General features: G+C 72.1%; 43 protein-coding genes. 15 read left to right on the forward strand and 28 right to left on the reverse strand.

Going from position 1 to position 40,904, the window contains the following annotated elements:
- Window positions 1-63: 63 nt before the first annotated feature.
- From MBSD_RS05545 to MBSD_RS05565, 5 genes are all read right to left on the reverse strand, one after another.
- Window positions 64-900, reverse strand: coding sequence for a DUF72 domain-containing protein (locus MBSD_RS05545; RefSeq protein WP_062535854.1), 837 nt, complete (start codon window positions 898-900; stop codon window positions 64-66).
- Between the two features lie 59 nt (window positions 901-959).
- Complete coding sequence (gene dacB, locus MBSD_RS05550; protein ID WP_062535856.1) at window positions 960-2,528, reverse strand: D-alanyl-D-alanine carboxypeptidase/D-alanyl-D-alanine endopeptidase; 1,569 nt, start codon at window positions 2,526-2,528, stop codon at window positions 960-962.
- Between the two features lie 97 nt (window positions 2,529-2,625).
- Window positions 2,626-3,051 (reverse strand): VOC family protein, encoded by a 426-nt coding sequence (locus MBSD_RS05555; protein WP_062535928.1) that lies wholly within the window; start codon window positions 3,049-3,051, stop codon window positions 2,626-2,628.
- A 101-nt stretch (window positions 3,052-3,152) separates the two neighbouring features.
- Window positions 3,153-3,968 (reverse strand): AraC family transcriptional regulator, encoded by an 816-nt coding sequence (locus MBSD_RS05560; RefSeq protein WP_062535858.1) that lies wholly within the window; start codon window positions 3,966-3,968, stop codon window positions 3,153-3,155.
- A 77-nt stretch (window positions 3,969-4,045) separates the two neighbouring features.
- The gene (locus tag MBSD_RS05565; RefSeq protein ID WP_187300559.1) at window positions 4,046-4,936 is read right to left on the reverse strand and encodes a LysR family transcriptional regulator; all 891 of its coding nucleotides are present in this window, start codon (window positions 4,934-4,936) and stop codon (window positions 4,046-4,048) included.
- 400 nt (window positions 4,937-5,336) lie between these two features.
- Here MBSD_RS05565 and MBSD_RS05570 point away from each other — a divergent pair, with 400 nt between their 5' ends.
- Together MBSD_RS05570 and MBSD_RS05575 are read left to right on the forward strand one after the other, a co-directional pair.
- Complete coding sequence (locus MBSD_RS05570; protein WP_148667814.1) at window positions 5,337-6,371, forward strand: helix-turn-helix transcriptional regulator; 1,035 nt, start codon at window positions 5,337-5,339, stop codon at window positions 6,369-6,371.
- A gap of 116 nt (window positions 6,372-6,487) precedes the next feature.
- Complete coding sequence (locus tag MBSD_RS05575) at window positions 6,488-9,343, forward strand: TonB-dependent receptor plug domain-containing protein (RefSeq protein WP_062535864.1); 2,856 nt, start codon at window positions 6,488-6,490, stop codon at window positions 9,341-9,343.
- Between the two features lie 57 nt (window positions 9,344-9,400).
- On the opposite strand, the gene MBSD_RS05580 is transcribed toward MBSD_RS05575, so the two are convergent.
- On the reverse strand, window positions 9,401-10,834 hold the full coding sequence (locus MBSD_RS05580) for an amidohydrolase family protein (RefSeq protein ID WP_062535866.1): 1,434 nt from the start codon (window positions 10,832-10,834) through the stop codon (window positions 9,401-9,403).
- Between the two features lie 36 nt (window positions 10,835-10,870).
- The gene (locus MBSD_RS05585; protein ID WP_062535867.1) at window positions 10,871-11,335 is read right to left on the reverse strand and encodes a DUF1579 family protein; all 465 of its coding nucleotides are present in this window, start codon (window positions 11,333-11,335) and stop codon (window positions 10,871-10,873) included.
- 141 nt (window positions 11,336-11,476) lie between these two features.
- Here MBSD_RS05585 and MBSD_RS15730 point away from each other — a divergent pair, with 141 nt between their 5' ends.
- Both MBSD_RS15730 and MBSD_RS05590 read left to right on the forward strand, forming a co-directional pair.
- Window positions 11,477-11,977 (forward strand): hypothetical protein, encoded by a 501-nt coding sequence (locus tag MBSD_RS15730; protein ID WP_062535869.1) that lies wholly within the window; start codon window positions 11,477-11,479, stop codon window positions 11,975-11,977.
- Window positions 11,974-13,320 carry a GAF domain-containing protein gene (locus MBSD_RS05590; protein ID WP_062535871.1) on the forward strand — a complete coding sequence of 449 codons (1,347 nt, stop codon included), beginning with the start codon at window positions 11,974-11,976 and terminating at the stop codon, window positions 13,318-13,320. Before MBSD_RS15730 ends, MBSD_RS05590 begins: the two co-directional genes overlap by 4 nt.
- Window positions 13,321-13,333: 13 nt before the next feature.
- Here MBSD_RS05590 and MBSD_RS05595 read toward each other — a convergent pair whose 3' ends face one another.
- The 6 genes from MBSD_RS05595 to MBSD_RS05620 form a co-directional block, all read right to left on the reverse strand.
- Window positions 13,334-14,035, reverse strand: coding sequence for a hemerythrin domain-containing protein (locus MBSD_RS05595; RefSeq protein WP_062535873.1), 702 nt, complete (start codon window positions 14,033-14,035; stop codon window positions 13,334-13,336).
- A gap of 146 nt (window positions 14,036-14,181) precedes the next feature.
- Complete coding sequence (locus MBSD_RS05600) at window positions 14,182-15,111, reverse strand: DMT family transporter (protein WP_062535875.1); 930 nt, start codon at window positions 15,109-15,111, stop codon at window positions 14,182-14,184.
- 65 nt (window positions 15,112-15,176) lie between these two features.
- On the reverse strand, window positions 15,177-15,470 hold the full coding sequence (locus MBSD_RS05605; protein WP_062535876.1) for a hypothetical protein: 294 nt from the start codon (window positions 15,468-15,470) through the stop codon (window positions 15,177-15,179).
- 16 nt (window positions 15,471-15,486) lie between these two features.
- Complete coding sequence (locus MBSD_RS05610; protein ID WP_062535878.1) at window positions 15,487-15,684, reverse strand: YgaP family membrane protein; 198 nt, start codon at window positions 15,682-15,684, stop codon at window positions 15,487-15,489.
- A gap of 24 nt (window positions 15,685-15,708) precedes the next feature.
- Complete coding sequence (locus MBSD_RS05615) at window positions 15,709-16,728, reverse strand: cytochrome-c peroxidase (protein ID WP_062535880.1); 1,020 nt, start codon at window positions 16,726-16,728, stop codon at window positions 15,709-15,711.
- A 95-nt stretch (window positions 16,729-16,823) separates the two neighbouring features.
- Window positions 16,824-17,741: a LysR substrate-binding domain-containing protein gene (locus MBSD_RS05620; protein WP_062535882.1), complete on the reverse strand. Its 918-nt coding sequence runs from the start codon at window positions 17,739-17,741 to the stop codon at window positions 16,824-16,826.
- A gap of 101 nt (window positions 17,742-17,842) precedes the next feature.
- On the opposite strand from MBSD_RS05620, the gene MBSD_RS05625 reads away from it, so the two are divergent.
- Window positions 17,843-18,787 (forward strand): DMT family transporter, encoded by a 945-nt coding sequence (locus MBSD_RS05625; protein ID WP_062535884.1) that lies wholly within the window; start codon window positions 17,843-17,845, stop codon window positions 18,785-18,787.
- 104 nt (window positions 18,788-18,891) lie between these two features.
- Complete coding sequence (locus MBSD_RS05630) at window positions 18,892-19,884, forward strand: ribose-phosphate diphosphokinase (RefSeq protein WP_062535886.1); 993 nt, start codon at window positions 18,892-18,894, stop codon at window positions 19,882-19,884.
- 76 nt (window positions 19,885-19,960) lie between these two features.
- On the opposite strand, the gene MBSD_RS05635 is transcribed toward MBSD_RS05630, so the two are convergent.
- The 5 genes from MBSD_RS05635 to MBSD_RS05655 all read right to left on the reverse strand — a co-directional run bounded on the left by MBSD_RS05635 (window position 19,961) and on the right by MBSD_RS05655 (window position 24,038).
- Window positions 19,961-21,004 (reverse strand): hypothetical protein, encoded by a 1,044-nt coding sequence (locus MBSD_RS05635; protein WP_062535888.1) that lies wholly within the window; start codon window positions 21,002-21,004, stop codon window positions 19,961-19,963.
- Between the two features lie 74 nt (window positions 21,005-21,078).
- The gene (locus tag MBSD_RS05640; protein WP_062535890.1) at window positions 21,079-21,696 is read right to left on the reverse strand and encodes an FmdE family protein; all 618 of its coding nucleotides are present in this window, start codon (window positions 21,694-21,696) and stop codon (window positions 21,079-21,081) included.
- A 33-nt stretch (window positions 21,697-21,729) separates the two neighbouring features.
- Window positions 21,730-21,987 (reverse strand): DUF2249 domain-containing protein, encoded by a 258-nt coding sequence (locus MBSD_RS05645; RefSeq protein ID WP_062535892.1) that lies wholly within the window; start codon window positions 21,985-21,987, stop codon window positions 21,730-21,732.
- A gap of 69 nt (window positions 21,988-22,056) precedes the next feature.
- Window positions 22,057-23,061 (reverse strand): CapA family protein, encoded by a 1,005-nt coding sequence (locus MBSD_RS05650; protein WP_062535893.1) that lies wholly within the window; start codon window positions 23,059-23,061, stop codon window positions 22,057-22,059.
- Window positions 23,062-23,114: 53 nt separating this feature from the next.
- Window positions 23,115-24,038 carry a peptidylprolyl isomerase gene (locus MBSD_RS05655; RefSeq protein WP_062535895.1) on the reverse strand — a complete coding sequence of 308 codons (924 nt, stop codon included), beginning with the start codon at window positions 24,036-24,038 and terminating at the stop codon, window positions 23,115-23,117.
- A 404-nt stretch (window positions 24,039-24,442) separates the two neighbouring features.
- On the opposite strand from MBSD_RS05655, the gene MBSD_RS05660 reads away from it, so the two are divergent.
- Entirely contained in the window at window positions 24,443-24,865 is a 423-nt protein-coding gene (locus MBSD_RS05660) for a universal stress protein (RefSeq protein WP_062535897.1), read from the forward strand.
- A 51-nt stretch (window positions 24,866-24,916) separates the two neighbouring features.
- Here MBSD_RS05660 and MBSD_RS05665 read toward each other — a convergent pair whose 3' ends face one another.
- A complete protein-coding gene (locus tag MBSD_RS05665; RefSeq protein ID WP_082306505.1) occupies window positions 24,917-26,635 on the reverse strand; it encodes an aminotransferase-like domain-containing protein in 1,719 nt (572 codons plus the stop codon).
- A 27-nt stretch (window positions 26,636-26,662) separates the two neighbouring features.
- On the opposite strand from MBSD_RS05665, the gene MBSD_RS05670 reads away from it, so the two are divergent.
- A complete protein-coding gene (locus tag MBSD_RS05670; protein WP_062535900.1) occupies window positions 26,663-27,154 on the forward strand; it encodes a GNAT family N-acetyltransferase in 492 nt (163 codons plus the stop codon).
- An 81-nt stretch (window positions 27,155-27,235) separates the two neighbouring features.
- On the opposite strand, the gene MBSD_RS05675 is transcribed toward MBSD_RS05670, so the two are convergent.
- Complete coding sequence (locus tag MBSD_RS05675; RefSeq protein ID WP_062535902.1) at window positions 27,236-28,141, reverse strand: LysR family transcriptional regulator; 906 nt, start codon at window positions 28,139-28,141, stop codon at window positions 27,236-27,238.
- Between the two features lie 115 nt (window positions 28,142-28,256).
- On the opposite strand from MBSD_RS05675, the gene MBSD_RS05680 reads away from it, so the two are divergent.
- The 3 genes from MBSD_RS05680 (at window position 28,257) to MBSD_RS05690 (ending at window position 30,652) form a co-directional block, all read left to right on the forward strand.
- Window positions 28,257-29,024 carry an SDR family NAD(P)-dependent oxidoreductase gene (locus MBSD_RS05680; protein WP_062535903.1) on the forward strand — a complete coding sequence of 256 codons (768 nt, stop codon included), beginning with the start codon at window positions 28,257-28,259 and terminating at the stop codon, window positions 29,022-29,024.
- A 339-nt stretch (window positions 29,025-29,363) separates the two neighbouring features.
- Complete coding sequence (locus MBSD_RS05685; protein WP_425478097.1) at window positions 29,364-29,756, forward strand: PadR family transcriptional regulator; 393 nt, start codon at window positions 29,364-29,366, stop codon at window positions 29,754-29,756.
- Window positions 29,753-30,652 (forward strand): sensor domain-containing protein, encoded by a 900-nt coding sequence (locus tag MBSD_RS05690; RefSeq protein WP_062535907.1) that lies wholly within the window; start codon window positions 29,753-29,755, stop codon window positions 30,650-30,652. Before MBSD_RS05685 ends, MBSD_RS05690 begins: the two co-directional genes overlap by 4 nt.
- 17 nt (window positions 30,653-30,669) lie before the next feature.
- On the opposite strand, the gene MBSD_RS05695 is transcribed toward MBSD_RS05690, so the two are convergent.
- The gene (locus tag MBSD_RS05695) at window positions 30,670-31,320 is read right to left on the reverse strand and encodes a DUF2238 domain-containing protein (protein WP_237071754.1); all 651 of its coding nucleotides are present in this window, start codon (window positions 31,318-31,320) and stop codon (window positions 30,670-30,672) included.
- 46 nt (window positions 31,321-31,366) lie between these two features.
- Window positions 31,367-32,320 (reverse strand): CPBP family intramembrane glutamic endopeptidase, encoded by a 954-nt coding sequence (locus MBSD_RS05700; protein ID WP_187300560.1) that lies wholly within the window; start codon window positions 32,318-32,320, stop codon window positions 31,367-31,369.
- 133 nt (window positions 32,321-32,453) lie between these two features.
- On the opposite strand from MBSD_RS05700, the gene MBSD_RS05705 reads away from it, so the two are divergent.
- Window positions 32,454-33,014 (forward strand): hypothetical protein, encoded by a 561-nt coding sequence (locus tag MBSD_RS05705; RefSeq protein ID WP_062535911.1) that lies wholly within the window; start codon window positions 32,454-32,456, stop codon window positions 33,012-33,014.
- Window positions 33,015-33,024: 10 nt separating this feature from the next.
- Window positions 33,025-34,140 (forward strand): NAD(P)/FAD-dependent oxidoreductase, encoded by a 1,116-nt coding sequence (locus tag MBSD_RS05710; protein WP_062535913.1) that lies wholly within the window; start codon window positions 33,025-33,027, stop codon window positions 34,138-34,140.
- A 16-nt stretch (window positions 34,141-34,156) separates the two neighbouring features.
- Here the strand turns inward: MBSD_RS05710 and MBSD_RS05715 are convergent, their stop codons facing one another.
- The 4 genes from MBSD_RS05715 to MBSD_RS05730 all read right to left on the reverse strand — a co-directional run bounded on the left by MBSD_RS05715 (window position 34,157) and on the right by MBSD_RS05730 (window position 37,902).
- On the reverse strand, window positions 34,157-34,603 hold the full coding sequence (locus tag MBSD_RS05715) for a hypothetical protein (RefSeq protein ID WP_062535915.1): 447 nt from the start codon (window positions 34,601-34,603) through the stop codon (window positions 34,157-34,159).
- A gap of 152 nt (window positions 34,604-34,755) precedes the next feature.
- Window positions 34,756-35,511, reverse strand: coding sequence for a class I SAM-dependent methyltransferase (locus tag MBSD_RS05720; RefSeq protein ID WP_062535917.1), 756 nt, complete (start codon window positions 35,509-35,511; stop codon window positions 34,756-34,758).
- Between the two features lie 69 nt (window positions 35,512-35,580).
- On the reverse strand, window positions 35,581-37,332 hold the full coding sequence (locus MBSD_RS05725) for a DEAD/DEAH box helicase (RefSeq protein ID WP_062535932.1): 1,752 nt from the start codon (window positions 37,330-37,332) through the stop codon (window positions 35,581-35,583).
- 81 nt (window positions 37,333-37,413) lie between these two features.
- Window positions 37,414-37,902, reverse strand: a complete 489-nt coding sequence (locus MBSD_RS05730) for an NUDIX hydrolase (RefSeq protein WP_062535919.1) — start codon at window positions 37,900-37,902, stop codon at window positions 37,414-37,416.
- Window positions 37,903-38,042: 140 nt separating this feature from the next.
- On the opposite strand from MBSD_RS05730, the gene MBSD_RS05735 reads away from it, so the two are divergent.
- Together MBSD_RS05735 and MBSD_RS05740 are read left to right on the forward strand one after the other, a co-directional pair.
- Window positions 38,043-39,200, forward strand: a complete 1,158-nt coding sequence (locus MBSD_RS05735; protein WP_062535921.1) for a serine hydrolase domain-containing protein — start codon at window positions 38,043-38,045, stop codon at window positions 39,198-39,200.
- A 94-nt stretch (window positions 39,201-39,294) separates the two neighbouring features.
- Window positions 39,295-39,864, forward strand: coding sequence for a YkvA family protein (locus tag MBSD_RS05740; protein WP_062535923.1), 570 nt, complete (start codon window positions 39,295-39,297; stop codon window positions 39,862-39,864).
- Here MBSD_RS05740 and MBSD_RS05745 read toward each other — a convergent pair.
- Both MBSD_RS05745 and MBSD_RS15360 read right to left on the reverse strand, forming a co-directional pair.
- Window positions 39,837-40,490 (reverse strand): class I SAM-dependent methyltransferase, encoded by a 654-nt coding sequence (locus tag MBSD_RS05745; protein ID WP_062535925.1) that lies wholly within the window; start codon window positions 40,488-40,490, stop codon window positions 39,837-39,839. The genes MBSD_RS05740 and MBSD_RS05745 overlap by 28 nt on opposite strands.
- A 218-nt stretch (window positions 40,491-40,708) precedes the next feature.
- A partial coding sequence (locus tag MBSD_RS15360) for a hypothetical protein (protein ID WP_201797458.1) occupies window positions 40,709-40,904 on the reverse strand: 196 nt, incomplete at its 5' end.

Consider the following 40,904-nt stretch of genomic DNA (forward strand, 5'->3'; position numbering starts at 1 on the left):
CCGCGCCGCGCGGCCGCGAGCCGAAGCCGCCTTCGCGCGCGCAGCGGCGCGGCGCCGCCGTCTTCAGCCGCGCAGCCGCGCCAGCAGCGCCTGCGCGGCGGCCGGATTGCGCGCCTTGGCGCTGCTGATGAAGTAGACGAACACGTCGCGCGGGGTCCGCCGCGCGGGTGCGGGCTGCACGTACGGCAGGTCCGCCGGCGCGCCGCCCTCGGCCCACTGCCTGGCGCGCGCGGCCCACGCGTCGAGCGCGTCCGGCGCGTAGCCGGCCGGCTCCTCGGCGCGGCTGCGCATCAGCCGCGCGTAGACGAAGTCGCCGGTGGGATCGGCGAACGAGGGATATGCGTCGGAGTCGGTGAACACGCTGGGCAGGCGATGCGCGCGGGCGAGATCGAGATAGGCGTCGCAGAGGAAGCTCGGGTGGCGCACTTCCAGCACGTGACGCAATGGGCGGCCGTCCAGCGCGCGCGGCAGCAGGTCGAGGAAGGCGGCGAAGTCGTCGCGTTCGAAGCGGCGCGAGGGCGGGAACTGCCAGAGGATCGGCCCCAGCCGGTCGCCCAGCTCGGCCAGGCCGCCGAACACGAAGGCGTCGATGGTCTTGCCGGCGTTGGCCAGCGCCTTGCCTTCGACGACGTAGCGCGGCGCCTTCAGCGAGAACACGAAGCCGTCCGGCGTCTCGCTGCGCCACTTGGCGTAGGTCGCCGGCTTCTGCGCGCCGTACCAGGTGCCGTTGATCTCGATCGCGGTGAGCTGGCGGCTGGCGTATTCGAGCTCGCGCCGCTGCGGCAGGTCGGCCGGATAGAAACTGGCGCGCCACGGCGCGAAGGTCCAGCCGCCGATGCCGACGCGGATGCGCGGCGCGGCGGAGGCGGCGGCGAACAGGTCGGCGGTGGGCGAGGGCATGGACACCTGCGTGCGTTGCCGCCGCCACGATAGCCGCGCGGCGCGCGCCGATCCAGCCGCTACGGCTGTGTTGTCGCGCCGGCGTAGCCGGCCAGCAGCGCGGCGATCGCGTCGAGGTCGGCGCCGGGCGCGGGCGCGGCCGACGCACCCTGCGCATCGGTCGGGCGCAGGTAGCGGTCCAGCATCAGCGCGAACGCGAGGGGTTCGCCGGCGGCGTCGGTGACGTAGCCGGACAGCGCGTAGCTGTGCGCCAGCGTGCCGGTCTTGGCGCGCAGGCGGCCGTCGGCGGGCGTGCCGGCGAAGCGGTGGTCGAGCGTGCCGTCGACGCCGGCGACCGGCAGCGCGTCGAGATACGTCTGCGCGAACGGCTGCGTGCGCACCCAGGCCAGCAGCGTGGTGGTCGCGCGCGGCGTGACCAGGTCCTTGCGCGACAGGCCGCTGCCTTCCTCGAACGTCGCCGCGCCGGGCGCGATGCCGATGCGCGCCAGCAGCGCGCGCAGCGCGCACAGGCCCCAGCCTTCGCTGGTGTCGGGCGGCCGCGCGCGGTCGGCGCAGACGCCGCGCCGCGCGGCCTGCACGCCGACCTGCAGCAGCAGGTGCTGCGCGTAGAGGTTGTCGGAATCCTTCAGCGCGCGACGCACCAGCTCGGACAGCGGCGGCGAGGCGAGTTCGGCGAGCGTCTGCAGGTCCGGCGAGGCCAGCGCGGGATCGGCTTGCGGCCAGCGCAGCGCGCGCACCCTGCCGTCGATGCGGACGCCGCGGCGCGCGAGCGCCGTGCGCAGCAGGTTGCCGGCCAGCATCGCGGGATCGGGCGCCGACAGCGTGTAGCTGCGCGCGTCGACGCCGGCGGGCAGGCTGCCCAGCGCGTACAGCGCGGCTGTGCCGGGCGCGCGGTACAGGCCGAGCGCGGCGCCGGATGACGCGGAGGTGCGGTTGACCACGGCGACGCCCGCTTCCGCAGGCGTCACCGTCACCGCGCAGCAGCGCGCGCCGTCGCGCGTCACCGTCACCTGCACCGCGTTGTCGGCGACGCCGAGCGCCGACACCGGCGCGGCGAAGCCGCTCTGCAGATCGCCGGCTTCCCAGCCGCTGCCGAATTCCGGGCCCTGGTAGAAGGTGGCGTCGGCGACCAGATCGCCGCGCACGCGGACGATGCCGCGTGCGACGACGGCGGCGGTGAAGCGCTCGGCCCAGTCGGCGGTGGGGCCGTCGGCCGCGCCGAAGCCGGGATCGCCGCGGCCGACCAGCAGCAGGTCGCCGCGCAGCACGCCGTGCGGGCCGGGCGCGCGCGTCGCGTACAGCGAGGTGGCGATGCGGTAGTTCGCGCCCAGCGCGTCCAGTGCCAGCGCCGCGGTGTACAGCTTGGCGTTCGACGCCGGCACGGCCAGCTTGTCGGCGTCGTGCGCGTACAGCGTGCGCCCGCTGTCCAGCGCGACCACGTGGATGCCCCATGCCGCCGCGGCGAAACGCGGCTGCGCGAGATAGGCGTCGATGCGCGCGGCGAGCGCGGCCGGCGACTTTGGCGCGACGACGGCGACTGGCGGCGGCGCCGATGCGCGCGGCGGCGCGACGCTGCACGCAGCCAGCGCCAGTGCGGCCAGCAGGCCGGGCAGTCGGTTCGAGGTCATGCGACGGTGCTCATGCTCCCCCATGCGCGGGTAGGTTAACGGAGCATCCGTCGTCGTGGACGTCGCCCGGACGGATACGGCGCGGATACGGCCCCGTTCAGACCCAGGGGTCGTAGCTGCCGAACCACCACAGGTGGCCTTCGGGGTCGCGGCAGCTGTAGCCCTTGCCGCCGTAGTCCTTCGCCGCGAGCGGATCGACGATCTCCGCGCCGGCGGCGACGGCGCGCGCGTAGTGCGCGTCGCAGTCGGCGACGACGACACACGGGCACTGCGTCTCGCGGCCGCCGATCTCGTCCGGCTGGGCGATGCGCCGGCCCCATGCGCTGCCGTTGTCGACCGGGCCCAGCATGATCATGCCGTTGCCGAAGGTGAGCTGCGCGTGCTGCACCACGCCGCGCTCGTCGACGTAGACGGCGTGCTTCTCGAAGCCGAAGGCGCGGCACAGCCAGTCGATGGCGGCGAGCGCGTCGCGGTAGCGCAAGGCGGGGATGATGGTGGCGACGGTGGCGGCGGCTTCGGACATGACGATGGTCTCCATGCAGATCGGCGACGGCCGTGGCCGTCCGAGGCGCGCAGACTAGGCGCGCGCGCCGGCCTGCGTCTTGTAGATTTCGGCGGCCGCGCCTACGGCAGCGGGATGTGGTTGACGTGGCCGTCGCGCGCCGCGAGGTACGCGCCCGGCGTCATGCCGGCGAAGCGGCGGAACTCGTGCACCAGATGCGCCTGGTCGTGGAAGCCGGCGTCGGCGGCGACGCGCGCCCAGTCGATGCGCTCGCGGCGCTGCGTCGCGGCGATCACCTCGCGGAAGCGCTGCAGGCGCACGTAGCGCATCGGCCCCATGCCGACGTGCTCGCGGAACAGTTCGCGGAACCGCCGCGGCGACAGGCCGACGGCCTTTGCCATCGCCGCCGGTCCCTCGGCATCCGGCCGGCGGTCGAAGCCGGCGACGGCGGCGCCGACCGCGGGATGCAGCCGCGGCTCGGCGACGCGCGCGCGCAGCCAGCGCTGCACGATCGCCATGCGCGCCTGCGGCGACGCCGCGTCCAGCAGGCGCTCGCGTAGCCGTGCGCCGCCGTCGCCGAGCAGGTCGGCGAGGTCGGTGTGGCGGTCGCACAGGCGATCGACGCGCTCGCGGAAGTACGGGTAGGCGCCGCCGGGCCGGAACACCACGCCCATCACCGCGATCTGCTCGGTGGTGTCGATCACGAAGCTCCTCGTGCTTGGGCCGTCCAGCACGCTGCCGGACATGCGCAGGCAGGGAAACCCCGGCGCGTCGGCGTACACGCGCGTCGCGTCCTCGTGGAGGTTGATGATCAGCGTCGCGCCCGGTGCAGGCAGGATGCGCTCCAGCCGGTGCGGGCCGGGCGCGACCTGCCAGTCCCAGATCTGGACGATGGTCGCCGCCAGCGGCGCGGCGGGAGTGATGGCGAGAAAGCCCATCGGCGTCTCCGCGGGTCCGCACCCATGCTAGCGCGGCCCGCGCCGGCGCGCCCGCCGCTAGCGCACGACAGGCGCGCTCAGGCGGCGCGTGCCACGTCTTGCTGCAGGTGCTCGATGAGGAAGTCGAGGAAGACGCGTACCTTCTGCGGCGTCTGCCGACCGGGCGGATAGATCGCGTAGAGGGTGTTGTCGTCGAGGAAGGCGAAGTCCTCCAGCACGCGGACCAGACGGCCGGCCTCGAGATCGCGGCGCACCACGTATTCCGGGAGGATCAGGACGCCTTCGCCGCACACGGCCAACTCGAGCAGGGCGGTGGCGGAGTTGATGCGGTAACCGCGCCGTGGCTGCACGCGCCACTGCGCGGCGCCGCGGCTGAAACGCCATTCGACCGATCCGTCGTGGCACTCGAGCAGCAGGCAGGCATGCCGCTCCAGCTCTTCCGGCGACGCGGGCACGCCGTGCGCCTTCAGGTAGGAGGGCGCCGCGCAGATCACGTCGCGCTCGTGCGCGAGGCGGCGCGCGACCATGTTCGGCGGCGGCGAATCGAGGAAGCGCAGCGCGAGGTCGTAACCGGTCTCGACCAGGTCGATCATGCGGTCGGTGAACGACAGCTTGATCTCCAGCTGCGGATAGCGGCGCCGGAACGCCGGCAACAGCGGTGTCAGCACCAGCGGTCCGAAGCCGACGGTGGCGTTGATCCGCAACCGCCCGCGCGGTTCGCCCTGCAGGCTGGCCACGGTTTCGCGCGACAGCGCCATCTCCTCGAGGATGCGGCGGCAGTGCGCGTAGTACGCGTTGCCGGTATCGGTCAGCGCGAGCTTGCGCGTGGTGCGATGGATCAGGCGCGCGCCGAGTTCCGCCTCGAGGCGGGCGACGTGACGGCTGACCACCGAGGGCGCGACGCCCATGCGTTCCGCGGCAGCCGAGAAGGTGCCGGTCTCGGCCACGCGCGCGAACGTCGCGATCAAGGAAAGCTCATCCACGGGCATGCAGGCATTGCTCCAGCGACAAGAGTGTTGTGCGGGCGGCCGTCTTCACGGTCCGGCGGCGCGGTCGCACGATGGCCGGCAACGACGCGCGCGGCGCATGACCTTGCGCACTGCGCCCGCCGCCGCCGGATGCGCGTCGCGCACGCCGCCCGCGGTTTTGTGTTCCCGGCGAATTCCAGTCCCCGATCATGTCGTCGAACCCTGTCCTCGTGGATGTGCCGGAAGACGTGCGCGCCGCCGAAGCGGCCGCACCGCCGCGCCACGGCGGCATCCGCGCGCCCGCCGCGACCGCGCAATTCCTGCCACGCCGGCGCGCCGCAAGTGCCGATCCCGGGACGTCTCGTCTCGCTACGCTTTCCTCGCCCTCCAATGGGCAGAGTTGTGCAAGTGCAGTAGAAAGGGCCCTTGGCATGCCACCGGGATCGGGACCCCGGTGGCTGCCGTTTCGCGCGGATGCGGCGGTCGGGGTCGCGAGGTCGCGGCGATGAAGCTGGCCGTGCGTCGAGTGACGCCGGGTTCGGGTCTCGCGCTGGACCGCGACGACGGCGCGCTGGCCGCGCTGACGGACGGGCTGATGCTCGTCGAGCTTGGCGAGTCCGCCGCGCTTTCCGTTCCTCCGCGATTTGCCGGCCTCTGGTGCCCGCGCGTCGGGCGCGTCCACGCTTCCAGTGTCGACGGCGAGCTGGCGCTGACCGGTGACACGGTTTTCGCGTCCGACTCCGAGCGCGCGCTCGAGATCGCCTGCGCGGCCGGCGCGCGTTGCGTCGGCGTGTTGGCCACGCAGCGCACCTGGGCGCGGCTGAGTTCGGTCGCCACCGGAGCGATCGCGCCCGCGCCGACGGTGTTCCCGGCGCTGCACGAGGCGCCCGCCGGATTCGGCGCGGCCCTGACGCAGCTTGCCGCGGCCGCCGCGCAGGCGTCGGTGTTGCCGACCGCGCGCATCGCCTGGCTGGCCCACGCCCTGCACGATATGCAGGCGCCATACGCCGACCTGATCGCGCGTTGCCGCGGCCGTTCGCTGGTGCACCGCAAGCAGACGTTCCTGCGCCTGCAGCGCGTGCGCCATCGCATCGCCACCTGCACCGACGGCGAACTCGACGTCGCGCAACTGGCGCGCATGGCCAGCTATTCCAACTGGCACCTGATCCGTTCGTTCAGCGCGGTGTTCGGCGAAACGCCCTATGCGCACTTCATGGCGCACCGCATCGCGCGCGCGCGCGGGCTGATCGAGAAAAGCGCGCTCGGCATCGGCGATATCGCCATGGCGACGGGCTTCGACAGCCAATCTTCGCTGACGCGCGCTATCAAGCGGCATCTCGGCGTGTCTTCCAGCGAACTGCGCCGGCGCCCGGATGCGGCGGCGCAGACGGCCGTGCGCGGCGAATACGACGCAGCGGAGCCGTCACCGCGATGATGGCAATTCCTGCCATGCGGGAAGGCATTCGCGGCGGCTTGCCGCGATTTTACGAAACCTAAACTTCCGCGGCCGGAAGCGTTCCGGCATTCCTTGTCAGCAAGCAGGAGAACTTCATGTCGAATCCGCTGATCCAGCGGTCGATCCGTCACGCCCTCGCGTCGCGTGGCCTCGGCAAGCTTCCGCTCCTCGTTCCCGCTCTCGCCGCCGCCGCCCCGTTCGCGGCCGCGGCGCAGGATGCCGTACAGCCTGCCGCGAAGCCGCAGTCGCTGGAGACGATCGTCGTCACCGGTTCGCGCATCCGCCGCGTGGACCTCGAGACCGCGAGCCCCGTGTTCTCGATCGATCGCGCGCAGATCCAGCAGTCGGGCAAGGTCACCCTCGGCGATCTGGTGCAGCAGATTCCGGCGATCTCCGGCAATGCCAACAATCCGCAGGTGAACAACGGCGGCGGCGACGGCGCATCGCGCGTTTCCCTGCGCGGCCTCGGCGACCAGCGCACGCTGGTGCTGGTCAACGGCCAGCGCGTGGTCGACGGCGACGTCAACGCCATTCCCGCGGCCATGGTCGAGCGCGTGGAAGTCCTCAAGGACGGCGCTTCGGCCGTGTACGGCTCCGACGCCATCGCCGGCGTGGTCAACTTCATCCTGCGCTCGAATTACCAGGGCGCGGAGTTCGCCGCCAACTACGGCGTGTCCGCGCGCGGCGACGGCGCGCGCAAGGGCTATACCCTGGCCTTCGGCCAGAGCGGCGACCAGGGCAGCGTGATCGGCGGCGTCGGTTACGACCACTTCGACGCGGTCAGTGCCTCCAGCCGCGACTTCTCGAAGGCGACCTACAACCTCCGTCACGGCCAGAAGGTCACCTCCGGTTCTTTTGCATCGGTCAGCGGCCTGATCTTCGCGCCGCAGTTCGCCAACTGCCCGAACCAGTTTGGCGCAGGCACGTACGACCCGTCCGCACCCGGCGGCAACGGCATTCCCGCCGGCTACCGCTGCTACGTGGACCCGTCGGCTTCCGGTCCGGGCGACACCTACAACTATCAGGCGACCAACCTGATCCTGACGCCGCAGGAGCGCACGCACGCGTTCATGCAGGCGAAGTATCGCCTCAACGACGACATCGAAGCGTTCCTGGACGTCTTCCACAACAGAACGACGTCCGAATCGCAGCTCGCCCCGGAGCCGCTGGACTTCGCCGGCGAGGGCATCACCCTGTCGGCGGGCAATCCGAACAATCCGTTCGGCGTGCCGATTGGCGGTGACGGCTCGGTCGGCGATCTCGCCATCCGCATGTTCGCGCTGGGCAACCGCCAGTTGCATTACACGACCACCAGCGATCAGGCGGTGGCCGGTCTGAAGGGCGGCGTCGGCGACACCAGCTGGCAGTGGGAAGCCGATTTGAACTACGGCCACTACAGCCAGTTGGGCCAGTCCTACGGCTATCTCGACACCGCCGGCCTCGTCGCCGACGGCTCGCTGGGCGACAACTGCGTGCAGGGCAGTTCGGCCAAGGGCGGCTGCCTGAACATCTTCAACCAGAAAGACCCGGCCACCGCGGCGCTGCTCAAGCTGTATGCGGCGAATCCGTTCTACAACACGCTGTACACCATGCGTCAGGCCGAGGTCAGCGCGAACGGCGAGCTGTTCGAACTGCCCGCGGGTGCGGTCAGCCTGGCGGCGGGCGGCACCTACCGCAAGGAATACCAGCACTACATGGTCGACTACATCGCCGTAGCCGACCCCGAGACCGGCAACTGCAAGATCCAGTCGGAAGCGTGCTCGACGCCCAACCAGGGCGGCTTCAGTGTCAAGGAGGCCTACGCGGAACTGTTCCTGCCGGTACTGAAGGACCTGCCGTTCGCCAAGGTCGTCAACGTGACGATCGGCAGCCGCTACTCTGACTACAACCTGGCGGGCAACACCACCAACAGCAAGCTCGCCGTCGAGTGGCGTCCGATCGACGACCTGCTGCTGCGCGGCACGGTGGCCGCGGTGTTCCGCGCGCCAAACATCAACGAGCTGTATGCCGGCGCGGCGACTTCGTTCGACACCTACACCACGCCGTGCGGCCCGAACGACGCCGTCGATCCTGTGCACGGCCGCGCCTGCGTGGGCGGCGGCCTGTCGCGTTCGGGCGACCAGATCCAGACGCTGATCTCCGGTGCGATCCCGGCCGGCGGCACGCTCCGGCCGGAGAAGGGCAAGTCCTTCGACTGGGGCTTCGTCTACGACCCGCACTGGCTGGAAGGCTTCTCGGCCAACGTCGATCTGTGGCGGATCTACCTGACCGACCTGATCGTGCGCCCGACGGCGCAGACCGTGGTCGACATGTGCTACACGAACCCGAACAGCGCGTACTGCGACAACATCACGTGGCTCGGCAACGGTGCGATCAACATCGTCAAGGCGCCGTACACCAACCTGGGGCGTCTCGACACGCGTGGCGTGGACATGGGCTTCAAGTACCGCCTGCCCGAGACCCGCTACGGCAACTTCGCGCTGTCGCTCGACAGCACGTACATCGCGCAGTACGACAACGACCAGACCCCGGGCCTGCCCGGCGACGTGGTCAGCCACGTGGCCGCTCACTACAACAGCCAGTACGGCAACTACGCGCGCTGGCGCGCGCTGGCGGGCGTGAACTGGAACCTGGGCGCCTGGTCGGCGGCGTGGAACCTGCGCTACATCGGTCCGCTCAGCGTCGGCAGCGCCGACCTGTCGCAGGGCTACTCGGCCGACCAGAAGGTGCCGGGCGTGGTGCTGCGCTTCGGCGCGCAGGTCTACAACAACTTCAGCGTGGGCTACGACCTCAAGGCGTTCAACAGCCGCATCGACATGGGCGTCGACAACGCCTTCGACAAGCAGCCGCCGCTGATGTACCAGAACAACGTCGAGAACGCGAACACCGACGTCAACACGTACGACACGCTGGGCCGCTACTGGTGGGGCCGCGTGACCGTCAAGTTCTGACCGGAAGCAGAACGGCACATTCGAGCCGCGCGGCGCGAGCCGCGCGGCTTTTTTGCTTCAGCGTGTGCCGACGTCGCCGCGCACGCTGTCGCGCAGCTTCGCCGCGTCGTAGCCGATGCCGTCCTTGAACACCCACTGCACCTTGCGCAGCGCGCGCGGATCGTGGGTGGGATCGCCGTCGATCACGCTCAGGTCGGCGCGCTTGCCGACGGCGACGCTGCCGGTTTCCCCGTCGATGTGCAGGAACTTCGCGCCGTTCAGCGTTGCCACCTGCACCGCCTGCGGCAACGTCAGGCCGGCCTCGACCAGCAGTTCGACCTCGCGCGCGTTGGAGTAGCCGGGCACCACGCCGCCGTTGCCGGTCGGGTCGGTGCCGCTGACCAGCAGGCCGCCGGCGTCAAGGAATGCCTTCTCGAAGGCCATGCCGTGCTTGAACGCGTCGATCGCGGTCTGTGAGTGGCCCGCAGTCACGGCGGCGTAGGCGCGCAGGTAGTTGTCGCGCGCTTGTGCGGACATCAGGTCGAGCACGCCGGCAGGCAGCGGCGGTCGGCCTGGGGTGAACGCCTCGAACACCGGCAGGGTCGAGGTCAGCGCGACGCGGCGCGCGACCAGCGTGCGGATCAGCGCCTGCGCCTGCGGACCCTGCACGTCAAGCGCGGCGATCGACTTCGCCACCTCGGCGTAGGGCGGGCAGCGGTCCGGCTGCTTGTCCTTGACGAAATCGGTGGCGACGAACACGCCGTGTTCGAGGTCGTCGATGCCGAGGGCCGCCGCTTCCGCGAGCGTCACCGAGCAGAGATGCCCGGTGACGCGCGCGCCGTGCGCGTGCGCCTCGTCGATCACCGCCTTCAGCGTCTTGCGGCTGATCGTGGTGTAGGTCTTGAAGTCGCGCGCGCCGAGGTCGATCCAGTGGCGCACTTCCTCGCGCGCGCTGCGCGGCGTGCCGAAGTCCGGCACCTGCATGATCGGGAATTCGGGACTGGCGGCGGTGAGGTAGGGGCCGGTGAAGAAGATATGCGGCCCGACCGCGCGGCCGGCGTCGATCCATTGCTTGATGCCGAGGTCGGCGTACGGGTTGATGCTGCCGGCGGTGCGCATGGTGGTGACGCCGCCGGCGAGGTACAGCCGCGGGAAGCTGTACGGCATGCTGGCGTAGGACAGCCGCCCGGTCGGATAGAACAGGTGCTCGTGCAGCATCACGTAGCCGGGCAGCAGGGTCTTGCCGGCGAGGTCGATGCGCCGGGCTTCGGCCGGGATCGCCACGCTGCCGTCGTCGCCGACCGCGGCGATGCGGCCGTCGCGGATCAGCACGGTGACGTGCGCGCGCGGCGCCGCGCCGGTGCCGTCGATCAGTCGCGCGCCGGTCAGCGCCAGCACCTTGGCGTCGTAGGCGACGAAGTCGTGCGGATCGACGCCGGGCGGCTGGTCGGACGCGGCCGTGGCGCCGACCACGAGCGACAGACCGAGACAGAGCGCGAGCAGACGATTCATGCGGATCTCCCCGGAGGCGAAGCGTGGCGCGGCGATTCAGTCCGCGCGGCGGCGATAGTCGCCGGTCAGGAAGGCGGCGAAGGCGTCCTGGCCGGGCAGGCGCGTCTCGATGGCGAAACCGAGGCGGTCGCCGCCGGCATGGTAGGCATAGCGCGCCTCGCCGCGCGGCGTGCTTTTCGCCAGGCGCAGCACGTCGCCGTCCCACCGGCCGCGTGCCGGTTCCGGCGGGAAGCCGGCGCTGTCGAACCACCACCACAGCACGTCGCCGCCGGCCGGGTCGAGCATCATCACGCCGTGGGCGCGGAAGGCGACGCGGCCGTCGCGCGTCTGCTCGTAGTCCTGCAGCAGCATCAGGCCGTCGACGGCCATGCGGCAGACGAGGCGCCCGCGCGCGACGCCGGCTGCGGCCCAGGGCGAGGGCGCCAGGCGTTCCTCGCCCTCCCAGACGCCGGCGAGGCGGGCGAGCTGCGCGTGCGCGGGACCGGGTTGCGGCATGTCCATCGGAGGCTCCCTGGTGCGAAGACGCCGGCCATTCTGGCATTGCCGCACGGTCCGCGCGAAGCGCGCGCCGGCGGCGACGGACGCAGCGGCGCTCGGCTATGCTGTCGGCGGACTTTCGCCTGATCCGACCGCCGATACGCCATGCCGCCCATCCCCGTTTCCGCCTGGCTCGATCCGGACTGGGTGCGTTTCATCGAGGGCGGCGTCTCCATCACCGTCGCCTCGCGCGACGCCGCCAACGTGCCGACGCTGAGCAAGGGCTACGGCTGCCGGGTGCTGGACGGCGATCGCGGCGTGCGCATCCTGGTGGTGGGTTCGCAGTCGATGGAGCTGCTGCGCGACATCGAGACCGGCGGCGCGGTGGCGGCGGTGTTCGCCGAGGTCGGCACGCACCGCGCGCTGCAGCTGAAGGGCACGGACGCGCGCGTGGAAATGGCCGACGCCGAAGATCGCGAGCACGCCCGGCGCTACTGCGAAGGCTTCAGCCGCAACCTCGTCGCGCTGGGCTTCGCGCCCGGCCTGCTGCAGGGGTTCTTCGAGTACGCCGCCGACGACCTGCGCGTGGTGGCGTTCGTGCCCGTCGAGGCGTTCCTGCAGACGCCCGGCCCCAAGGCCGGATCGAAGATCGGGAGCGCGCCGTGAGCACGACGCTGGACGCGATCCGCGCCTGCCTGGACGGCGCCATCCCGGCGGTGATCGCCACCTGCGCGCCGGACGGCACGCCCAACGTCGCCTACGCCTCGCAGGTCGAGATCGTCGACTGCGACCACGTCGCGCTGTCCTTCCAGTTCTTCAACAAGACACATCAGAACGTGCTGGCGCACCCGCTGGCGACGGTGCTGGTGATCCACCCGCAGACCGCCGCGCGCTACCGCCTGTACCTGCGCTTCGAACGCACCGAGACCGAGGGCGCGCTGTTCCAGCGCATGAAGGCGCGTCTCGCCGGCATCGCCTCGCACACCGGCATGAGCGGCGTGTTCCGCCTGCTCGGCGCGGACATCTACCGCGTGCTGCGCATCGAGCGCATCGACGCGCCGGAGCGCCGTCGCCAGGACGCCGAGCGCAACCTGCTGCCGGCGGTGCGCCTGCTGACGCAGCGGATCGCCGCAGCGACCGACATGGACGCGCTGTTCGAGCAGACGCTGGACGGGCTCGACCGCCACTTCGGCGTGGGGCACGCGATGATCCTGCTGTGCGACCGCGCGCGCACGCGGCTGTACACGGTCGCCAGCCGCGGCTACGCCGCTTCCGGCGTCGGCTCGGAGATTCCGTTCGGCGCCGGCATCGTCGGCGTGGTCGCCCAGTACCGCACCTCGATCCGCATCAACCACAAGGCCGCGGAATACGCCTACGGGCGCGCCGTGCGCGAGGCGGCGCTGGGCGAGGGCGCGGCGGACGCGCTGGAGACGGCGATCCCGTTCCCCGGCCTCGCCGAACCCGGCAGCCAGCTGGCGGTGCCGGTCGAGGCCGGCGGCGAGCTGCTCGGCGTGCTGTACGCGGAAAGCGCGCAGGACCTGCGCTTCAGCCACGACGACGAAGACGCGCTCGGCGCGGTCGCCGCGGCGCTGGGCGTCGTCGTGCGCGCGTTGCGCGACGAAGCGGAGAGCGAAGAGGCGGCGGAAGCCTCGGCGCCGGCGGCGCCGGCCGCCGACGTCGAGCCGGTGACGGTGCGGCGCTACCGGCGCGACAACAGCATCTTTCTCGGCGACGACTACCTGATCAAGGGCGTCGCCGGCGCGATCCTGTGGCGGCTGCTGAGCGGCTACGTGCAGGACGGCCGCGTCGACTACAGCAACCGCGAGCTGCGCCTCGACCCGGCGATCGGCCTGCCCGACGTGGTCGACAATCTGGAAGCGCGGCTGATCCTGCTGGCCAAGCGCCTGTCCGAGCGCGCCGATTGGCTCGGCATCGACAAGACCGGGCGCGGCCGCTTCCGCCTGCGCGTCGCCCGCCCGGTGCAGCTGGTCGAGCACGCCGCGGGCTGAGCCCGCGGCGCGTTCACGCGGCGATGCCGGCCGCCGCCTCGTCGAGGCCGAGCGCAGCGCGCAGCTTGTCCTGCTCGTGCGCGTCCAGCAGCGGCATCAGCATCGCCAGCACGCCGGCGAAGGCCGGCTCCGGCATGCCGGCGCGCATGCGCGCGAGGAACTGCACGCGCTCGCCGTGCGCCAGCGCCGGCACGATCAGACGCAGCGCGCGCGGCCGCTTGGCCTCGGGGATGGAGGCGACCAGCGCCTGCTCGATCGCCAGCAGCTCCGCGTCGCCGTAGTGCGTCCACAGCACGGCGTTGTTGTGTTCCTCCTCGAAGCGCATGTGCGTCAGGTTCTCGGCGACGAAGGTGGAGAACGCGAGGTAGAGCCGATGCGCCAGCTCGGCGCGCTCGTGCCCGCGGCTGATGGCCACGTGCGAGCACAGCGCGTGCAGGGCGGCGATCTCGGCCTGGTGGTGCGCGTGCTCGATGGTGGCGGCGTCGGCGGAGCCGGGCGCGCGCGCTTCCATCGCGGCGTGCACGAAGCGGTTCTCGTGTTCGAGATGGTCGAGGCAGAGGTCGAGCAGGTCGCCGACCAGGTCGAGGGTGGCTTCGACCTGCCCGGCGTCGTTGCAGTCCATGCGGCCCAGGGCGGTCAGGGCTTCGGCCATGCGGGCGCGCAGGCCCTTGTGGATCGGGCCGTACATGTTCATGCGTGCGTTGGCGGCGTTCATGCGTTGCGGGTCCGTCTACTCGAGGAGAGGCGGGCGCGGGAGCGCCCGGCAATGGCCCGCCAGCGTAGACGCGCGCGGCCGGCGGCGTTGCTAAATCGCCGCTAAGCGCTTCCTAAAAGATTCCTATCCGGCGCGGCCGCGCGGATTCAGTCGGCGATGCCCTTGGATTCCGCCGTGCCCAGCACTTCGGGATGATCGGCGGGCGCGCTGCGCCGCGTCAGCAGCGGGTGCAGGAACACCGCGGCGAGGATGATCGCTACGCCGGTATAGAAGGCCGCCGACAGTTCGCGCTGCTCGCCCAGCAGCAGCGCGGCCAGCACGATCGCGTAGACCGGTTCCAGGTTGGTGGTCAACTGCACGCCGAACGCGCTCAACCGGCGCAACGCCACCAGCGCCAACGCGAACGGCAGCAGCGTGCAGCCCAGCGCGAGTACCAGCAGCAGGACGGCGTCGCGCGGGCCGGGCAGCGGCAACAGCGGTCCCGCATGCGGCAGCAGCGGCGCCAGCAGGGTCAGGAACGCCGTGCCGGCACCGAGTTCGAGGCAGGTCACGGTCAGCGGGTCGGCGTGCTCGACGAAGCGCTTGTTGAGCGCGCCGAACAGGGCGACGAACAGCGCCGAGACCACGCCGGCGGCGACGCCGGCGCGCATGCCCGCGGGGATGCCGCCCACCACCAGCGCCACGCCGGGCAGCACGGCGATGCCGAGCAGCAGCTCGCGCGGGTCGAAGCGGCGGCGCGCCAGCCAGGGCTCGAGCAGCGAGAGGAATACGGGACCCAGCGCGATCGTGGTCGCGCCGACCGAGGCGTTGGCCAGCTTGACCGCGGCGTAGAAGGTCAGCCAGTGCAGCGATACCAGCACGCCGACGCCGGCGTAGGCGAAGCGCAGCCGCGCCGGCATCGCGCGCAGACCGCGCCAGACGCGCGGCACCAGCAGCAGCGCCGCGGCGACGATCAGCGTGCGCCACCACACCAGCGCCAGCGCCGGCAGCGTGATCAGCTTGCCGAGGATGGCGGTGAAGCCCCACAGCAGCACGCACAGGTGGATCTGCAGCAGGGCCTTGCGGTGGGTCGGCATCGGAACGGCACGGGAGCGGCGGAGCCCCACAGCGTGCAGCGTTTTCGTGCCGTCGGGAAGAGGGCTCAGAACTCGTCGACGATCTCGATGGGCACGCCGAGGTCGATGCCGGTGGCCTCGGCCAGCTCGCGCACGCGCTCGGCGGTTTCGCGGTCCGGCGCCTCCACCTCGATGGCGTGCATGCCGGGGCCGATGTCGTCGGACAGCCCGGCGGAGCTCGAATCCTCGTCGTCGAGGTGCGGCATCAGGTCGGCCACTTCCTCGATGTGCTCGATGCCGGGCAGGCCCTGCAGGGTGACGGCCAGCGCGCGGGCGTCGTCGGCGCTGCCGGTGATGCGGATGTGGACGGTCACGGCCATGGTGCGATACCCGTTTTCAGCGCGCCTTGCGGCCGCGCGTGTCGACGCCGAGCAGCCGGTACAGCGGGCACATGCCGACCACCGCGGTGGCCAGCGGGATCAGGCCGAGCAGGCCGAACCAGCGCGCGTTGCCCGGCGTCAGCAGCAGGCTCAGCAGGGCCAGACCGAGCATGGTGCGGATCAGGCGATCGGTGAAACCCACGTTGATCTTCATGGCGATACTCCGCGGACGGCCCGTTCAGTGCAGCATGTCGCCCGGCGTCGGCGGCAGCTGCGGCATGCTCTGCGCGGGGAACGGTCCGGTCAGGCTCTCGAGGAAAGCGGCGATGTCGGCGGCCTGGGCGTCGTCGAGTTGCTTGTCGAGTTGCGTCGAGGCCATCACCTTCACCGCTTCCGGCAAGGTCTGCACCAGGCCGTTGTGGAAGTAGGGCGCGGTGTAGACCAGGTTGCGCAGCCCCGGCACGCGCCAAAGGTTCTGGTCTTCCGGTTTGCCGGTGACCGTGGCGCGGCCGCCGTCGTCGAGCAGGCGGTAGCGGGCGACGTAGGGGTTGTTGGTGTAGGTCGGGAACTTCTGGAAGAAGCCGGTGCCCTGCGGCAGCGCGGGGCCGCTGAAGTTGGGGCCGGAATGGCAGGCGGTGCAGCCGACGTCGGCGAACGCCTGCATGCCGCGCCGCTGCTGCGCCGACAGCGCGCTCTTGTCGCCGCGGGCGTAGCGGTCGTAGGCGCTGTCGGGGGTGATCAGCGTGCGCTCGTAGGCGGCGATGGCGCGTGCGATGCTGTCGGCGTCGATCGTCGCGCTCGCGCCGAACGCGCGGCGGAAGTACGGCAGGTAGCCGCCGATGCGGCGCATGCGGTCGACCGCCAGCTCCATCTTCGGCATGCCCATCTCGCTGGGATTGACAATCGGCCCCTTGGCCTGTTCCTCCAGCGACGGCGCGCGGCCGTCCCAGAACTGCACCGACAGGAAGGCCGCGTTCCACACGGTCGGCGCGTTGCGGCCGCCGAGCTGGCCGTGCACGCCCATCGAGGTGGGCCGGTGGTCGTCGCCGCCCTCCATCACGTTGTGGCAGCTCGCGCAGGCGACGGTGCCGGTGGACGAAAGGCGCGTGTCGAAGAACAGCATCTTGCCGAGCAGCGCCTTCTCCGGCGTGGTCGGGTTGTCGGCCGGCGCCGGCGCGACCATGGGCAGCGCCTGCCATTCGGCGGCGCCGGCGGCGCTGGCGAGCGAGAGGAGCGCGGCGAGCAGGACGGGACGCATGAGACGATGCACCGTGGGGAACGCGGCCAGCGTCGCGCGCCGTCGCCGCCCGGTGTTGACGTGCGTCAAGCTGCGGTCGCGTGCGGACGCGCGGCTCAGGCCATCGCGTTGGCGGCGACGCTGGACGCATGCGCCTCGCGCTGCAGCCAGTCGATCAGCGCGGCGGCGGCGGGCGAGGGCGTGCGCTCGGCGGGATGCACGGCGTAGTAGGCGAAGCGCGTCGGCAGGACCGGTCCCGGCAGGCGCACCAGCCGGCCGTCGGCGAGGAACGGCTGCGCCAGGTGCTTGCGCGCCAGCACCGCGCCCAGCCCGGCGGCGGCGGCGTTCAGCGCGTCGTCGGCGTCGCTGAAGGTGTGCATGTTGGCGAGGCGCACCGTGCGCACGCCGGCGGCGCGGAACCATTCGCGCCAGCCTTCCAGGCCGAGGTCGAAGATCAGCGGCAGGCGCGCGATCTGCGCGGGTGCGGCGATGCCTTCGATGCCGGGCAGGGTCGGCGCCGCCGCCGGGAACAGCGCGTCGTCCATCAGGAAGTGCGCGGTCAGACCGGGCCAGCGGCCGGGGCCGTGACGCACCACCAGGTCGGGACCGGCGGCGTCGAAGCGGGTCAGCGTGCGCTCGGTCTCGATGGTCAGGCGGATCTGCGGGTGCGCCGCGACGAAGCGCGGCAGCCGCGGCACCAGCCAGCACGCCGCCAGCGAGGGCAGCACGTTGACGCGCACGCGTTGCGCGCCCTGCGGTCGGCGCAGCCCGGCCAGCGCGGCGATCGCGGCGTCGATGTCGGTGACCGCGGCCGCCACCGCGTCGGCCAGCACGCCGCCTTCCGGCGTCAGCGCGACGCCGCGCGCGTGGCGCTGGAACAGGGTCACGCCGAGCAGCGTTTCCAGCTTGCGCACGTGGTGGCTGACCGCGGAGGCGGTGAGGTGCAGCTCGTCGGCCGCGTGGGCGAGGTTCTGGTGCCGCGCGGCGGAGGCGAACACGTGCAGGGAAGGCAGCCAGGCGGAGCGCAGCGACATGCGTGCCAACAAAAATTTTTGAGGCTGGTTGGAAAATTATGCGCTTGTTGGCGCAGGTTTGTGAGGACAGTATGCGCCAGCCATCAAATCATTTTGCCAGTATGCGAGACATCGAGCGCACCGCCGGCAGTTCCGCCCCGGCTGCCCCCGCCGCGGCCGCACGCGACTGGGTGACCCCGCTCGAGCTGGTCGCGCTGGGGGCGATCTGGGGCGCGTCGTTCCTGTTCATGCGCGTCGCCGCGCCGGCGTTCGGGCCGATCCCGCTGGTGGAAGTGCGGCTCGCGCTGGGCGCGCTGGTGCTGTCGCCGCTGCTGTGGCGGGCGCGGGCGCAGATCGCACCGTCGATGTGGTGGCGTCTCGCCGGCATCGGCGCGATCAACTCGGCGCTGCCGTTCACCCTGTTCGCCTGGGCCGCGGAGCGCGCGCCGGCCGGCATCGGCGCGATCACCAACAGCATGACCGTGTTGTTCACCGCGCTGGTCGCCTTCGTCGGCTTCGGCGAGCGCATCGGCACGCGCCGCGCGGCCGGCCTGCTGGCCGGCTTCGCCGGCGTGGTGGTGCTGGCCAGCGGCCGTACCGCGGGCGAGGGCGTGATGCTGGCGGCGATCGCCGGCACGCTGGCGGCGCTGTGCTACGGCATCGCCGCGGTGCTGATCCGCCGCTATCTGGTCGGCCTGCCGCCGGTGGCGGTGGCCTCGGCGACGCTGGTCTGCGCCTCGCTGCTGGTCGCGCCGCTGGCAGTCGCCACCTGGCCCGGCAGCGCGCCGCGGCCGCTCGACTGGGCCTGCGTGTTCCTGCTGGGCGCGTTGTGCACCGGTCTCGCCTACGCGTTCTATTTCCGCCTGATCCGCCGCATCGGCCCGGCGCGCGCGGTCACCGTGACTTACCTGGTCCCGCTGTTCGGCGTGATCTGGGCGTGGCTGGCGCTGGGCGAGCCGCTGACCATGACGATGGCGATCGCCGGCGCGCTGATCCTCGGCGGCGTCGCCCTCAGCCAGGGCGCGCAGGCGGCCAAGCCGGCGCCCGCCGCCGCCGGGCGGCGCTGATCCTCCGCGCCGCGCGAGTTTGACTTGAGTCGGCACCGGTCGCGTCGCCGGCTGCCAGCATCGCCCTGCATGCCGCGCGACGCGCGGACGCAGGAGGCGAACGCATGGCCGAACACGGGCTCTGCCTGTTCGCGCTGGAGGCGAGCCGCGCCTACGGCGAGCGCATCGCCGCGCACCTCGGCGTGGGCCTGGCACCGCACGAGGAGCGCGAGTTCGAGGACGGCGAGCACAAGGCGCGGCCGCTGGCCAGCGTGCGCGACCGCGATGTGTACGTGGTGCAGTCGCTGTACGCCGACGCGACGCACAGCGTCAACGACAAGCTGTGCCGCCTGCTGTTCTTCCTCGGCGCGCTGCGCGACGCTTCCGCCGCGCGCGTCACCGCGGTGCTGCCTTACCTCTGCTACGCGCGCAAGGACCGCCGCTCCAAGCCGCGCGATCCGCTGACCACGCGCTACGTCGCCGCGCTGCTCGAGGCCGTCGGCATCGACCGCGTGCTGACGCTGGACGTGCACAACCTCGCCGCCTACCAGAACGCCTTCCGCTGCGTCGCCGAGCACCTGGAGGCGCGGCCGCTGCTGGTCGCGCACTATGCCGCGCGGCTGCGCGACGACGACGTGCTGGTGCTGTCGCCCGACGAGGGCGGCATCAAGCGCGCCGACGCCTTCCGCGAGGCGCTGGCGCGCGCGCTGCGCCGGCCGCCGGCGTTCGGCTTCATGGAGAAGCGGCGCAGCGGCGGCGTGGTGTCCGGCGAGACGCTGTTCGCCGAGGCGCGCGGGCGCAGCGTGCTGATCGTCGACGACCTGATCGGCACCGGCACCACCGCGCAGCGCGCGGCGCGTGCCGCGCGCGCGCAGGGCGCGGCGCACGTGTACGTCGCCGCGGCGCATGGCCTGTTCCTCGCCGGCGCGGGTGCGGTGCTGGCCGACGACGCGCTGGACCGTGTCGCCGTCTGCGACACGGTGCCGCCGTTCCGGCTGGACCCGGCGCTGGCGGCGCGCAAGCTCGACGTGGTGGATGCGAGCGGGCTGTTCGCCGAGGCGATCCGCCGCATGCACGAAGGCGGATCGCTGGTCGAATTGCAGGCGGAGCCGGGCTGACGAAGGTGGCAGGCGAGCGCATGCAGGCACCGCGTGCCATCCCTCTCGACATCGGCCGATTCGTCCGGCCATGCCTTCACTCCTCGCGCGGTGCGAGCCGCCGCGCGTGCAACGCCGCCAGCCGCAGGTACTGCCGCGCGCGCCGCCGCCACTTGGCGACGTGGGCGGCGCGCGGGTCCTCGAGATGCGAGGCGGCGGCCACCGCGCGGCGGTAGGCGCGCCACGCCATGTGGAATTCGAACAATGCCGGCGGCGGACGATCCGCGACGGTGCGCTGCCACGCCCGCAGCAGGCGCGCGCCCAACGCCGGCGCGCCCAGGCGTTCGCATTCCAGGGCGAGATACGCCAGCTCCTCCACCGGATCGAGCGCGCGCAGCGCGCGGTCGAATTCCAGGCAATCGACGATCAGCGGCGGCGCGCCCAGGTAGACGTGCTCCGGCCGCAGGTCGCCATGGCCCTCGACGATGCGGCGCTCGCGCGCGCGCCGCGCCAGCAGCTCGCCGCGATCGCGGAGAAACCGCAGCAGCGCCTTCGCCGGCGCCTCGACCGGTTCGCGCGCCAGCGCGAAGGCCGGGCGCGCGAGATAGCGCCGGTGCGCGCGCACGCCCTGCACGAAGTGGCGGCGATAGGCGTCAACGCCGATCGCGAGCGGCCGCGCCGCGCGGTAGAAGCCGGCGAGGCGCGCGGCGATGCGGCGCAGGTCGGCGTCGCGCACGCGGCGCGCGGCGATCGCGTGTTCGAGCGTGCGCGACGCCGGCAGGCGGCGCATTTTCACCAGCCAGTCCACGCGGCGTCCACGGCCGCCGAGATGCAGGCCGCCGCGCGCATCGCACGTCAGCGCGACCACGCCGAGATAGACGTCCGGCGCGAGCCGGCGGTTCAGGCGCACCTCGCGCCGGCAGTTCAGCCGGCGCGCCTGCGGCGAGCGGTAGTCGAGCGCGCCGAAGCGCAGCGGCTTCTTCAGCTTGTAGGCGTGGCGGCCGGCAAGGAACACCCAGGAGAAATGCGTCTCCACCGCCTGCACGCGCCACGGGCGTTCGGGGTAGGCGTCGGCGCGCCGCAGGAAGGCGACCTTCGCGCGCAGCGCGGCCGGCGTCTCGCGTTGGGGGGCTCGGCGCATGACCGGTCCTTGTCCGCACGCGGCGAGCATACGCCGGCACGTCGACGCCGTCGCGAATCCGGCATGAGCGCTGCTCAGGCAGCGACGCGGGCGACGCGCACCACGCGCGGATCGTCGGCGAACTCCAGCAGCAGGCGCCGCACGCGGTCCTGCCAGGCATCGGCGAACGCGGCCTGCTGGCGGGCATCGGCGCGGTCCTGCAGGATCGCGGCTAGCAACGCGCGCAGGTTCGGATCCGCCGGCACCGGCGAGATGTCCAGCGCGACCGCCACCGCGTTGCCGTTGTCGAGGCGGCGGAAGATCACCGCGTCGCCGTCGCGGCGTTCGGCGTAGCCGAGCAGACCGTTGCGCGCGTGGCGGCCGCCGATGCCCTGGAAACCGTTGTCGGCGGCGGCGCCGGTCAGCAGCGTCAGCACCTGCGCGATCACGCCGGTGGTGCCTTCGTTCTGCGGCGCCGGCATGCGCACGGCGATGCCGCCGCGCTCGGGCAGGCGGTCGGCGTACAGCGCGGACAGTGCGGCGCGGCCCATCAGGAACGCGCCGGCGACGGTCGGGCAGGAATGGCCGGCGAGGCGCACGGCGTCGAGGTAACGGTATTCGAGCACGCCGCCCGAGGCGGCGCCGAGCAGGGCGGCCAGCGGATCGCGGGTGCGCACCACGGGCGCCATGTCGAAGAAGTGCGGGTGGGTCATGCGGGACTGCTCGCGCGTGCGCGGCGGCGCATGTCAGCCGACGATGCCGAAGTCGATCACGATCGCGCCCGGCTCGCGTTGGCGGTAGGCGATCGTCAGGTGCTCGCCGAAGCGCTGGCGCAACTGTTCGAGCAGCGGCAGCGGATCGTGGTCGTTGACGAAGCGCATGGTCTCGCCCGGCTCCAGCGCGCTCAACGCGCCGAAGATCGCCGAATGGCGGAAGCGGCGGGCGACGCCGCGGGCGTCGAACAGGTGGGCGGTGTCGGGCGTGGGCGTGGCGCAACCGTGCATGTTGAAGTACTCGCGGGTGGACGGGGCGCTCAGCTTGCGCCGCAGGCCGCACGCCGACCCTGACCTGGATCAGACGCCTGGCGCCGCGGCGCCGGCCGGCGCGATGCCGAAGCAGCCGTCGCGGACGAGGACGTCGCTGCCGAGCGGCCGACAGGTCTCCGTCAGGCGAGCCGCCAGCCAGCGCTGCGCTTCGGCACCGGCGGGGCGGGTGCGCGCACAGTCGAGCTGCAGCGGAAAGGCCTGCAGCGCCAGCGCGCCCTGCGCGGCGAGCTCGACGCGGTACAACAGCTGGCGATCGTTGCGGTAGTGGGGATCGAGCGCGTAGTCGTCGAGCAGGTCGCCGGTCGAGTAGAGCACCACGCTGCCGCCGCGCCACTCCGCGCCGAGCACGTGGTGCGGGCTGTGGCCCCAGACCACGCGCGCGCCGGCGTCGACCAGCGCGTGCGCCAGGCGCCGGCGCGCCGGCGGGATCGTCGGCACCCAGTTCGCCATCCAGTGCAGCGAGACGATGGCGTGGTCGACCTCGCGCGCCAGCGCGGCGGTGCGCGCGATCAGCGTCTGGCGGTCGCGCCTGCGGTCGAGGTCGAGGTAGTGGATGCCGGGCTGCTGCGCGGTGGCGGCGAAATCGGGCTGGTGGTCGCAGCAGGCCAGCACGCCGATGCGCCGGCCCTGACACTCGACGATGCAGGGCGCCATGGCGGAGGCCAGATCGACGCCGGCGCCGGCCCAGCGGATGCCGCGCTGCGCGAGGGCGGCGAAGGTGTCGCGCAGGCCGTCCGGGCCGGCGTCGAGCGCGTGGTTGTTGGCGAGGCTGACCAGATCGACGCCGACCATCGCCAGCACGTCGGCGGCGACCGGATCGGCGCGGAAGTAGAACGCCTTGGGCGCGCCCGCGAAGCGCGCGTGGCGCGGCGTGATCGCGCATTCGAGGTTGACGCAGCGCAGGTCGGCCGCGGCGAACAGCGGCGCCAGCGGCGCGAGCGGATAGGCGGTGCCGCGTTCGCGCAGCGCCGCGTCGACGCCGCGTCCCAGCATGGCGTCGCCGCCGAGCAGCAGCCGCACGGTCGCGCCCATCGGCACCTCCGTCGCCCGCCGCCATTGTGCGCCGCGCGGCGCGGCGGCGCGATTCAGCGTTTGGGCGCGGCGCGCACCGGCAGCGGCACGTTGCAGAGATCGATGTGCGCGGCCGGCACCTTGTACCAGTCGTCGCGGCGGTTGCGCCGCGATTCCACCAGCGCGGCGAAGGTCGGCGTGTCGGTGCGCAGCACTTCGAGGTTCGTGCGCTCGGCCGGCGGCAGGTCGGCGGCGAGGCGCACGCGCAGGATCGGCACGCGCTGCTGCGGCTGCTCGTAGAAGCCCAGCGGTCCGCTGCCGCGCGGCAGCGCGGCCAGCAGCTCCATGCCCTGCACGACGCGGCCGACCAGGGCGATGTTGCGGTCGAGCTGGCGCGGCGCCTGGCCGATCACCGCGTACAGCTCGGTGCCGGGGCCGCTGTCGACGGCATTGTCGCGGCCGGCGCCGACCATGCCGTAGCAATGCGCCAGCCAGGCCTCGCCGCGGCGCGGATCGCGCGCCACCGGAAAGCCGTCGCTGAAGCCGACCTCGGGCGCGTAGACGTCGCCGTCGGGCAGGCGCGTGAACGGCAGGCCGGCGGCGGGGCGGACGAATTCCGGCGGCAACGTCGCCTTCGCCTCGCCGAGCGGCCGGCGCTTGCCGGGTTGGTCCGCCTCCGGGTCGCCCCATTGCGCGACGAAGTTGTCCTGCACGCGCAGGATCGCCAGGCCGTCCCAGTAGCGCGCGCGCGCCAGCGTCTCGATGTTGGCCGCGTGCAGCGGCGCGAATGCGGGCGCCAGCTCGATCACCACGCGCCCGCCCGGCAGGTCCATGTACAGCGTGTGCGCGGGATCGAGCGCGCGCCAGTCGGACGGCTGCGAGGCGTCAAGCACCTCCTGCATGGTGCGCGGTTTCGCCGCCGCGGCCGCGATCGCCGCCGAGGCGACGAGCGCAAGCGCGCAAAGAAGCAGGGTGGAGGGCCGCAGGGCAGGGCGCATCGCTGGATCCTTCGGGCGGCGGCCGGCGCGGCCGCGGTCCGCATCAGGCCCGCGTTCGCCGCGCGCGTCAAGGGGCGGCGGGCAAGGTATCCGGCGACCTGGCCGGCTCCAATAATCGGCCCGTCCCATGACCGTTCGTCCCGAGCCCTTCGGCAGGCTCAGGATGAACCACGGCCCGCTGGGCCGGCGGCGAAGGGCTGCTCCGAGGAGTGCTTCCACTCCGCTTGCCGACGCGGGCCACGCTCGGCACGAACGGGCATGGATGGCTGCGCATCGGGGCCGATCGGGTCCGGCGAAGCGCCGGGTGGCCGATTGATGCGCATCAACATCCTCGCGCCGCGCCGCGCAAGTATGCAAACATCGCGGCACACGGCTGCCGCCATGACCCACGAGGGAGGTGTCCGATGAAGGTGCTGATCGCCGTCGATGGCAGCGCATACGCGAACCGCGCGGTGCGTTACGTGCTCCAGCACATGACCCGCTTCGGCCGCAAGCCCGAACTGGCCATGGTCTTCGTGGACGTGCCGCTGCCGCCGCACATCGCCCGCGCCCTCGGCAGCAGCAATGTCGACCGCTACTACCAGCGCAACGCCGCCAAGGCGTTCCGCGCGCCGCTGGCCGCGGCGAAGAAGGCGGGCGTGGCGATCGAGCCGGTCACCATGGTCGGTTCGCCCGGACAGGCGATCGCGCAACTCGCCCAACGCGGCCGCTACGACCTGGTGGTGATGGGCTCGCACGGCCACGGCGCGCTGCGCGGCCTGCTGCTGGGCTCGGTGACGACCAAGGTGCTGGCGCAGAGCCGCGTGCCGGTGTTGATCGTGCGCTGAGGCGGCTCGCCGCGGATGGGGCGAGCCGGACGCGTGCCGCGGCTCGTTCGATCATCGACGACGCGTGGGTGAGGTATTGCCGCGGCGTGTGGTCATCGCATGCGCCAGCCGCCCGACGGTCTCGATGGCGGCGAGGAAAGCGGCGTCGATCTCGCGGCAGCAGGACAGCCGGATGCAGTGCCGATAGCGCGCGCCGGCGGAGTACACCTCGCCCGGCAGGATGACGATCTTCTCCGCAAGCGCCGCGCGGAACAGGGCGGCGCTGTCCACGGACGGCGGCAGCTCGACCCAGAGCAGGAAACCGCCGGCCGGCTGCGTCGCCGACGTCCCCGCGGGGAAATGCCGCGCGACCAGGCCGCGCACGGTCGCCACCTGCGACTGGCAGAGCCGGCGCAGGCGCTTGAGGTGGCGTTCGTAGCCGCCGTCCTGCAGCAGGCGGCCGACCGCTGCGCCGAGCAGGCCGGATTCGCCGCCGCTCATCGCGAACTTCAACTGCTGCACCGTCGGCGTGTAGCGCCCCGCGTGCAGCCAGCCGATGCGGAAATCGGGAGCCAGGGTCTTGGAGAAGCCCGCGCACGCCAGCACCCAGCCGTCGCGATCGAACGACTTGACCGCGGGTTCCGGCGGGTCGGCGGACTGCAGCTCCGCGTAGACCAGGTCCTCGATCAGCGGCACGCGATGCCGCGCCGCAAGCGCGGCCAGCCGCTGCTTGGCCGCGAGCGGCATGGTGCAGCCGAGCGGGTTGTGCACGGTCGGCATCGCCACCAGCGCGGCCAGCTCGCGCGCGCGCAGCAGGCGCGCGACGGCGTCCACGTCCAAACCATGGCGCGGGTGCGTCGGAATTTCGACGGCGCGCAGGCCGAGACCGCGCAGCAGCGGATAGAGGTTGAAGTACGCAGGCGCCTCGATGCCGATGCTGTCGCCCTCGCGTGCGACGGCGCGCAGCGCGAGATGCAGCGCTTCGGTGGCGCCGTGCGTCGTCACCACTTCGTCCGCCGGTAGCGCCATGCCGAGGCGCCGCGCGCGTCGTGCGACCTGCTCCCGCAGCAGTGCGTCGCCCGGAGGCAGCGCGTAGCGCGAGACCACGTCGGCGTGACGCCGCAGGATCGAGCGCGTCGTCCGCAGCAGAGGATCCGCCGGATAGAACCGACGGCCGTGCGGACAGGCCAGGGCCAGATCGAGATGGTCGGGACGGCCTTGCGCCGCCAGTACCTGTGCGGCCAGGTCATCCTGCCGATCGCCGAGCGCGCGGCTCGGCGCGCCGCGCAACGCGCGCTGCGGTTCCGGCAGGCGGGCGGCGACGTAGAAGCCCGATTGCGGCCGCGCCTCGATCAATCCGTGGTCTTCGAGCAGGCGGTAGGCCGCCGTCACCGTGTTGAGGCTCAGCCGCCGCTGCGCCGCGCACGCGCGCAGCGACGGCAGCGCCGCACCGGGCGCGAGGCGTCCCGTACCGATCGCCTCGCGCAGTTCGTCGGCCAGCGCGCGGTAGCGCGTCGACCGCGGCGATGGCGCGTCCACGGCTTGCTCGCTCCCGCGGGTCGATCCCACGCGCAACTGTACCCATTCAAATGATGGAAGACTGATGCTGTATCCAGCATCGGTCAAGTCGTAGCCTTGACGGACCAAGGGGGCGGGACCCCTGACGGCTACTCGCGTCCCGTCGTCCCGGCAAAAGCCGGGACCCAGCGCCTTTGCGCCGACGAGAGCACCGGCAAGACCCTGGATTCCGGCCTTCGCCGGAATGACGACAGGAAACTGGCCGACCGCCATTGGGACTGCAACCCTCGAGCCGCTGCCATGATCGATATCCGCCCCGCCGGGTTTCCGCGCGACGCCGATGCGGTGCGCGCGCTGTTCCGCGAATACGCCGACAGCCTGGGCATCGACCTCGGCTTCCAGGGCTTCGAGGCTGAACTGGCCGCGCTGCCCGGCAAGTACGCCCCGCCGGGCGGACGACTGCTGCTCGCTTGGCGCGACGACGAAGCGGTCGGCTGCGCGGCGCTGCGGCCCATCGACGCGCAGACCTGCGAGATGAAGCGCCTCTACGTCCGCCCCGCCGCGCGTGGCGAGCGGCTCGGCCGCCGGCTGGCAGAACGCATCTGCGAGGAGGCGCGCCAGGCCGGCTACGCGCGCATCCGTCTGGACACGCTGCCGTCGATGGCACCGGCGCAGCAGCTCTACCGCGCGCTCGGCTTCCGGCCGATCGAACCTTACGTCTACAACCCCGTCGCGGGGGCGCGGTTCATGGAGCTCGACTTGCGCCACGAGGCGGGCGCGCTCATGCGCTAAGGCGGGTGTTCGCCGGCGTGGCTGGATGGGTAAGGCGGCGGCGGACCTTCGCCCGATGCAAGCCGGCGACGCGGATATCCGCTAGGGACCTGCGGCCTCCGCAGCGGCGTCGTACGCCTTCACCACCCAGTCGATGAACACGCGCACGCGCAGGCTGAGCTGGCGATTGCGCGGATAGAGAATGTGCACGGGCGTCGGCGAAGGCGGCGTGTCGGCGAGGACCTCGCACAGTGCGCCCTCCGCAAGATCCCGCTGCACGGCATAGTACGGCACCTGGATCAGGCCGTGGCCATGCAGCGCGGCGGCGCGGTAGGTGTCGGCGCCGTCGACCGACAAGGTCATCGGAAGCGTCACCGTCCTGCGCTGTCCATCGACCATGAACTCCAGCGGCAGGATGCCGCCGGTCGCGGAGGAACGGAACCCGATCATGCGATGGCCTTGCAGGGCATCCCAGCGCGTCGGCATGCCGTGGCGTGACAGATAGTCGGGGGATGCCACGGTCACTTCCCGCAACAGCGCGACACGGCGGGCCGACAGGTCGCTTTCCTTCGGCTCGCCCGCGCGCAGCACGCAATCGATGCCCTCGCGCACGAGATCGACGAAACGGTCGCTCTCACTCAGGAAAAGTTCGAGATCGGGGTACGCGTCGAAGAATTGCCGCAGTCGCGGCACGATGACGCGGCGCGCCTGCGTGCCCTGCACGCCGACGCGCAGCAGACCTTTCGGTTTCGCGTCGGTGAAAGCGCTGTCGGCTTCCTCGACGTCGGCCAGGATCGACAGGCAGCGCTGGTAATACGCCTCGCCGTCCAGCGTCACACGCACCAGGCGGGTGGTGCGTTCGAGCAGCCGCACCTTCAAGCGGGCTTCGAGCCGCTTGACGGCGTCGGTCACCGTGGAGGCCGGCAGGCGCAGATCCTCGGCCGCGCGGCTGAAGCTGCCGCGCTCGACCACCCGCACGAAGACCCGCATGGTGTCGAACCGGTCCATTATTCGTTCTTGCCGGATAGTGATGACGGATCATGGCTGATTATCTCCGGACGTGGAAGTGTCAAGGTGGCGCTACCGGGCAACCCGGATCGCGTTCCCTCGAGGAGAGACCGTCATGTCGAACGAAACCGCAAAAGTCGCCCTGGTGACCGGCGCCAGCCGCGGTTTGGGCCGCAACATGGCCATCGCGCTCGCGCGCAAGGGCGTCGACGTCATCGGCACCTACCACAGCCACCAGGCAGAGGCTGCCGCTGCCCGGGCCGAGATCGAAGCGCTCGGCCGCAAGGCGGCGATGCTCCGGTTGGACACCGGCCATGTCTCGAGCTTCCCGGCCTTCGCCGCCGATCTGAAGCAGGCACTCGCCGCAACCTGGAAGCGCACGAGCTTCGACTACTTGGTCAACAACGCCGGCATCGGCATCCACGCGCCTTTCGCCGAGACGACCGAAGCCGATTTCGACCGCCTGATGAACATCAACCTCAAGGGCGTGTTCTTCCTGACCCAGACGCTGCTGCCGCTATTCGCCGACGGCGGACGCATCGTCAACCTGTCGAGCGGGCTGACCAGGTTCAGCCTGCCCGGTTACGCCGCCTATGCCGCGATGAAGGGCGGCGTCGAGGTGCTGACCCGTTACCTGGCGAAGGAACTCGGCCCGCGCGGCATCGCGGTCAACACCATCGCGCCCGGCGCCATCGAGACCGACTTCGGCGGCGGCGCCGTGCGCGACAACAAGCAGCTCAACGCCTTCGTCGCCAGCGTGACGGCGCTGGGACGTCCCGGCCTGCCCGACGACATCGGCCCCGTGGTCGCGTCGCTGCTCTCGGAGGACAGCCGCTGGATCAACGCCCAGCGCATCGAAGTCTCCGGCGGCATGTTCGTCTGAATCCTCGCGGGAGCGCCCGCTCGCGGAACGGGGCTCGCAGTCCGCGCACGCGCGGGCAGCGGCCATCGCCAAGATCCTCGAGACGCGATACGGACGGATCGGAACCCGTGTTGATGGCTGGCGCGGAGGCCGCTTCGGCCCGTGCGGCGGGTGGCGCCGGGCAGCGCATTGCCGGGATCCGATGTCTGGCCCCGGGGTGCCAGCAAGATGTCATTGCAGGGTGCCTGAACTCGCTGCGCGTGCATTCGGTCGACCCATGGGCGTCGTGCGCGCGCCTTGAGCGACCCGTCATGACTTCCGGCCGATCCGCTATGTAGAAGTTAGTACTACAGTTGACCCATGCCTAGCTGCGCGCGGGTGCGGGTCGTGAGCGACACCGAGAGCCACCTCAAGAAGTTCCAGAAGGAGCTGGCCGCCGGCACCGTGGCGATGGTGCTGCTGGCGGTGCTGGCGCGCGCGCGCGAACCGCTGTACGGCTACCAGATCGCCAAGCAGCTCGAGCGCCGCGGCAGCGGCGTGCTCGCCGGCAAGCAGAGCGCGCTGTATCCGGTGCTGCGCAACCTCAGCGCCGCCGGGCTGGCCGCGAGCCACGTCGAGCCGTCCATCGCCGGGCCGCCGCGCCGCTACTACGCGATCACGCCGCTGGGGCGCGCCGTGCTGCGCGCCTGGAGCGAGGCGTGGTCGGACACCCGCGACTTCGTCGACGCCGTACTGAAGGGGACACCGCCATGACGCCCGCCATCCCGAAGACCATCGAGGCCTATCTCGAGCAGTTGCGCGAAGCGCTGGCCGGCGCGGACGCGGCGCTGATCCAGGACGCTCTGTACGACGCCGAGGAATACCTGCGCTCGGAGCTGGCCGAACATCCGGGCCGGGGCGAGGCCGACCTGCTGGCCGAAGTGGCGACCAGCTACGGCGCGCCGGAGGAGGTGGCCGACATCTACCGCGACAAGGAAACGCAGGTGCAGGAGGCGCTGCGTGCGCCGCCGCCGACCGCGCGACGCTCGCCGCTTGGGCGCTTCTTCGCCGTCGGCGCCGATCCCCGCGCCTGGGCCGCGCTGTTCTACATGATCCTGTCGCTGGCGACCGGCATCTTCTACTTCACCTGGGCGGTCACCGGCACCAGCCTGTCGCTGGGGTTGAGCGTGCTGATCTTCGGCCTGCCGTTCGCGACGCTGTTCATCGCCACCGTGCGCGCGCTGTCGCTGGTCGAGGGGCGCCTGATCGAAGCGATGTTCGGCGTGCGCATGCCGCGGCGGCCGCTGTACGCCGATCGCGGCAAGCCGCTGATGGCGCGCATCAAGGGCATGTTCGCCGATCCGCGCACCTGGTCGACGCTGTTCTACATGGTGCTGATGCTGCCGCTCGGCATCCTCTACTTCACCATCGCGATCGTCGGCGTGGCGCTGTCGCTGGAACTGCTGATCGGGCCGATCCTGTACGCGACCACCGGCTTCGGTTTCATCAACTTCGACGACGTCTCCTACGGCATTCCGCTGTGGCTGGAACCGTTGACGCTGGTGCTCGGCGCCGTGCTGTTCTGCGCGCTGCTGCACCTCGCGCGCGGCATCGGCCGCGTGCACGGCGCGCTCGCCAAGCAACTGCTGGTGAAGACCGCGCAGTACTGAAGGGAGGCGCCGGCGACTCAGCGCGCGCGCCGCCGGCGCCACTGCACGGCGATCTGCGCGATCACCGCGCCCAGCGTCGCCAGCGCCATGTCCTTCTGCGCGTCCCAGACGTCGCCCTGCGTGCCGAGATAGGCCTGGCCGAGCTCGCCGCCGAATGCCTCGGCGGCGCCCCATTCGACCAGCTCGTAGATGGTCGAGTGCGACATCACGAACAGCACCGGCAGCAGCCAGCGCCACACGCCGCGCGGCGGCGCCACCGCGTCGAGCAGTTCCACCGCCGCCGGCAGGACCAGCAGGCCGTAGCCGAAGTGGATCAGGCGGTCGTAATGGTTGCGCGCGAAGCCGAGCAGCGGATTCAGCGCGTGGCGGGTCAGCGCCTCGAACCAGCGGTCGTAGGGCACCAGCGAATAGGTGTAGTGCGCGCCGATCTCGTGCAGGACGAAGAAGACGAACAGCGTGGTGTAGGCGCCGTTGGAGAATCGCAGGCGCCTGAAGGTCGCCACGAACAGCGGCACCGCGACCAGCACCAGCAGGTTCTCCAGCAACCAGTCCTGGCGGAACAGCGGGCGGATCGCCAGCGCCAGCCAGAGCAGCGCGAACACGCCGAGCAGCGTGGCCGGGTAGGCCCAGCGGTGGGCGAAGTAGCGCTGCATCGGCGTGGACGTCATACGGCGGCCGTTCCCGCGGCGGGCACGACGATCCGCCCGATGCCGCTTAGGTTAGCGCCTCGCTGGTCCGGCCCGCCGTCGTCGTTGCGGCGCGCCGCGGCAGGGCTTGCAGCCGCACCTGCGGATAGCGGCGATGGAACGCCCAGGCCATCAGCGCCAGCAGCGGGAAGATCAGCCAGCTCGCCTCCAGCCCTTGCGGACCGCCGGTCAACCACGCCGGTCCGCCGAAATGCGTGTCGAGCAGGTGGCCGGGCAGCGGCCGGCCGCCGTTGCCGATGTTGGGCGCGCCGTACAGGCCGAGCGCGAAGAAATCGAACGCCGCGTGGAAGCCGATCGCGAACCACAACTGGCCGGTGCGCAGCAAGGTGAAGCAGCAGAACAGGCCGAGCAGGGTGACGCCGACGCCGTCGGCGACGGTCTCCATCGGCTTGAAGAAATAGTGCGCGCCGCCGAACAGCAGCGACAGCAGCCAGGCGGCCGGCCAGAAGCCGATGCCGCGCGCCAGCGCCACGAAGGGATAGCCGCGGAACAGGCTCTCCTCGGCCAGCCCCACCATCGCCATCGCCGCGATCCACAGCGCGGCCATGCGCGCCAGCGCGGAGCCGTGCAAAGCGAAGCCGCCGACACCGACGCCACCGCCGGCCCAGGCGACGGCGAACAGCGCGGACACCAGCAGCGCCGCCCACAACGCGCCTTCCCAGAACATGGGCCCGAACGCGCCGCGCAGCGGCAGGCCGAACCAGGCCGTGCCGCGGCGTTCGACACGGACCAGCGCCCAGCTCACCGCGAGCACGGAGATCGCCATCAAGGTGTCGGCGATCAGCAGGTCCTTGGGATCGAAACCCGGCGGCGGGGTGTAGCGGGCGGCGGTCAGTACTGCCCAGCCCAGCCCGTTGTCGACGAGCAGCCACAGCGCGAGAAAGGCGAGGAAGCGCCAACCCGCGCGCAGCCCCTCCGGTCCGAGCAACAGCCAGCGCAGGCGCGAGACGGCGGTCGACATCGACGGCTCCTTCGACAGGACGTGGCGTGCCGCCATCGTGGCACGGCCGCCTCGTTCGCGGGAAGCCGTACCGGTCGCACGACGGCGCGTGCCCTGCTAACGTGCCGCCGCCGTCGCAGCGAGCGGGCAGGACATGAGCGACTTCGAATACATCTCGGTGCTGCTGTCGATCCTCCTCGGCCTCGGCATCGCGCAGTTGCTTTCGGGCATCGCCCGCCTGGTGCGCGACGGCCGGCGGTTGGCGCCGGCGTGGTGGCTGATGGTGATGGCGGCGACGCTGCTGCTGGCGCACTTCCAGGTGTGGTGGGTATCGTTCGGCTGGCGCTTCGTGCAGGCGTGGACCTTCTTCGGCTATGCCGCGTTCATGGTCATGCCGATGCTGCTGTACCTGCTGGCCTATCTGATCCTGCCGGCGGACCTGCTGCTGGACGGCAGGGAATGGGTGCGGGAATTCCTCGCGCGCCGCCGGGCGTTCTACGCCATCGTCGCGCTGGTGCCGCCGGCGAGCTTCTTCCAGCAGTGGATGCTCAGCCGGCTGGTGTTCGATTTCGACACCGCCATGCGCCTGCTGTGGCTGGCGCTGGCGGTCCCCGGTTTCGTTTCGCGCCGCGTCGCCGTGCAGGCCGCGCTGGCGGTGACCTACTTCGTCGTCTTCGTCATCTACATCTGCATGCTGTTCGTGCGGATGCAGTGAGGTCGAAGGCATGGGGGCGGCGTACGACGTCGAAGCGATCGTGGTCGGGGCCGGCGTGGTCGGCCTGGCCTGCGCGCGCGCGCTGGCGGCCGCCGGCCGCGAGGCGTGGGTGCTGGAAGCCGAGGCGAAAGCGGGCGAGGGCATTTCCAGCCGCAACTCCGGCGTGATCCACGCCGGTCTGTACTATCCGACGGGCTCGCTGAAGGCGCGCCTGTGCCTGCGCGGCAACGCGCTGTTGTACGCGTGGTGCGAAGCGCATGCGGTGCCGCACCGGCGGCTGGGCAAGCTGGTGGTGGCGGCCGCCGGCGGGGAAATCGATGCGCTGCGCGCGTTGCAGGCGCGCGCGCTGGCGAACGGCGTGCAGGGTCTGCGTTGGCTGCAGGCCGCCCAGGCGCGGAACCTGGAGCCCGCGCTGCGCTGCGCGGCGGCGCTGGAATCGCCGAGCTCGGGCATCGTCGACGTGCCGGCCTACGTGCTCAGCCTGGTCGCCGCGATCGAGCGCGCCGGCGGGCGTGTGCTGACGCGCATGCGTGTCGAGCGCGTGGCGCGCGAGGGCGACGGTTTCCGCGTCGAGACCGCGGACGGCGGCGCCGCGCGCTGCCGCTGGCTGGTCAACGCCGCCGGTCTCGGCGCGGTGGAACTCGCGCATCGCATCGACGGCCTCGATGCGCGCCACGTGCCGACGCTTCACTACGCCGCCGGCCACTACTACGCGTTGCACGGGCGCGCGCCGTTCGCGCGGCTGATCTATCCGCTGCCGCAGCCGCAGGGTCTCGGCGTGCACCTCGGCTTCGACCTCGCCGGGCGCGCGCGGTTCGGCCCCGACGTGCGCTGGCTCGCGGCACCCGACTACCGCTTCGACGACGGCCGGCGCGCGCGCTTCGCCGACGCGGTGCGCGCCTGGTGGCCGGCGCTGCGCGACGAGGATCTCGCGCCGGACTTCGTCGGCGTGCGCCCCAAGCTCGCCGGACCGGGTGAGCCGATGGCGGATTTCCGCATCGACGACGCCTCGGTGCACGGCCTGCGCGGCCTGGTCAACCTGTTCGGCATCGAGTCGCCCGGGCTGACCGCCAGCCTGGCGCTGGGCGAGGAAGTGCGCGACCGCCTGGCGCGGTCGTCCGCGTGAACGCGAACCCGCATCCCTACAGCGTCGACTGCGGCGGGTAGACGATCCGTTCGATGCCGAGCGGGTGGTAGCAGCGCGCGTAGATCGGATGGCAGCGCCGCAGCACGCCGCGCGCGCGTTCCTCGCTCGCGCGGTCCGGCACGTACACGAACAGGAAGGCGCCGCCGCGCCTGGCCAGCTTGAGATCGTCCTCGATGTAGCCGGCCTCGGTGCCGACCGCCTCGGCGATGAACGCCTCGAGGCGCTGCAGCCAGTTGGCGCCGCGCCGCGATTCCAGCCGCTTGGCCACGAACGGGCCGGTCGCCGCGGCGACGTCGTCGCGCGGAAAGCCCGCTTCGACGAACTGTCGCTCGACTTCCTTGGCGCGCTCGTAGGTGTCGAAGCCGGCGACCACGTAGTGGCGCGGATAGAACAGGCCGAACGAGGTGTCGGCCTCCTTGAAGAACGCCCAGCGCTGTTTCATGGGCCACCTCCGCCTGGCGCTGAAGGTGGATCGATTCTAGACCCGCGACCGGAGATGGACGTTAACACGGCCGCGCCGCTGCCTCGAGCGCGCCGCATCGCGCTGCGCGCCCTCGCCGTGACGAGGCGAGGGCGCGTCGGTTGCGGCGCCGTTCAGCGCTTGCGGTAGACCTGCACGAAGCGGTCGGTGTGGCCGCGGATGGCCTTGTCGAACACCGTCTTGACGTGGTCGTCCGCCGGATTGTGCAGGCCGTCCCAGGTCTTCACCAATTTGAATCCGTGCGACTCGATGTCGCGCTTGGCGAATGCCGGGTCGATGCGGTGCAGCGTCTGCGCATCGGCCTTGCCGCTGCCGGGGCGCGCGGCGTGATCGACGATCAGGAAGGCGCCGCCCGGCTTCAGCGCGGCGTGGATCTGGTCGAGGAACTTGCCGGCGTCGATGGCCGGCCAGCCGCCCTCGGGATCGACGTAGTAGAGGTCGTGGTAGGACTTGATGATCATCGCCACGTCCACGCTCGCCGGCGCGATGCCGAACGCGGCCGGATCGATGGTGACGTGTTCGACGTTGGGCAGGCGGCCACCTGCCAGGCGCGCGTCGAGTTCCTTCGCGCTGAACTTGTCGTACGGCGCGTTGTTGGCCAGCAGCACCTTGCCCGTGGGGCCGACCACGTACGAGGCCAGCTCGCTGTAGTAGCCGCCGCCGGCGAAGATGTCGGCGACGGTCATGCCGGGCTTGATGCCGGCCAGCGCCAGCACCTCGGCGGGCTTGTCGAGCGCGTCGCGCTCGCGGTCGGCGGCGCTGCGCGCCGGGTTGGCGACGGCGGCCTGGTAGAGGTCCGCCGGCGCGGCGGCGCCGGCGGCGAACGTCGGGAGGGCGAGCGACAGCAGGAGCAGCAGGACACGGCGCATGGACGGTCTCCGGCAGGGGCGGGTGCGCGCAGCCTAGTGCTGCGATGCCTGCCGCACCTATGCCGAAGGTCACCGCCGCGCCGGCTTGCGCTTCGGCGGCGCCTTGCCGCCCGGGCGGCTGCGCGCGGGACGCGCCGTGCCGGCTTCCGTCGCGGCGTCCGCGGCGCGCGCGATGCGCAGCATGCGCCCGGCGACGCGCACCTTCTTCAGGTGCTGCAGCAGCTCGCGCGGCATGCCCTCGGGCAGGTCGACGAAGCTGTGCTCGTCCTCGATGCGCACGCGGCCGATGTACTGGCTGTCGAGGCCGGCCTCGTTGGCGATCGCGCCGACGATGTTGCCCGGCTTGACGCGGTGCGCGCGGCCGACCTCGATGCGGTAGGTCTCGAAGCCGGGCTCGGGCGTGCGTTCGCGCGGCGGTCGCGGCCCGCGCTCCGCGCGCGGCGGCTTCGCGGGCGCGCCCGCCTCGTGGCGGCGGGCGTCGCGCGGTTCGCGCTTCGACGGCGCTTCGAGCAGCAGCGGCGCTTCGCCGTGCGCGAGGCGCGCCAGCGCCGCGGCGATCTCGCGCGCCGGCACGTCGTGCGCGGCTTCGTACTGGTCGACCAGCGCTTGGAACGCCTCCAGCCCGCCCGCCGCCAGGGTGTCGCCGATGCGCTGCATGAAGCGGGCGATGCGGCGGTCGTTGACGGCTTCGACGCTGGGCAGCGTCATCTCGGCGATCGGCTGGCGCGTGGCGCGCTCGATCGCGCGCAGCATGCCCTTCTCGCGCGGGGTGACGAACAGGATCGCCTCGCCGCTGCGCCCGGCGCGGCCGGTGCGGCCGATGCGGTGCACGTAGGATTCGGTGTCGTAGGGGATGTCGTAGTTCAGCACGTGGCTGATGCGCTCGACGTCGAGGCCGCGCGCGGCGACGTCGGTGGCGACCAGGATGTCGAGCTTGCCCTCGCGCAGTTGCTGGATGATGCGCTCGCGCTGCGGCTGGGCGACGTCGCCGTTGATCGCCGCGGCGGCGAAGCCGCGCGCCTGCAGCTTCTCCGCCAGCTCGTCGGTGGCCTGCTTGGTGCGCGCGAACACGATCATCGCCTCGAACGGCTCGGCCTCGAGGATGCGGGTCAGCGCGTCCAGCTTGTGCATGCCGGCGACCCACCAGTAGCGCTGGCGGATGTTGGCGGCGGTGGTGGTCTTCGCCTCGATGGTGACTTCGACCGGTTCGCGCAGGTGGGTCTGCGCGATGCGGCGGATCGGCGCCGGCATGGTGGCCGAGAACAGCGCCACCTGGCGCGTCGGCGGCGTGCGCTCGATGACCTTCTGCACGTCGTCGATGAAGCCCATGCGCAGCATCTCGTCGGCTTCGTCCAGCACCAGCCGGGCGAGCGCGGAGAGATCCAGCGAGCCGCGCTCGAGGTGGTCGATCACGCGGCCGGGCGTGCCGACCACCACCTGCGCGCCGCGGCGCAGCCCGGCGAGCTGCGGGCCGTAGCTCTGCCCGCCGTAGATCGGCAGCACGTGGAAGCCGGGCAGGCGCGAAGCGTAGCGCTGGAACGCCTCGGCGACCTGGATCGCCAGCTCGCGGGTCGGCGCCAACACCAGCGCCTGCGGTTTGCCGGGCGCGGGATCGAGTCGCGCCAGGATCGGCAGCGCGAACGCGGCGGTCTTGCCGGTGCCGGTCTGCGCCTGGCCGAGTACGTCGCGGCCTTGCAGCAGCGCCGGGATGGTGGCGGCCTGGATCGGCGAGGGCGCCTCGTAGCCGACCGCATCCAGCGCCTGCAGCAGCGGCGCGGGCAGGCCGAGGTCGCGGAAGGTGGCGGGCGTATCGCTGGACATGGGCTCGACGGCGAAAGCGCCGGAGCGGACGCAGCGGCGGGGCGCCATGGTAGCGCGCCGGGCCTGCGCGCGACGCGCCGATCAGGCGCGGCTGTAGCGCCAGGACTGCATGCGGCCGTCGCGGTAGGGCATCACGCCGTGGAACGGGCGCGGGTCGCCGTCGAACACCAGCGGCAGGAAGTGGCGGTCGCCCTCCCACAGCGGCAGCTCGAGGATGCGTTCGACGGGCACCCATTCCAGCGCGCCTTCGTGGTTGCGCTCGAACGGCGTGCCGGCGAAGGCGGTGACCAGGAACACGAAGCCCAGCCAGTCCTCGCCGTGCCTGCCGAAACCGGGCCAGCTGATCGTGCCGCGCAGGGTCAGCTCGGTGCAGTCGATGCCGGCTTCCTCGCGGATCTCGCGGCGCATGCCGGCGAGCACGTCCTCGTCGCGCTCGAGCTTGCCGCCGAGGCCGTTGTACTTGCCGAGGTGATGGTCGTCCTCGCGCGCGTTGCGGTGGATCAGCAGCACCTGCGAACGGTCGGGCGAGAGCACGTAGCCTAAGGTGGCGGCGATGGGCGTGTAGGGCATGGCGGCGGGTACGGCGGAAACGCGCCATTGTACGGCCTGCGCAGCGGGCCTTCGGCGTGACCTGCGCGGCTTGCGCGGCAGCGCCATCCTGCGACACTGCGCGCGGCCCGTGTCGGGCCGGTTCCGTTCCGGGGAGTGCCATGCGTTTCGTCGCGTCCGTCCTTGCGCTGATCCTCGCCCTGCCGGCGGCGTCCGCCGGCGCCGCCGAGTACGTGCCATCGCGGCACCACTGGGAGCATCGCGACCCGGCGGCGGCGGGCTTCGATCCGCAGCGGCTGGCGGCCGCGGTCGCCTACGCCCAGGCGCACGCCGACCTGCAGCCGGGCGACATGCGCCAGGCGCTGGTCGACTACTTCGGCGCGCGCGAGCCGGACTACAGCGTGCACGGCCCGACCAAGCCGCGCGTCGGCGCCGCCGGGTTGATCGTGCGCCACGGCTACATCGTCGCGCAGTGGGGCGACGTGGCGCGCACCGACATGACCTTCAGCGTGGCCAAGAGCTACCTGTCGACGGTGGCCGGCCTGGCGCTGGCCGACGGCCTGATCGGTTCGCTGGACGACCGCCTGGCCGACTACGTCGACGACGGCTCCTACGCCTCGCCGCACAACGCGCCGATCACCTGGCGGCACATGCTGACGCAGACCTCCGACTGGCAGGGCACGCTGTGGGGCATCCCCGACTGGGCCGACCGCCCGGAGGGCACCGACCGCGCGCAGTGGCCGCGGCGCGCGCTGCACGCGCCGGGCACGCACTTCAAGTACAACGACGTGCGCATCAACGCGCTGGCCTATGCGCTCTTGCAGGTGTGGCGCAAGCCGCTGCCGCAGGTGCTGAAAGAGCGCGTGATGGATCCGATCGGCGCCTCCAACGCCTGGCGCTGGACCGGCTACGCCGACTCCTGGGTGGAGCTGGACGGCCTGCGCATGCAGTCGGTGTCGGGCGGCGGCCACTTCGGCGGCGGCATGTTCATCAGCGCGCTGGACCATGCGCGCTACGGCCTGCTGTTCCTGCGCCGCGGCCGCTGGGGCGAGCGCCAGGTGTTGCCGGCCGAATGGGTCGCGCAGGCGCACGCGCCGTCGGCGGCGAAGGACGACTACGGCCTGCTGTGGTGGCTCAACACCGGCCGCAAGGCCGTGCCGCAGGCGCCCGAGTCGGCGTACTGGGCGGCCGGCTTCGGCGGCCACTACATCTACATCGACGAGGTGCACGATCTCGTCGTGGTGCTGCGCTGGGACAACGACTTCCCCGGCACCATCGCGCGCATCCTCGGCGCGCTGGAGGCGGCGCCGGCGCGCTGAGCCGGTGCCGCGGCGAAAGCGGGTGACGCGGCGCCGCGCTTGCGGCATGCTTGCCCATCGGGCTCGCGATACCGGCAGCTGCCCCGGGCACGGCATGCGCATCACCATCGAACTGGAAGACTCGGACATCCGGCGTTTCCACGAGGCGCTGGCGCGCGCGCACCGGCTGGTGGCCTGCGCGGACGAGACCGAGATCCTCGCCGCGGCCAAGCACGCGCTCGACCATCTGCCGATCGCCTGCGCGCCGAGCTACGTGCGCAAGCGCATGGTCGAGGTGCAGCGCCTGATCGTGATGCTGGAGGACGAGGCCTGGGCGCTGCCGCCGCCGGAACGCGAGGACGTGGTCAGGACGCTGGTCTACTTCAGCGACCCCGAGGACATGATCCCCGACGAAGTGGAAGTGATCGGCCTGCTCGACGACGCGATCATGCTCGAGCTGCTGCTGCGCCGGCTGCGCCACGTGATCGGGGCCTACGGCAGCTTCTGCGCCTTCCGCGCCTCGCTGGGGCCGCCGCCGCAGGATGCGGCCGGGCGCATCGCTTACGCGCGCAGACTGTCGCGGCGCCGCGAGGCGCTGCAGCGGCGCATGCGCCTGCGCGGCGCGACGGCGGCGCCGGCGCGCGCCCGCGGCACGGCTCAGGCGCGCCGTGCCAGCAGCAGGTAACTGTTGAACGGCGTGCGGCCCCACAAGGGACGATGCTCGACCGCGAAGCCGGCGGCCTGCAGCGGCGCGCGGATCTCGTCGAGGCGGGGGAAATGGACGGCGCCGACCCGCATCCAGCGCGACAGCCGCAGCAGGTGCTCCTCGAACACGGTGGCGTGGTAGCGCCAGGAGCGGTCGCGCAGCACGTTGCGGATCAGCAGCAGGCCGTCCGGCGCGATGCGCGTCGCGGCGACCGCGAGCAGCGCGCGCTGGCGCGCCGCCGGCAGATAGTGCAGCACGTCCAGCAAGGCGACGTTGCCGCTGAACGCCGGCAGGTCGCCGTCGTCGCCGACCTGCAGCCGCAGCGGCGGCAGCAGGCCGGCGGCGGCCGCACGCCCCGCGGCGATCTTGCGCGGATCGTTGTCGATGCCGAGGTAGTCGCCGTGCCAGCCGTGCTCGCGCAGGTAGGCGCCGAGCAGGCCCATGCCGCAGCCGATGTCGAGCAGCGCCAGCGGGCTGCCGGCGAGGAGGCGCGCGACCTCGGCGTACACCGGATCGATGCGCAGCTTGCCGCGGGCGTAGCCGCGCAGCCCGGGCGAAGGCAGGCGGCGCACGATGCGCGCGATGGCGACATCCGTGGACGACATGGGCGCTCCGCGGCGGCGGTGCGCCGACCATAACCCAGGCGCGCCCGCTTGTCGCGTGGGCGATGCGGGCTTCGAACGGCGCCACGCGTGCCGTACGTCGTCGCGGTTTCGGGAGGCGGCCATGCGGATCTCCGCAGGCGAACGGCGCCGATGCGTATCCGGCCGCACCGCGCGCGGCGCCGGCCCGAATCCGGCGCGGGCGACGCCGGTCGGGCCGCTCAGTGCGCCGCGGCGGCTTCGCGCGCCACTTGCAGCGCGCGTTCGGCGGCGAGGCGCAGCGCCGCGGGATCGGCGGCCGACTCGCTGCCGATCGCGCTGCCGACGCTGGGCACGACGCGCACGTCGACGCCGACCAGCGTCAGCGGCGTGCGTCGCGCGCGTTCTCGCAACCGTTCCGTGGTCGCGGCGGCGGCG

It is taken from the genome of Mizugakiibacter sediminis (genome assembly GCF_000953855.2).
GTDB classification, from domain to species: domain Bacteria; phylum Pseudomonadota; class Gammaproteobacteria; order Xanthomonadales; family Rhodanobacteraceae; genus Mizugakiibacter; species Mizugakiibacter sediminis.

Coding starts and splice junctions, on each gene's coding strand:
- MBSD_RS05545 (WP_062535854.1), bottom strand. CDS start 900: ATGCCCTCGCCCACCGCCGACCTGTTCGCCGCCGCCTCCGCCGCGCCG.
- dacB (WP_062535856.1), bottom strand. CDS start 2,528: ATGACCTCGAACCGACTGCCCGGCCTGCTGGCCGCACTGGCGCTGGCT.
- MBSD_RS05555 (WP_062535928.1), bottom strand. CDS start 3,051: ATGTCCGAAGCCGCCGCCACCGTCGCCACCATCATCCCCGCCTTGCGC.
- MBSD_RS05560 (WP_062535858.1), bottom strand. CDS start 3,968: ATGGGCTTTCTCGCCATCACTCCCGCCGCGCCGCTGGCGGCGACCATC.
- MBSD_RS05575 (WP_062535864.1), top strand. CDS start 6,488: ATGTCGAATCCGCTGATCCAGCGGTCGATCCGTCACGCCCTCGCGTCG.
- MBSD_RS05580 (WP_062535866.1), bottom strand. CDS start 10,834: ATGAATCGTCTGCTCGCGCTCTGTCTCGGTCTGTCGCTCGTGGTCGGC.
- MBSD_RS05585 (WP_062535867.1), bottom strand. CDS start 11,335: ATGGACATGCCGCAACCCGGTCCCGCGCACGCGCAGCTCGCCCGCCTC.
- MBSD_RS15730 (WP_062535869.1), top strand. CDS start 11,477: ATGCCGCCCATCCCCGTTTCCGCCTGGCTCGATCCGGACTGGGTGCGT.
- MBSD_RS05595 (WP_062535873.1), bottom strand. CDS start 14,035: ATGAACGCCGCCAACGCACGCATGAACATGTACGGCCCGATCCACAAG.
- MBSD_RS05600 (WP_062535875.1), bottom strand. CDS start 15,111: ATGCCGACCCACCGCAAGGCCCTGCTGCAGATCCACCTGTGCGTGCTG.
- MBSD_RS05605 (WP_062535876.1), bottom strand. CDS start 15,470: ATGGCCGTGACCGTCCACATCCGCATCACCGGCAGCGCCGACGACGCC.
- MBSD_RS05610 (WP_062535878.1), bottom strand. CDS start 15,684: ATGAAGATCAACGTGGGTTTCACCGATCGCCTGATCCGCACCATGCTC.
- MBSD_RS05615 (WP_062535880.1), bottom strand. CDS start 16,728: ATGCGTCCCGTCCTGCTCGCCGCGCTCCTCTCGCTCGCCAGCGCCGCC.
- MBSD_RS05620 (WP_062535882.1), bottom strand. CDS start 17,741: ATGTCGCTGCGCTCCGCCTGGCTGCCTTCCCTGCACGTGTTCGCCTCC.
- MBSD_RS05625 (WP_062535884.1), top strand. CDS start 17,843: ATGCGAGACATCGAGCGCACCGCCGGCAGTTCCGCCCCGGCTGCCCCC.
- MBSD_RS05630 (WP_062535886.1), top strand. CDS start 18,892: ATGGCCGAACACGGGCTCTGCCTGTTCGCGCTGGAGGCGAGCCGCGCC.
- MBSD_RS05635 (WP_062535888.1), bottom strand. CDS start 21,004: ATGCGCCGAGCCCCCCAACGCGAGACGCCGGCCGCGCTGCGCGCGAAG.
- MBSD_RS05640 (WP_062535890.1), bottom strand. CDS start 21,696: ATGACCCACCCGCACTTCTTCGACATGGCGCCCGTGGTGCGCACCCGC.
- MBSD_RS05645 (WP_062535892.1), bottom strand. CDS start 21,987: ATGCACGGTTGCGCCACGCCCACGCCCGACACCGCCCACCTGTTCGAC.
- MBSD_RS05650 (WP_062535893.1), bottom strand. CDS start 23,061: ATGGGCGCGACCGTGCGGCTGCTGCTCGGCGGCGACGCCATGCTGGGA.
- MBSD_RS05655 (WP_062535895.1), bottom strand. CDS start 24,038: ATGCGCCCTGCCCTGCGGCCCTCCACCCTGCTTCTTTGCGCGCTTGCG.
- MBSD_RS05660 (WP_062535897.1), top strand. CDS start 24,443: ATGAAGGTGCTGATCGCCGTCGATGGCAGCGCATACGCGAACCGCGCG.
- MBSD_RS05665 (WP_082306505.1), bottom strand. CDS start 26,635: ATGGCGGTCGGCCAGTTTCCTGTCGTCATTCCGGCGAAGGCCGGAATC.
- MBSD_RS05670 (WP_062535900.1), top strand. CDS start 26,663: ATGATCGATATCCGCCCCGCCGGGTTTCCGCGCGACGCCGATGCGGTG.
- MBSD_RS05675 (WP_062535902.1), bottom strand. CDS start 28,141: ATGGACCGGTTCGACACCATGCGGGTCTTCGTGCGGGTGGTCGAGCGC.
- MBSD_RS05680 (WP_062535903.1), top strand. CDS start 28,257: ATGTCGAACGAAACCGCAAAAGTCGCCCTGGTGACCGGCGCCAGCCGC.
- MBSD_RS05685 (WP_425478097.1), top strand. CDS start 29,364: ATGCCTAGCTGCGCGCGGGTGCGGGTCGTGAGCGACACCGAGAGCCAC.
- MBSD_RS05690 (WP_062535907.1), top strand. CDS start 29,753: ATGACGCCCGCCATCCCGAAGACCATCGAGGCCTATCTCGAGCAGTTG.
- MBSD_RS05695 (WP_237071754.1), bottom strand. CDS start 31,320: ATGACGTCCACGCCGATGCAGCGCTACTTCGCCCACCGCTGGGCCTAC.
- MBSD_RS05700 (WP_187300560.1), bottom strand. CDS start 32,320: ATGTCGACCGCCGTCTCGCGCCTGCGCTGGCTGTTGCTCGGACCGGAG.
- MBSD_RS05705 (WP_062535911.1), top strand. CDS start 32,454: ATGAGCGACTTCGAATACATCTCGGTGCTGCTGTCGATCCTCCTCGGC.
- MBSD_RS05710 (WP_062535913.1), top strand. CDS start 33,025: ATGGGGGCGGCGTACGACGTCGAAGCGATCGTGGTCGGGGCCGGCGTG.
- MBSD_RS05715 (WP_062535915.1), bottom strand. CDS start 34,603: ATGAAACAGCGCTGGGCGTTCTTCAAGGAGGCCGACACCTCGTTCGGC.
- MBSD_RS05720 (WP_062535917.1), bottom strand. CDS start 35,511: ATGCGCCGTGTCCTGCTGCTCCTGCTGTCGCTCGCCCTCCCGACGTTC.
- MBSD_RS05725 (WP_062535932.1), bottom strand. CDS start 37,332: ATGTCCAGCGATACGCCCGCCACCTTCCGCGACCTCGGCCTGCCCGCG.
- MBSD_RS05730 (WP_062535919.1), bottom strand. CDS start 37,902: ATGCCCTACACGCCCATCGCCGCCACCTTAGGCTACGTGCTCTCGCCC.
- MBSD_RS05735 (WP_062535921.1), top strand. CDS start 38,043: ATGCGTTTCGTCGCGTCCGTCCTTGCGCTGATCCTCGCCCTGCCGGCG.
- MBSD_RS05740 (WP_062535923.1), top strand. CDS start 39,295: ATGCGCATCACCATCGAACTGGAAGACTCGGACATCCGGCGTTTCCAC.
- MBSD_RS05745 (WP_062535925.1), bottom strand. CDS start 40,490: ATGTCGTCCACGGATGTCGCCATCGCGCGCATCGTGCGCCGCCTGCCT.